Source organism: Burkholderia sp. AU15512, from assembly GCF_002223325.1.
Classification (GTDB): domain Bacteria; phylum Pseudomonadota; class Gammaproteobacteria; order Burkholderiales; family Burkholderiaceae; genus Burkholderia.
Genome location: NZ_NKEX01000008.1, coordinates 1088677 through 1145700 on the forward strand (window position 1 = coordinate 1088677; position 57024 = coordinate 1145700).

The following is a 57024-nucleotide window of genomic DNA, read 5'->3' on the forward strand; positions in this document are numbered from 1 at the left end:
GCGAGTAATTCCGGCCCTCCACCAGCAGGATGTCGTTGTTGCGCAGCGTATACGGAATCACGACGAAATCCTTGCCGTTGACCTTTTCGATGAACGGCTCGTCGCGGCTCGTATCGTCGATGTGATAGACGTAGCCCAGCTCCTGCAGCAGCGACAGCGTGTTCGGCCCGCGTCGCAGCCAGTTCGCGTTGTAGCCGATCGGACGTTGGCCCGTCACCTCCTCCACCATCGATCGCGCCTGGATCAGAAACTCGCGTTCCTGCGGTCGCGACATCGCGTACTGCGAGTTCCACGTCGGCCCATGGCCCGACGCTTCGTGGCCGCGCGCCACGATTTCGCGCGCCACCTGCGGATGCCGCTTCGCCGCCTCGCCGATCATGTGACTCGTCACCTTCACGTCATGACGATCCCACAGATCCAGCATTCGGGGAATGCCTTCGCGATACCCGTACGCAAACCACGCTTGCGCGGCAAGATCGGCGGGCGCGCTCGCCGGGAAATCGACTTTCGGAAACGGATTGTCGGCACCCTTTGGGGGCTGTCCGCCCGCCTCGAACTGCATCGAGATCGAAATGACCAGCCGTGCACCGTTCGGCCAGAATTCACCCGGCACGGGCGCGGCGACCGGGGCCGATCGGGGGCTGCCCGTTTGCGCACCGGCCTGGGCGGACTGAAGCATCGCACCGACGGCGAACGCGCCCGCGCCGGCTCCGGCCTTGGTCAGGAACGAACGGCGCGTCGGTTGGTCGGGCGCCTGCTCGGCCGGATCACGATCCACGTGATCGATTTGAATTGCCATGGACAATCTCCTCATGACGCGCAAGCGCGTCGCTCGCACCGCAACGCGATGCATGATGACGAATGAACGGATATGGAATGTCACGCAGATACGTGCGCGTACAACCCATTGTCGGAAAGCGGCCCCGCTTTGAAAATGGGCTTTGAAATGAATTGACTTTCAATCCAGACCAAAGAATCGGTGTTCCGTCCGGATACGGCATGTCCGCTCGGCCTGCTGCGCTTCAATGCGTCGATACCCTTCGGTAAATGACGGTGAGCGCCAGCAGCAACGTCGGCGCCGTCGCATCGTGATGGCGATCCCTCAACCATCCGAACACGATCGGCCCAACAAAACCGATCAGGTTTCCGAATCAATTGATCGGCGCGATCCCGCCACCTCGGCCGCGCCGGTCAATCGCATGGTCGGCAGGCGCCAAAACAGCGGCAATCGGTGCGATCGACACGTACGCACGATCGCTCGTCATGCCGACGATATCGGCCCTGCTCGCGCGACACCCGCAGTGATACGTGTCCGTTCAGGAATTTCCGGCTGCGGCGATCGACCAGGTCTTCAACCGACCCGGCCGCTACGCGATCGCACCGCCACCGTCGACGAGCACCGTCGAGCCGGTCGCGTACGGAGTCGACGCGAGGTAGAGCACGGCGTTCGCAACGTCCTCGGGTTGACCGACACGGCCGGCCGGCAAGCGCGCCGCTGCGCCTTCGTACATCCTGTCCCGCGCCTGCGCATCGAGCTTCGACCAGAGCGGCGTCGCGATCAGGCCCGGGGATACCGTATTCACCCGCACGGGCGACAGCTCGAGCGCAAGCCCCCGCGCCAGCGATTCGAGCGCCGCGTTGATCGCGCCTTGCAGGACCGAGGTCCTGCTCGGCCGCACGCTCAGGAAGCCCGACACGAACGTCAGCGACCCGCCCTGCCGAATGCGTACGGCCCGCGCGACGCGATAGGCGCCCCAGAACTTGCTGTCCATCGCCGCGTAGGCATCGGCGAGCGCGAGACCACGCACCGGCCCCGCGGGTGTCTGCGCGGCCGACACGACGACGTGGTCGAATTCGCCCGCCGATTCGAAGAATGCACGTACGCTCGTGTCGTCGGTCGTGTCCATCACACCGGTTCGCACGCCGTGACCGATCCTCGCTGCGCTCGCCGCCAGTTTGGCCGCGTCGCGCGACGCGATCGTCACGCTCGCCCCGGCCGCCGCAAAGGCCCGCGCGGCCGCTTCGCCGATTCCCGAGCTTCCGCCGACCACCAGCACGTCTTGTCCATCGAATTTCATCGTTCGCTTCCTCCGATCAAAAGCGTGCTCGCGAGCGTGAAGCCGTGCCCGTCGCACGCGTCAAATGTTCTGAATACCGCTTGCGGCCGAGGATCGTCGGCCGCCACGCCGCCACGCCGAATCGCCGCTGTCGCCGGCGAAGCCGGCAAGCGTCATGTATCTCGCGAGACGATTGGGCAGATCCGGTCATCCATCAGGAATCCCGACCTGCTCGTCGGCCGCGAGCGTCGTCACAAATTCGACGGAAACCCCCGGGGCAATGGACACGAACAACTGAAGCTCATTGGACAACGGTACTTCACTCAGCGAGTAGTCGATCCGACTGCTGGACAGCCGATCGATCAACGTCACCCATTCGCGGTGTGTGTCGACGCGAAGCGCAATATGATCGATGCGCGGCGTGCTACGGCCTGCTTGCGCCGGTAGCGTCGCGCGCGTGACGTGAATCATCGGGCGGCTATCGAGGTACAACCAGTAGCCATCCACCCTGAACGGCGGTCGAGGCCCGGTATCGAGACCGGCGACCTCATCGAAAAAGCGGCGTGTCCCTTCAATGTCATCGGTGACGATGGTGGCGTGGTCGAAATGCATGCTTCGTGTCCATGCTGGAAAGCCTGGTACGCATTCTGTCGCACGTCGGTCGGTCTTGATAATTGGCTTCGCCATTGAATGATCTTCAATGACGACAAGGAGATGGGGGCCGCTGGTTGCCCGGGGTCCCGGTTTCGTCGCATGCCAGCGGATTCACGAGACACGATGTCACCGCGACGCCATGTGTGCACGTCTTCGGCAAAGTCGCGAACGGCATTCATGGCGCGGCCGGCGCAATGGGCGCATGCGCACGGGCCGCGCGGGGCGCCCGATCCTACAGCCCCTGCGGCGCATCGCGCAGCACGGCGCGCAGCGCGGTATCGAACGGCGTCGCGTGGTCGATCCCGGCGGCGCGCACGCGCGATGCGTCCAGATGGCAGTCATAGGGGCGCGGTGTCGCGTCGGTCGGCTGATCGATCCGCTTGAGCGCGGCGTCGATGCCGAGCGCGGCCGCGATCCGCTGCGCGATGTCGTACTTCGTCATCGGCTCCTCGCCCGACCAGTGGCGGAGGCCCGTGATCGACGCACCCGCGAGATGGCGCAGCGTGAGGTCGCGGATGACGTCCGCGACATCCGGCGTATACGTCGGGTACCGGATCGCCCATGCGTCCATGCCGACCGCGTCGGCGCCCGGCCGAGCGGAAGCGACGATCGCCGGCACGAGGCTCGTGACGGCCGATTCGCTCCAGTCGACGATCGGGCCGAAGAGCAGCGGCAGGCGCAACACACACGACAGCGGCGACGCGGCGAGCAGGGCCGCCTCGCCTTCGAGCTTCGTGCGGCCGTAGATGTTCAGCGGGTTCGGTGCGGCGTCCTCGCGGTACGGCGCCGCCTTGCCGTCGAACACGTAGTCGGTGGAGATGCCGAGCGTCCATGCGCCGTGGCGCGCAGCGAGCGCGCCGATGCGGGCCGGGGCCGTGACGTTGATCGCCCGCGCGCCGGCAGGGTCGCGTTCGCAGACATCCGGGCGGCGCTCGGCCGCGCAGATGATCACGGCGGCCGGTTGGCGGACGGCGAAGAGGTGTTCGAGGGCTGGCTCGTCGAGGACGTCGAGTTCGGCGAGGTTTTCCGGGGGCAGCGCCAGGCGTTTGGCGCCGGCGCCTTGCGGGTTCCGGATGGTCGCGACGAGGTTCAGCGACGATTCGCGGGCCAGGGATGCGGCAACCGCGCGGCCGAGGAGGCCGGCGGCGCCGATGAGGAGGACGGTCGGGAGGTCAGTCGACGAGGTCGGATTTGGCATGGGCGGTCATTCGGGTGACTGGGAAGTGCACGAGGTCGCGTTCGACGCTCGAGTTCGGGTCGCGGGGAGCATAGCCGAGTATGACAGCCGCTACATCGTGATGGCAGATCGGCAACCCCGCGACGGGCGCGCGTCACGCGCATCACGTGCGCCGCGGTCGGCGGCCGGCGCTCGGCACGGCGCCCCTGTCCACCGGGATGACACCCGTCCTGCCGACGACGTCGACACGCCGCGCGGCCGCTCGCGCGCGCGGGCAATCCACGGCGGCGCCACCTCACGAACCTCGCCCAAAAGCAAAGCCCGGTGCGCTTGCACGCACCGGGCCGTCACCTCTGCGGAAAACCGCGCCCCGCGTTACTTCCGGTCGAGCGAATACCGCCCCGGCCCGGTCAGTGCGAGCAACAGCAGCCCGCCGATGATGCTCACGTTCTTGTAGAAGTTGATCATCGCCATGTATTGCTCCATCCCCTGCAGCGCCCAGTAGCGATGGCCGATCAGCGCGGTCGCGAGCGTATAGGCGGCGAACACGAGTGCGAGCGGACGCGTATAGAAGCCGATCGCGATGAGCAGGCCACCGGCCAGCTCGACCGCCACCGCGATCGCGGCCGCCAGCTCGGGCGCCGGGTTCCCGGTCGACGCCATGTACGCGACCGTGCCCGAGAAGCCGCTCAGCTTCTGCCAGCCGAACAGCACGAACAGGATCATCAACAGCACGCGAGCGGCCAGCAGCAGCTCGTCCTTCTTCGACTCCAGTGAAACGTAACGCATGACAATCACCCTTGAATTGACGGTTTGATGCGTCCGGTGCCGATACGCGCCCAATCGGCGCGCCAGGTCGGCAACGAACCACTCCTCGCACCATCGGACAGCAGGCCGGTTGGCCCGCCGCCGAAGAATCCGCCTGGTCACGCCGTTCCCGGCGCGCTCCGGATCGGTTCTGGCGAAGCACGGATGCAGTCTACTGTCTCCCCGTGAATCATCAATCCGTCAAAACAAGATTCGCTGTCACAATCAAGTGGACAATCGAGCGGAACAAGAGCGTGACGCAGCAGCCATGAATCCGATCAGATGAATCTGCGCTTATGTTTCAAGGACATGAAAACCGCCCATTCATATCCGGCCTCCCTATCCAGTCGATATTGAAGCGCCGATTCGTGCTCACGGGCCACATCGAAATATCGCAATCGCGATTCGACGATACGTTATGTGTAAAAACCTGCCATCAGTGAATTAATTTACAAACTCGACTTTCTTTCCAATCGACGAAGGCCCCTGTTCCGGGACAAAGGCGTCTGGCCTGGCAATGCGCATGAGCAAACGAAAACGTTTCGCGGGCAAGGCGGGTTGATGTCATCCGCGGAGGATGCCGCCCCGTGGGCAAGGGTTTTCAGCCTGACAGCTGCCAGGACGAACACTTTCCGCGCACTGTCGATCGAGCCGGTGTTTAGCCGAGCAAGCGAAAAAACCGATCAAACATTCATGCTCCTGGCAAGTTCTCAATTCCAGTAAAACCCCTCAACAAATACACTAAAAATAGTGCGTCGTTAACGGCAAAAAATCGCAAATCTTTAATCCCCACTCCACCACCCCATTTCCATCCACACTTTCCCAACAATCATTACAAAAAATTACTAATTAATACAGATTTAAATATACGATAGCGCACGTCCTTACGTTTTCCCGACACTCCCGTGACGCCCGGAACGCGTCGCTCCGGACACGGCCCGCACGCGCATCGCCGCAGGCCGCCGACAGCCGCTCGTCACGGGATCGCTTTTCAACCGGAGACCACCCATGGCAACGAACATGCCTGTGAACAGCAGCGCGAATACGAACAGCCTGTTGCAACAGGCGGCGCAATCGATCATCAACGGCTCGACCGGCAATGGGTCGATGGATGTCGGCTTGCTCGTCACGACGCTGGTGAACGCGAAGACGGCCGGCCGGGCCGCGGCGCTCGCCGCGTCGCAGCAGACCGGCACCACGCAGATTTCCGCATTCGGCGCGCTGTCGTCCGCGCTAGGGGCGCTCGAGACGGGCCTCGCCACGCTGGCGAACGGCGCGCTGCAGTCGACGTTCACCGCGGTCACGAGCGGCAAGGGCCTGACCGCGACGCCGAGTGCAGGCGCGGTTGCCGGCACCTACACGATCGGCGTCACGCAGATCGCGACCGCGCAGTCGCTGGCTTCGTCGGGCGTCGACGGGAAGAAGGCGCTCGGCACCGGCACCCTGACGCTGTCGCTCGGCAACCAGTCGTTCAAAGTCGACGTCAACGGCACGAATAACACGCTGTCAGGCATCGCGGCCGCGATCAACTCCGCCTCGAACAACCCGGGGATCAGCGCGACGGTCATCAACGGCACCGACGGCGCGCACCTCGTGCTCGCGTCGTCGAAGACGGGCTCCGCGAGCACGATCAGCGTCGCGGTCGGCAACGTGGCCAACGACAACGGGCTGTCGAACCTCGGCGTCACGTCGACGGCCGACCCGACGGGCGGCCCGTCGAAGATCGACTCGGCGAACAGCGCGGCCGCATGGCGGCAAAGCGCCGTCGCGCAGGACGCGAAGTTCACGGTCAGCGGCATCGCGTCGACCAGCGCGAGCAACACGGTGACGGGCGTGCTGAACGGCGTCACGCTGAACTTGTCGGCGGCCGCGGTCAGCGCAACCGATACGCAGACGCTGACGATCAGCCCCGACACGAAGTCGCAGGCGGCCACGATCACGAATTTCGTGAACCAGTACAACGCCGTCGTCAAGACGATGGGCGCGCTGTCGAGCTACACGCCAGGGGCGAGTGCGCAGGGCGCGCTGATCGGCGATTCGACGCTGCACACGATCCGCAACGCCCTCGCGTCGACCATCGCGCGCGGCGTTCCCAACAAGAACGGCGACGGGCACACGAACCTGGCGGCGATCGGCGTCTCGCTCGAGAAGGATGGCACGCTGAGGGCCGACAGCGCGAAGCTCGACAGTGCGCTGAACAACAACCCGTCGGGGGTCGCGCACCTGTTCAACGCGACGAACGGGGTCGGCAAGCAACTGACCGACCAGATCGCGACCTTCACGAAGCGGGGCGGAATGATCGACCTGCGCACGAACGCGCTGGGCGCCGACCTGAAGCGCGTCACGCAGCAACAGACGAATCTGGCCGACTACGCCGCGCAACTGACCAAGCAGTACCAGGCGCAGTTCACGGCACTCAACGCGCTGATGGCCAAGATGAACTCGAACACGCAGTACCTGACGCGGCTGTTCGGCGGGGCCAACAGCAACGGCACGCTGGCGAACAAGTGAAGAGCGTCCGGGCCGATTGACGATCATCGCGGCGCGAGCCGGTCAATGGATCGACCGGCTCGCGCCGCCGCGCACGGTGTCCCGCGTGGAAGCCTCACTCACTCACGTACGCCCGGCAGTGCGCGAGCATGCGCCGCGTCCGGTTCCCCGTCTCGCACCGTCAACCCCGGACGGCCGCGCGCGCACGGTTACGCGGCGATCCTTCGCCGGAAATGCTCGGTCCCGGCCACGATCTTGTCGAGCACCGCATCGAGCGCCCAGAACCGCTCACGCACGTCGTAGTCGATCACGCGGCAGCGGATCGACGCGAAGGTGCCGATTCGCTGGTGATAGAGCTTCGCGAGCGCCGGGTACCCCAGCGCTTCCGACACCGCCGACACGACGAGGAACGTCGACAACTCGTCGGCCAGCGCCGGATTCGACGCCCCTTGCATGCGCAACCATCGGTACAGATCCGGATGGAAGTTGGTGAACACGCCATTGAAGCCGGCGGACCCCGCCTGCATCGCGTCCCACGCAATCGCGGCGTTCGCGTTGAGGATCTTCAGCGGCGAGCCCTCGGCGAGCGCGACGCGCCGCTTCACCGTCTCCAGGTCGCAGCTCACGTCCTTGAGCATCACGAAGCGGCCCGTGTCGATGCACGCACGCAGTTCGTCATCCGACAGCAGCCGCCGGTAAGGCGCCGGGCACTCGTACAGCCCGAGCGGCAGATCCGACGGCAAGCGCGCGAGCAGCCGGTGCAGATGGTCGAGCAGCGCGGCGCTGCCCTTGCGCTGCGGATCGAGGCGATTGGTCACGAGCACGACGCCCTGCGCGCCCGATTCGGCCGCCGCGCACAGCTCCTCGGCCTGCGCGTCGAGATCGTCGCTGATGTGCCCGGACGCGACCACCGGCACGCGCCCGGCCACCCGCTCGACCACGAAGCGCGCGAGTGCCGCGCGTTCGGCCAGGCTCAGAAACTGCATCTCGCTCGACTGCGCGACCGCGAACAACGCATCGGCGCCGTGCGCCAGATACCATTCGATGAGCCGCTCGAGCCCGGCGTAGTCGATCGCGCCGGCGTCGTCGAACGGCGTCAGCATCACCGGGACGATGCCCTCGATGGTCACGTTCGATTGCTGCGGGTGTTGCATCTGTTTCTCCTTGTTTCAGTGAATGCGTGGCACATGCCGCGTGCTCAGGCCGGCAACGGCCCGGGCGCGGCGTTCGCGGCCTGCTCGGGAATCGGCTTGCGCACCAGCAGCAGGTACGCCATCGCGCCCGCGAACGCGATCGCCGCGGCCGTCAGCAGCGCCGGCACGAACGACCACTTCTGCGCAATGATGCCGGTCAGGATCGGCGCGAGCGCGCCGCCGATGAAACCGCCGAAATTCTGGATCGCGCCGAGCGACGCAATGCGGCTCGGCGGCGCGGCTGCCGTCGCGAGCGCCCACGAGCAGGCCGACGCCGCGTTGGCGAGAAAGATCACGACCGAAATGCAGGCGAGCGCCACCGTGTTGCTCTGCGCGAGCGCGGCGGGAATCGTGAACGCGACCATCCCGAGCATCGCGACCACCACCGCATTGCGCCGGCTCACGACCGGCGAACGGCTGCGGCGCGTGACCAGGTCCGACAGCCAGCCCGCCAGCAGCGAGCCGACGAACCCGCACAGGAACGGCACCGACGCGGCGAAGCCGGTGCGGATCAGGCTCATGTGCCGCTCCATCGTCAGGTAGCCCGGCAGCCAGGTGAGGTACACCCAGTTCAGGTACACGGAACCGAAATAGCCGATCAGCATCCCCCAGGTCGTGCCGTGCGAGAACAGGCCGCGCCATTCGGCGAACGTCAGTTTCGGCGTCGCGACCGTGCTTTGCGCGTCGGCGTCGAGGTAATTGCGCTCGGTGGCAGTCAGTTGCGCGCGCACCGGATCGCGATACAGCGCGAACCAGACGACGGCGACGACGAGACCGGCTGCGCCCGTCGCGATGAACGCCCAGCGCCAGTCCAATGACGCGACGAGGATCGACAGCAGCAACGGCGCGAGCGCGGTGCCGAGCGGCGACGCGGCGTTGAAGATGCCGGTCGGCGTGCCGCGTGCGCGCAGCGGAAACCAGTTACTCACCACCCGCGCGGCCGACGGGAACTGCGGCGCCTCGCCGATGCCGAGCACGATGCGCGCGACGATGAACCAGCCAAAGGTCGACACGATACCGCCCGCCGCTTGCGCGATCGACCACACGATCAGGCCGATCCCGAGCAGCCGGCGCGGCCCGATGCGGTCGACCAGCCCGCCGACCGGGAACTGGCACAGCGCGTAGCTCCACGAGAAGGCCGACAGCAGCAGCCCCATCTGCGCGAGCGACAGGCCGAGATCGCCGCGAATCGCCGAGCTTGCAACGGCCAGCGTGCCGCGATCGAGGTAGTTGACGATGCCGCTCACCATCAACAGCGCGAGCGCGATGCGTTGCCCGCGCCGGATACGCGGCGGGGCGGGCGGAACGGTTGGGGTTTCGTTCATTGCGGTTGTCTCCATGTCAGTGATATCGGCCGGTTCCGGCCTGTCCGTCTGATGCGGAATTCAAGGTTCCAGGCATGCCACTTCGTTGCGCGTCGGAATCGAGGTCTGCGCGCCGTGGCGCGTCACGCTGATCGCGGCGGCGCGCTGGCCGAAGCCGATCGCGTCGTCCATCGACGCGCCGCCCGCGCGAGCGGCCGCGAACCCGCCGACGAAGGTGTCGCCGGCCGCGGTCGTATCGACGGCGACCACCGACATCGCCCGCAGGCGGCCGTTGCCTGCACCGCCACGCCAGCACACGCCGCGCGCGCCGAGCGTGACCAGCACGTTGCCCACGCCCTTCGCGCACAGCGCATCGGCGGCGCGCACGGCGGACGCATCGTCGCCGACGGCGATGCCGGTCAGCGACTCGGCTTCGGTTTCGTTGACGACGAGGTAGTCGACCCGTGCGAGCAGCGCGTCGAACAGCCGCTGCGCGGGCGCGGGATTGAGCAGCACCGGCGTGTGGTGCGCGGAGGCACAGGCGATGGCGCGCGCGACGGTAGCGACCGGCACTTCGAGCTGGCTCACGAGCATCGCCGCGCCGGCGATCGCGTCGCGCGCCGCGTCGATCCGGTCGGCATCGAGGCGCGCATTCGCGCCGGGCACGACGACGATGCTGTTCGCGCCGCCCGCGTCGACCGTGATCGTGGCCACCCCGGTCGCGGTGCCGCCGATCCGGTCCAGGTGCGTCACGTCGATGCCCTCTGCCGACAGCGCGTCGTGCAGGCGCGCGCCGAACGCGTCGTCGCCGACGCAGCCGATCATCGCGACCGACGCGCCCAGGCGCGCGGCCGCGACCGCCTGGTTCGCGCCCTTGCCGCCATGGACGGTCTGGAAATCGGTGCCGAGCAGCGTCTCGCCCGGCACCGGCAGGCGCGGCGCCCGTGTGACGAGGTCGATGTTCACGCTGCCGACGACGGCGATGCGCGGGGAAAGGGTGTCTCTCATTTCCGAATGTAACCGCTTACATTTGCGACGGACAAAAAGGCCGGAATGGCCGTCGTCGATGAAAATTTCACGATATGGATAGAATATGCGTCTGACATAATACGGAAGCACGTCAAGATAGCGCTTACATTCTCACAGGGTCGAGCGAGAATGCAAGCGGCGCCACCACGAACCGAGGGTAAACAATGACGCATTTGACAACGCACCGCGCCGGCACCGCCGCCACGCCTGGAGACAGCCGATGAGCTCGCCCCCGTCCCGCGCCGGCGCGCCCCGCGCGCGCCGCGGCAGCGGCCGCTCGGTGCTCGGCGATGTCGCGAAGCTGGCCGGCGTGTCGACCGCGACCGTTTCGCGCGTGTACAACGATCCCGGCAAGGTGTCGGCCGACGTGCAGCAGCGCGTGCGCGACGCGGCGCGCGCGCTGAACTGGATCCCGAATGCGGCGGGCCGTGCGCTCGCGTCCACGCGCACCCACATCACGGGCGCGATCATTCCGACGCTCGACGACCAGGTGTTCGCCTCGCAGGTCGCGGGCATGCAGACGGTCATGGCCGAGCACGGCATCACGCTGTTCCTCGGCTGCTCGAACTACGATCCCGCGCAGGCGCTGGACCAGGTGCGCGCGATGCTGTCGCGCGGCGTGGAAGCCGTGTCGCTCGTCGGCGAAGCGTATCCGCCGGAACTGTTCGAACTGCTGGCGATGCACCGCGTGCCGTACGTCGTCACCTATGCGTATCGCGACGACAGCCCGCACTGCTGCATCGGCTTCGACAACCGCGCGGCGTTCGCGCGGCTCACTACCCACCTGCTCGACCTCGGCCACCGCGATTTCGCGATCATCATGCAGCCGTCCGCCGACAACGACCGTGTGCAAGCGCGCCTGCGCGGCATTCACGACACGCTGGCCGCGCGCGGGCTCGCGGTGCGCCCCGTCCATCAGCACGAAGGCGCGGCCACGATCGCGTTCGGGCGGGCGAGCCTGCGCGCGATCGCCGACAGCGACGCGGCCACGCGGCCGACGGCCGTGATCTGCGGCAACGACGCGCTCGCGCTAGGCGCGTTGCTCGAGGCGCAGGCGCTCGGCATCGACGTGCCCGCGCAATTGTCGATCACCGGCTTCGACGACATCGCGCTCGCGCGCGAGATCCAGCCGCCGCTGACGACGATGTGGGTCGACACCCACGCGATCGGGCGCCAGGCCGCGCAGGCGTTGCTCGACGCACTCGAGAACGGTGCAACGGGGCCGGGTCATGCGGTGCTGCCGGAGTTGCGCATGCGGGAATCGGCTGCGGCGCCGGCGCAGGTTCGGGCAGGACGTAAAAAATGACGATGCGCCGGGCGGCTTCGACTGCCCGGCCCGCCTGTCACTGCATCACGTCGACCGGCAGCGTCTTGTCGAGATGGTCGTGCCACGCCTGGATGGTCTTCGGCACGTTTTTCTTCCACGCCGGCACGTTCGTGTAATAGCGCATCCGGACGTCGTTCTTCGCGTCGAACACGAGCAGGCCGATCCACAGGTCATTCCCGCGGCGCATCACGATCGCGGCATTCGTCGTCGCGATGCCGCGCACCCAGTACGCATTCACGTGCGCGTTCAGCCCGTCGAGATCCTTCTCGTCGGCGCTGTAGTTGACGTTGTCGACGAGCGTCTGATAATCGGCGCCGAGCAGCTTGTGCGCGGTCGCGTTCTGCGTCGCGTCGTCGACGACCTTGAGGCTCAGCAGGTCGGCCGCCGGTTTGGCCTGGAACTGCGACGCGGTCACGTACTGGCCGTCGTAGGAGACGCCCGAGCCCGCACCGCAGTCAAAATCCGCGCCGTGTTGCGTGACGCCGATGCGCCCGCCCTTCCGTTCGAAATCGAGCCGGCATTTGTCCTTGCGGTAGGTGCCGCTGTCGCCGTACAGCACGATGTCGCCGTCGAGCCCGCCCGTATTCGCGCCGTTGTTGCCGCCCAGCTCGAAATGCAGGCGCGGCGCCGTGCCGGTGAACGTCAGCACGCCGCCGAACGACGGGTTGTCGCTCGTCATGTACCACGTCTGCTGCCAGCGGTCGGCGGCCAGCGGCTTGCCGTTCAGGCTCGCGAGCCGTTCGCGGTAGCGATCGCCGAGGCACTGCGCGTCGCCGCCGCACCGGTCGCGCTGCTTGAGCCACTTCAGTTGCGCGGCTTTCAGCGCGGCCGTATCGCCGCCTTTTCCGAGCGCCTGCTTCCATGCCGTCGTCAGGTCGCCATCGAGCTTCGACAGCGCAGCATCCGCGCAGATCGCCTTCTCGGTGGGCGAGGCGGCTTTCGCGCAGTCGAAGCCTGCGGCATGCGCGGTGAGCGGCAGCAGTGCCAGCAACGCGGCGGCCGCGACGGATCGCAGGTGCGTGTGCCGCACGGCACGGGCGGAAATCGCGGTTTGCCCGCGCGCATTTTTTTGGTTCTGGAGGGTCATCGGCTTGATCGTCGCTGGATCGCGCGCCTGTAGAAGCTACCTGCACGCGGCATTCGAGGTAAAAACGCCCGGCCCGGCATGCGGCGCATGCCGTTGCTCGCCGAAGCCTAACCCGAATGCGCGGCGCCGATCAATCGACGTTAGATGTCAGCGCAACCGTCGACGCAGCCGCGCTACATTGCACGATGCCGTCGCGCAACGCGGCTTCCACGGCCGCATCGATGAAGCCGATGAACACCATCACGCCGTCTCCTTCGTGCGCGGCCAGCCCTTCGTCTTCCATCGACGAAAACCGGATGCGCCGCGCGGCGACCTGGCACACGCGCGTGGCGACCGCGCCCTGCGCATCGGCCACGCGCACGATGCCCTTCGCGCGCAGGATCGTGCGCGGCAATGCCTTCAACCATGCACGCAGCCGCGCCTTGTCGAGCACGGCCGGCGCGGCGACGGTGACGCTCGCGAACGCCGGCATCGCGTCATGTCCGATCGCCCGGCGCGAACGTACGAAACCCGCCGGCATCGCGCCACGATCGGGCACGGCCGCGTCGAACAGCAGCGCGAGCGGAATCTCGCCATGGCGCGCGGCGACGACGATGTCGGTCGGCGCACACGCGCGCACGTCGTCGAGCACCGCGTCGCGCTGTGCCTCATCAACGCAGTCGAGCTTGGTCACGACGATCGCGCCCGCGCCGTCGAGCTGGCGCTGCGCCATCGCGCCGACGAGCGGATCGGCGAGCGTGTCGCGCCATGCGAGCGCGTCGGCGACGACGAGCACCGACGTCAGCCGGAACGCACCGTTCAGCAGCCCGATCTGCGCGATCTTCGCGGGATCGGCCACGCCGCTCGCTTCGACGAGTAACAGTTCGGGCCGCACGTCGCGTGTCGCGACGCGTGTCAGCGCATCGACGAGCGCGCCGCCGATCGTGCAGCAGATGCAGCCGTTGTCGAGTTCGATCACGTCGTCGCCGCGCGCCCGCACGAGGCGCGCATCGATGTTCACCGCGCCGAAATCGTTGACGAGCACCGCGATGCGCCGGCCATGCGGCGCCTGCAGGATCGCGTTGACGACCGTCGTCTTGCCCGCGCCGAGATAGCCGCCGATCACCGCGAGGTCGATCGGCGCGAGTGCGGCCGCAGCTGGCAGGACGGCGTCGGTCTGCGTGCTCATCGCGGCGACCGGAACACGCGCCCGCCGAGCACGGTGCCCCACACGGCGAGTTCCTTCAGGCGTGCGGGCGTGCAGACCGACGGATCGTCATCGAGCACCGCGAAATCCGCGAACTTGCCGATCTCGATGCTGCCGACGAGATGATCCATCTGCAATGTATAAGCCGCGCCGAGCGTGATCGCATGCAGTGCATCGTCGACTGAAATCCGCTCGCCTTCCCCGAGCACGCGCCCGGACGCCGTCTCGCGCTGCACCGCGCACCATGCGGTGAACAGCGGATTGAGCGGCGTGATCGGCGCGTCCGAATGCAAGGCGAACGGAATGCCGAGCCGCTGCGCGGAGCCGGCCGCATCCATCCGGTTCGCGCGATCGGGACCGATGGTCTGGCCGTAATGCGCGTCCCCCCAGTAGTACAGATGATTCGCGAAGAAGTTCACGCACATCCCGAGCGCGCGTACGCGCTTCAACTGCGCGGCGTCCGCCATCTGGCAATGCTGCAGCGTATGACGATGATCGGGGCGCGGATGGCGCGCGAGCAGCGTCGCCATCGCGTCGAGCACGACGTCGGTCGCTTCGTCGCCGTTGGTATGCACGTGCAGTTGCAGCCCCGCGCGATGAAACGGCTCGAACACGTCGACGAGCTGGGCGGGCGGAATCAGCCACAACCCGTTCGGCTGGCCGCCCGCGTAACCGGGCCAACGCACGCGCGCGGTGAAGCCCTGGATCGAGCCGTCGACGATGAACTTCACGGGCCCGAAATGCAGCTTGTCGGTATTGCGCTCGATCTCCGCCAGCACACTGTCGGCCGAGCGCGCCGGATTGCGCTGCGGCGCGAACGCCGGCACGATCCGCACCGGATAATCCGGATCGGCGGTGACCTCGCGCAGCGTGCGGTTGCCATCGGCCGACAGGTCGTTGACGAGATCGGTGGCCGTCGTCACGCCCGCCAGCTGCGCGACGCGCCCGAAATTCCAGACGGCGTGCGGCTTCTCGCTCGCGGAAATCGCGAGCTTGCCGCCGATCGTCTGATACACCGGCAGCATCGCCGCGAACTCCTGCAGCTCGCCGGTCGGGCGGCCGTCGGCATCGCGCGTCACGCCGTCGATGTCGGTGTCCTCGTCGATGCCCGCGCGCGCGAGCATCGCGCCGTTTACGTTCATCAGGTGCACGCTCGCATGCAGGATCGCGATCGGCCGCTGCGCCGACACGCGGTCGAGTTCGTGCGCGGTCAGCCGCGCGGTGCCGAAAAAGATCGGATCGAAACCCCACGCGAGCAGCGGCCCGTCGTCGGTCATCGCGCGCTCGGCTTCGCCGAGCCGGTCGAGCACCGCGTCGAGCGAGCGCAGCCCCGGCCACAGCGTGCCGTCGGGGCCGCGCCGGTCGTAGTAGCCGACGTACACGGCGTCCCACATCGCGCCTTCCATCAGGTGGCAATGCCCTTCGACGAGCCCCGGCATCAGCACCTTGTCGCGCAGCGTGTCGTCGGTCGCGCACGCGCCGAACCGCGCGTGCCACGTGGCGGCGGCGTCGGCGTCGCCGACCGCGAGGATGCGGCCGTCGCGCACGGCGACGTGCGTGGCCGACGGCTGCGCCGGGTTCATCGTCAGGATGCGGCGCGCCGTAAACACCGTCACGGGCGCGGCCGGGGTTGCGGATGCTGGCATGGGATGCGGTTCTCCTTGCGGTGGAACGCCGATGCGTCAGGATACGGCGTATTGCTTCACGGGACGGCCATGCAGCATCACATGCACGGCCGCGACGACCAGCACGTTGACGACGAGGCACACGAGGCCGAGGTTGATGCCGCCGAAGTCGACATGGAGCACGTAGAAGATCATCGCGAGCACCTGGCCGCAGATCATCCCGGCCCCGACCGCGACCGGCCGCACCCGGCGCCCCGCGAGCAGGATCAGCACGCCCGGCAGAAACTGCGTGACGCCGTAGTACGTGGTGTTGATCAGCGTGAGCATCAGGTTCGGCGCGAGCATCGTGGTCGCGATCGACAGCAGCAGGTAGCCGACGATCACGTATTTCGCCGCACGCTTCTGGCGCGACTCGGGCAGGTTCGGCATCAGGTTGCGCGTGACGATCGGCCCGATCGCGAGGCAGATGCCGGCCAGCACGAGCAGCCCCGACAGCGCGGCGCCGGCCGCGACGAGGCCGATCAGCCAGCCGGGCAGCAGGTGCGTGACGGCGGCGAAGAACGCGTCGTTCGGCGACGCGAGCGTCAGGTTCGCGGTGATCGCGTAGTACGACGCGATCACGAGGAACGGATACATCAGCATGTACAACGGCATCACGACCTGCGTGCGCCGGATCGCGTCCGGCCCGCGCGCGGTGAAGAAATTCTGCGCGGCGAACGGCATCAGGTAGAAGCCGAGCGACTGGAACAGCATCGTGCTCATCGAGAAGCGCAGCTGCGATCCGCTCATCGTGTTGCTGACCTGCCGGCTCGCGGCGTCGAACACCGGATGCACGCCGCCCACCTGCCACGCGACGGCCACGCCCGTCACGACGATCGCGAGCAGCATCAGGATGTCCTTCAGGATCGCGATGTACGCCGACGCGCGCACGCCGGAGATCGCGATATAGGTGAACGCGAGCGCCGCGCACACGAGGATCAGGTACAGCGGCTCGACGTGCCAGCCGAGCCCCTTGAGCGCCGCGACGAGCCCGGTGAACTGCAGCTGCCCCCACGGGATCAGGAACAGGATCGATGCGCACGCAACGACCAGCTCGAGCCCGCGGCTGCGGTAGTGGCCCTTGAACAGGTCGGGCAGCGTGATCGCGTTGTGGCGCTTGCCGGCCTCCCAGATCTTCGGGCCGACGAAATAGCCGATCGGGTAGGCGAGCAGGATGTAGCCGAGGAACCATACGCCGTAGGTCGGCCCTTTCGCGTAGATGCCGCCGGGGAAGCCGACCATCGTGCCGATGCTGTAGATCTCGCCGGCGGTCAGGAAGAACACGAGCGCCGTGCCGAACTGGCGCGACGCGACGAAGAAGTCATGCACGCTCTGCTTGCCGCGGCCGCGGCCGGATCGAATGGCGAGATAGAGCGACAGCGCGATCAGCGCGGCGAAGACGACCGTGGACATGCGCACCTCTGCGAAGGAAAGGAATGCGTTGGGTTCGCCGGAAAGCGCGGGCGGCCGGCGGTCCGCAAGAAGCGGATGCGTGCGCTAGGCGGCGCCGCTCGCGCGGCGGTCGAACAGCATCCAGCACGCGAACAGGCAGCCGGACGTCAGCACGAACCACGCGAAGATCCACATGAAGATGAACGGCACGCCCAGCACGTAGCGGTCCTGCGCGGCTGCCCACGGCAGCACGCCGATCACGCCGAGATACGGAATACCGATGCCGATCAGATACCTGAGCATGCGTGTCTCCTCGAAAGCGGGTTCGTACGGAAGGGGCGTACGCGGAGGCGGAGGATGTCGCCGGTACGACATCCGGGCTCGAATCCAGTATTCGAAGACAAAAAGGCGCGGGATAGTGCCAGACGCGGGCAATCGCTTGGGCCAGTGACCCACTGCCCGGCGCGGCCCGGCGCGGTCGGGTCAACGCGGCAACGATCGAAGCGACAACCCGACTGCGCTCCGTCGCGGCCAGCGCCCACCGGACATGACCCGGGCCGGCGTCAGCCGCCAAACGGCATCAGCTCGTAACTCGTGCTCCTGCCGCCGGACGACGAGCGGCGCAGCACGCCATGCTCGACGAGTTCGGTGATGTCCCGCAGCGCGGTGTCTTGCGAACACTTCGCCAGCGCCGCCCACTTGGTGGACGTGAGCTTCCCCTCGAAGCCGTCGAGCAGGCGATTCATGACCTTCACCTGGCGTTCGTTCATCGCGAAGCCCGCACAGCGCTGCCAGACGCGCGCCTTGACCAGCACCGCGTCGAGCGTCGTGTGCGCGTGGTCGATGGCCCTGCCGAGCGCGGTCAGGAACCACGCGAGCCATTCCGTGACGTCGAGCGAGCCGCGCTGCGTCCGCTCCAGCACGTCGTAATACGCGTTGCGCTCGCGCTGGATTTGCGCCGACAGGCTGTAGAAGCGCTGCGGGCTGCGGTCGGCGCGCGCGAGGACCAGATCCCCGAGCGCACGCGCGATCCGGCCGTTGCCGTCGTCGAACGGATGGAGCGTGACGAACCACAGATGGGCGAGGCCGGCGCGGATCAGCATGGGCTCGACCGGCTCGGCATTGAGCCACGCGAGAAAGCGCGCGATCTCGCCGGCGAGGCGCGCGGCGGGCGGCGCCTCGAAATGCACGCGCTGCCGGCCGATCGGGCCGGACACGACCTGCATCGGCCCGGTGGCATCGGTGCGCCAGCCGCCGACCGTGATCCGCGACATCCCCGAATAGCCGGTCGGAAACAGCGCCGCATGCCACCCGAACAGACGGGCGTCCGTGACCGGTGCCGCCGCGTGGGCGGTCGCGTCCAGCACCATGTCGACCACGCCCTCGACGTGACGATCGACCGGCGCCAGCGCGCCGATGTCGACCCCGAGCCGGCGCGCGATCGACGACCGCACCGATGCGACGTTCAGGCTTTCGCCCTCGATCGCGCTGGTCTTGACGACGTCTTCCGTCAACGCGGCGAGGCTGGCCTCGTCGCGCAGCGCCAGGCCGACATCCGCCAGCCGCCCGGCCAGCATGCCTTGCGCACGGCTGACGTCGGCGAGTGGCGTCGCCAGTGCAGGGAGGTCGAAGCGCCACGCGGGCCAGTCGGCCGACTCCCAGATGTAGGTGCAATCTCCGCTCATGATGCGGAGATTATCCCACCGATTCACCGCATGACTCAATATCCTCCGCAAATCATGCGGAGAATAGCGCCCCCATTCCCCGCAAACCGGCCCGCTACCGCGCCCGGCCCGCCCCGCCCTTCGCGGCCGGCGCCGCGTCGCCGAGCCGTTCCGCGAGAAACCCGATGAACGTGCGCAGCGTGACGAACCCTTCACGATGCTGCGGAAACACCGCATTGAGCGTGATCGGCGACGGCGCGTACGCGTCGAGCACCGGCACGAGCGCGCCGCTGTCGAGCGCCGCGCCGACGATGAAATCCGGCAGCAGCGCGATGCCGAGCCCGGCGATCGCCGCGTCGCGCACCACCTCGCCGTTGTTCGCGACGAGCGGCCCCTGCACGTCGAACGTGCGCGCCGCGCCGTCGACGCGGAATTCCCAGCCGATGCGCCGCTCGCGCCCGTACAGTACGCACGTATGGCCGGCGAGATCGGCCGGCGTCTGCGGCGTGCCCTGCCGCTTCAGGTACGCGGGGCTCGCGCACGCGATCATCCGCCACGCGCCAAGCGGGCGCGCGATCAGCGTCGAATCCTCGAGCGAGCCGATCCGCAGCACGAGATCGAAGCCCTCGCCGATCAGGTCGACGCGCCGGTCGGTCAGGTCGAGGTTCAGCCGCACGGCCGGGTGCGCGGACAGGAATTCGGCGATCAGCGGCGACACGTGCGTGATCCCGAACGACAGCGGCGCGCTGATTTTCAGCGACCCGTGCAGCTCGGTGCTGCGCACCGACATCGCCTGCTCGGCGTCGGCGATCTCCGCGAGGATCCGCTGCGCGCGCGCATAGAACTCCTGCCCCGATTCGGTCACCGCGAGATTGCGCGTGTTCCGGTGCAACAGCCGCACGCCGAGCGACGCCTCCAGCGCCATCGTGCGCCGGCTGACGAACTGCTTGGACAGCATCAGCTGGTCGGCCGCCGCCGTGAAGCTGCCCGCATCGACCGTCGCGACGAAGATCCTGAGATCGTTCAGTTCCATATTGTCCACTCCATAGCGACAGTCATTATCTCTACAGCCATTTATTTGTCAAATCGATTGACCTAAGATTCATCTCAACGAACGGCCGGGCTCACTTCCGAGGTCCGGCGTCTTGAGGAACAAAAATCATGATCGAAACCCGTGCAGCAAACCAACGTGGCCGTGCGGAGCATGGCTGGCTCAGCTCCCGTCATACGTTTTCGTTCGCGAACTACTACGATCCGAAGCAAGTCGGCTTCTCCGACCTGCTGGTGATCAACGACGACCGCGTCGCCCCGGGCCGCGGCTTCGGCACGCACCCGCACCGCGACATGGAAATCCTGTCGTACGTGCTCGACGGCGCGCTGGAACACAAGGACTCGATGGGCACCGGTTCGGTGATCGTGCCGGGCGACGTGCAGCTGATGAGCGCCGGCACCGGCGTGCGCCACAGCGAGTTCAACCACTCGCCGGAACTGCCGGTCCACTTCCTGCAGATCTGGGTCGGGCCGGCCGAAAAGGGTGCCGAGCCGCGTTATCAGCAGACGAACGTCACGGCCGACGACAAGCGCGGCAAGCTCGCCCTCGTCGTCTCGCCGAACGGCGACGCCGGTTCGCTGAAGATCCGGCAGGACACGCGGATCTACGCGGGCCTGTTCGACGGCGATGAACGCGCGACGCTGGAACTGGCGCCGAACCGCTTTGCTTACGTGCACGTGGCACGCGGCAGCGTGACGGTCAACGGCGTGACGCTCGGCGAAGGCGACGGCGTGCGCATCCGCGACGAACAGGCGCTGACGTTCGCCGACGGGAAGGATGCCGAAGTGCTGGTGTTCGACCTGCGTCCGGTCGAAGTGACGGCCGAATGGGCATGAAGCCCGTTCGGGAAACCGGGCCCCGCTGAACGCGGGGCCCTTTTAATCGGAGATTCGCAACATGGCCAAGGTACTCGTTCTTTACTACTCGTCCTACGGGCACGTCGAAACGATGGCGCAGCACATCGCGGAAGGCGCGAAATCGGTGGCCGGCGTCGAGGTCACGCTCAAGCGCGTGCCGGAAACGATTCCCGTCGACCAGGCCCGCGCGATCGGCGTGAAGGTCGACCAGGCCGCGCCGGTCGCGACGGTGGACGAACTCGCCGACTACGATGCGATCATCTTCGGCACGCCGACCCGCTTCGGCAACATGGCCGGCCAGATGCGCACGTTCCTCGACCAGACCGGCGGCCTGTGGATGAAGGGTGCGCTCGTCGGCAAGATCGGCAGCGTGTTCGCGTCGACCGGCACGCAGCACGGCGGCCAGGAAACGACGATCACGTCGTTCCACACGACGCTGCTGCACCATGGGATGGTGATCGTGGGTGTGCCGTACGCCTGCAGCGGCCTCGTCAACATGAACGAAATCACCGGCGGCACGCCGTACGGCGCGACCACGCTCGCGGGCGCGGACGGCAGCCGCCAGCCGAGCGCGAACGAGCTCGACATCGCGCGCTACCAGGGCAAGCACGTCGCGGAAATCGCGAGCAAGCTCGCGTCGTAACGCGGCGGCCCGGCGGTTCGGGCCGCCCCGCACATGCGCGAACGGCGCCGGTCGATCCGGCGCCGTTCGCGCTGTGCCCGGGTTGCGGCCGTTACTGGCCCGATGCCGGGGCGGCCGGCGCCGCCTTCGTCGCGGGCGCCTTCTGTGCGGCGTTCTGCGGATAGTTGCTCTGGTCGTTGGTCAACCGGTAGCCGCTGCCCGTGCCGATCGCCTTCAGGTCCGACGCATGCCGCGCCCGGGCGGCCTTGCGGGCCGCCTTCTTCTGCGCCTTGTCGAGCTGCTTCTGCGTCGGCGCGGACGCCGGATCCTGCGCGTATGCCGCCGGCGCGGCGGTCAACAGCAGACCGAACGACGCCGTTACTGCCACTGCCACCGATACCACGCGAGACTGCTTCATGGCGGGATCTCCTTGTCGATTGTTGATAATGGGTCGAACACCGGCGCGCACGCGACCGCTTGCGACATCGGCGCCGTTGCAACGTTAGCCGATCAGTATTCCGTTGTCCGTGTGCGTTCCTGAATTCTCCTGATAACGGCCACGATACATGCGCACCGCGAGAGCCGCCGTTTCGGCGCCGCGCCGGCGCCATCAGGGAAACCGATAACCCGGCCCGGCCAGCGCTCAGATCCAGCGCGACAGCACCGGCAGCAGGATCGGCACGACGAAGGCGGTCAGCACGCCGTTCAGCCCCATCCCGAGCCCGGCGAACGCGCCGGCTTCCTCGCCGACCTGGAACGCGCGCGCGGTGCCGATCCCGTGCGACGCGACGCCGAGCGCGAAGCCGCGCACGGCCGGTTCGTCGACCCGCAGTGCATTGAGGATCCCGCGTGCGCACACCGCCCCGAAAATCCCGGTCGAGATCACGAGCACGGCGGTCAGCGACGGAATCCCGCCGATTTCGGCCGCGACGGCCATCGCGATCGGCGTCGTCGCCGATTTCGGCGCCAGCGACGCGATCGTCTGGTGCGACGCGCCGAACAGCGCCGCGATGCCCACCGCCGACACGATCGCGGTCAGCGAACCCGCAAGCAGGCCGACCAGCAGCGGCACCGCGGCGCGGCGCAGCTTCGACCACTGGCGGTACAGCGGCAGCGCGAGCGCGACGGTCGCGGGGCCGAGCAGGAAGTGGACGAACTGCGCGCCTTCGAAATACGTCGGATACGGCGTGCGGGTGATCGTCAGCAGCACGACGATCAGCGCAACCGCGATCAGCACCGGGTTAGCGAGCGGGTTGAAGCGCGCCCGCGCATAGACGGCCTGCGCGAACAGATAGGCGATCAGCGTGATGGTCAGGCCCAGCAGCGGGGTCGCGGCGAGATAGACCCAGATCGCGCCGAGTGTCGGAAAGGCCGTCATCGCGTGCCCTCCGCCGCGCCGCCCGCGCGCCGCTGGCGCCGCAGCAGCGCACGTGTGACGAGCGCGGTCACGGCGATCGCGAGCGTGGTGCTCACCGCCAGCGCGACGACGACCGCGACCGCATCGCCGCGCACGCGGTCGGCCGACACCATGATGCCGACGCCGGCCGGCACGAACAGCAGCGACAGGTGGCGCAGCAGCTCGAGCGCGGTCGGCTCGATCGCGTCGGCCACCTGCGGGCGCAGCATCACGAAGCCGAACAGCAGCAGCATGCCGATCACGGGGCCCGGCACCGGCAGGCCGAACAGGTAGGACACGCCTTCCCCGAGACACTGGAAGGTCAGCAAGACCGCGAACGCCTGCAGCATGAACCGCTTCTCCCGAACGGGGCCGCGCTGCCGGACGGCCGCGCGACCGATGGCCGGCGGCTTGCGGCGCCGGCGTGAACGATACGCGCGATCCTACCAACTTCACGCGCGATCGAACATCGCCGCGTGCGGCTTTGGGAAGACACCACCGGGTGCACGGCGTGCGGCCTCCCGCCGCCACGCATCATCCCGGCACCGGTTCGGCCGGCATCGCCCTGCCCGGCTCGTGCGCGTGGCGGGATACGCCGGCCACGGGCAGCGTGAGCGTCACGGTCGTGCCCTGCCACGGGGCGCTGCGCACGTGGATCTCGCCGCGGTGCCGGTCCACGACCGCCTTCGCGAACGCCATGCCGAGCCCGACACCCTTCGTGTCGGGCTGTCCCGGCAGACGAAAGCGCCGGTAACGCTCGAACAGGCGCGCCTGATCCTCGGCCGCGATCCCGTAGCCGTCGTCGCGAATCACGCAGCATACCGAAGCACCGTCGTCCGCCAGTTCGACGCTGCACGCGATGCGGGTATGCGCCGCGCTGTAGTCGACCGCGTTCCCCAGCAGATTGACCAGCGCACGCGACAGCAGCGCCGGATCGCCGCGCACGAGCGCGTCGTCGCACGATGGGACGTCCTCGATCGCGATGTGCTTGTCCCGCGCACGCGGCCAGATTTCGTCGCGTGCCTGATTCATCAGGTCGGCCACGTTGACGAGTTCCGACGCGTACTCGCCCGCCTCCGCCCGCGACACCTGCGCGAAACCGTCGACCATCGCGAGCGTATGACGCGCCAGCCCGCCGATCTCGTGAAGACGCTCGCGCAGCGCGCAGTCGGGCGGGCAGGCGGCAGGCGCGTTCACGAGCACGATGACCGACGTGAGCGGCGCACGCATGTCGTGCGAGAACAGCGTCAGCATGTCGTTGCGCTGCCGCTCGAGCAGCGTGCGATGAACGTAAGCGCCGCGCAGCGCGTCCAGTGCATCGTTCACGTGCGCGATCTCGGGGCTCGTGCCCGGAATCCGGACGATCGGCGACACGTCGCCCTCGCTCAACGCGACGATGCGCCGGCTCAGCGCATCCAGCGGTTTCGACAGCGTCCGCTGCGTGCCGCGCACGAGCAGGAACAGGATCGCGATGCAACACGCCGCCTCGGCGCCGGACAGCGTCATCCGGACGCGCGCCGCATCGCGCAGCGCCACCGCGCGCGCCCGCGTGAGGTCGAGCACGTGGTCGCGCAGCTGCGCCGATGCGTCGAGATCGCGCATGATCCGCGACGCGAAATCCTCCGCGTTCATCGCATAGGTGCCCGTGCGCCCTGCGCGAAGCGTCGTGGCCACGAGCGGCAGGAAGCTGCCGTCCATCGTGTCGTTCAACCGGGCCAGGTCATTCGACAGCATCGCGTCGTCGAGCAGCGGCGCGATCGCGCCGGCGATCAGTGCGCGGAGCTGCACGATGCGCCCGCGCATCTGGAGGATGCGCGCCAGCCGGTCGTTGTCGAGCGCCTCGTTCCTCACCAGCGGCGCGACGAACAGCGCGCCGAGCCGGCCGGTGTATTCACGCAGGTCGCCCAGCAGGCGCGCGAGGACCAGCGCGCCGGCCGTGTCCGGATGACGCATCGCCGCGCCCGCCATCACGCCGCTGGTCAGCGCCGCCAGATCGTCGGCGGCCGCGAACATGCGGTCCTGCGCAGCCTGCACCTGCCACGTCGCACGCGCCGCCGCGGGCCGCGCGGCGAGCGCATCGACTTCGCCGCGCGCGCCGGCCAGCCCGGCGCGTATCGACTCGAGCGTGTGCAGCGCGGCCCAGCGCTCGGATGCACCGAGCGCCGCCGCCCGCGTGAGGTCGTCTCGCAGCGCATCGAGCGCCTGATCCGTGTGCGCGCGCGCATCGCGCACGGCCTGCGCTTGCGCGGCCGAATCGCGCCGCCGCAGCGCCAGCAGCCGGTTGGCCGGCCAGCGTTCGGCCGAGATCCGGTTCGACGCGATCATCACGCACTCGATCAACGCGAAATCGCGCAGGTCGAGCATTCCCCGCCGATACTGCCGATAGCTTTCCCACAGATTCGTGCCGCACGCGACTGCCGTCAGCATCACGACGAGCACGAAGCCGGCACGCATCCGCTGCCGGATGGAGAGACCGCGGAGGTTCACGATGCCGGCTCGATGCGCACAGGATGCGCACAGCCTTCGCCATCGGGCGAACGCGCCGCCCCGGCCGACGCGAGGCGCCGACCAGCGTGATCCGCCGCGGACCGCGCGGGTCGTGCCGCGGCCGCCCTCGCCCCGCTAGATCGCACACCATTCTCCCGATGATTCGTCCGCGGCGCTCCCGCTGTCGCGACGGGACGCGACGGCGACCTGTGCGTCGTGCCGTCGCGCATGACGCGTGCCGGGCGCCACGCGCGGCGACGTCCCGACCGCGCGCTTGCCGGCACGCGCCGGCAGCCGGCAGGCGACGCACACGGGATGCCTGCGCAGCGCGTGGCGGTAGGTGATGAACGCCGCGCCGCAATCCCGGCATCGGGCGATGTCGAGCACGCCGGCATCGACGAAGCGCACCAGCATCCAGGCGCGTGTCAGGTCCAGCGGCAACGCGCAAGACGCGGCATCGCCCTGTTCGGCATACAGCGTATAGGCCTTGACGAGCGCCTCGAGTCGCGAGCAGCCCGCCTGGTTGCGCAGGAAGCGATAGATGCTGTGGAACAGCGATGCATGAAGGTTCGCGAACCACGTCATGTACCAGTCGATCGACGACGGCAGCAACCCCTTCGGCGGGGCCACGCCGCGCACTTCGCGATACAGCCGCACGAGACGGTCGCGCGGCAATCCGCACTCCACTTCCAGCATCTGCAGCCGCGCGCCGAGCCGGATCAGCGCCGCCGCGTGAATCGTCAGTTGCGCGTCGTCCGCGAGGCCATGCCGCCCTTCCCGGCCGTTCACGATGTTTCCTCGTCGGGTAGCGCAAGGCCGGCCAGCACCATCGCGGTATGCACGCGCACGAGATCGACCGGCGGCGTCGCGCGGGTCAGTGCCGACAGCACACCGTACCGGCCCGGCCGCAATGCGCAGATCAACTGCCCCGCCGACGCGAGCTCGTTCATGTGCTTCATCGACAGCGCGGCCAGCGCGGCGGCGACATCGGCGGTCACACCCAGGCGGAACATGCCGGTTGCGCGATCCGACTGCAGCAGTCGCTGCGCAAGCCAGAGATACGACATGTTCAGTTCCCACATTGCATCGCTGTCGTTGGCAACCTTCATCGTTCACCTCGATTCATGCGCGATCAGGATCAATGATTCATCGTCAAAATGCGTGCCGATAATCCGGTTATTACGAACCGTTAATTTTTTTCGTTCGGCATGAGTAACCGAAATTCACGGTTGCCGAACGACGCACATCGTGTGCGTGCAGCGCGCCGTCATTCAATCCTGTAGAGGGCCGCTTGCTTCGTCGCTCGCATCGCCGCGATGCCGGCGACGCATCGAATGGCGTGCCTGCATTCACCTGCATTGCGAACTGTCGTGATTGAGTCTCGACGATATTCCGCTGAATGTAAATGCGACGTTAGACGCAAGACAGATGCAGGACAAAAGCGACTTTAGTATTAAGACTTTCGTCTTGTACAATCCGGTTCGTTCGTGTCGGCCCGACTCCGGATTCACTTATTCAAGCATCCTCATGAAAATTCTGATCGTCGACGATCACGCGATCCTGCGGGATGGCGTGGAGATGCTGCTGCGCCAGGGTGACGACGACACGGTCGTCGTCCAGGCGAGCAGCGCCGATGATGCGGTGCGGCTGCTCGACGATCACAGCGACCTCGACGCCATCGTGCTCGACCTGAAGCTGCAGGGCATGGACGGCCTCGACGCGCTCGCCGTCTTCGCGACGATGCGCCCGGGGCTCCCGGTCATCGTGCTGTCGTCGTCCGAGGATCCCGGCGCCGTGCGCAGCGCGTTCGCGCAGGGCGCGATGGGTTACGTGCCGAAGTCCGCCAGCCCGCGCACGTTGCTGTCCGCGATCCGGATCGCCCTCAACGGCGAACGCTACGTACCGCCGCTCGTGCTCGACGACCTCGCGCTGCAGCATCAGGACGGTGCCGCTGCAGCACGCGGTTCGATGCTGACGCAACGACAGGTCGAAGTGCTGCGCTATCTCGCGGAAGGCGTGCCGAACAAGGTCATCGCCGACAAGCTGGGCCTGTCCGAAAAAACCATCAAGGCGCACATCACCGCGATCTTCAAGGCGCTGAACGTCATCAACCGCACCCAGGCAGCGGCAGCCGGCAGGAAGGCCGGCCTCATCTGATTCGACGGCTGCTCGCGTCGCGACATTGCCATGCCGGCGCGGAACGCCTAAATTTTCCTCATTGTCTCCGCCCGTTCAAGGAGCGTGCGCATGACGCATGTCGACGAGCCGCCCGACGCGCCGGCCGACGCGCCGGCCGACCATGAAGTCCCGTTCGACCTCGCCGCCGACGTGATCGCGCGCTGGCAGCGCCTCGTCGACCTGATGGCGGAAATCGTCGGCGTGCCGGCCGGGCTGATCATGCGCAACGTCGGCCGCGACATCCAGGTGCTGGTGGCGAGCCGCAACACCGGCAATCCGTTCTATCCGGGCGAATCGGCCGAACTGCACGGCTCGGGTCTTTACTGCGAAGCGGTCATCGCGAGCGGCGCTACGCTGGTCGTGCCGGATGCGCGGCAATCCGCGCAGTGGCGCAACAATCCGGACCTGCGCGTCAACATGGTCTCGTATCTCGGCCTGCCGATCCGCTGGCCCGACAATACGCCGTTCGGCACGATCTGCCTGCTCGACTGCAAGGAGAATGCGTATTCGGAGCACTACATCCGGCTCGTCGAGGAATTCCGCGACCAGATCGAGATGCAGTTGCAACTGATCCGCGCGCAGCGGATCGCCGAACGCGAACGCCAGCGCGCCGCGCAGCTGGCCGAGAATTTCCGCCGGCAAAAGGATCTCGCGACGGAGGCCGTGCACGTCAAGTCGAGCTTTCTCGCGGCCGCGAGCCACGACCTGCGCCAGCCCGTCCACGCGTTGAGCCTGTTCGTCGGCGCGTTGCGGCACGTGCCGATGCCGGCCGACGGCACGCTGCTCGTCGATCGCATCGACCAGTCCGTCAACGCGATGGACGCGCTGTTCACCGCGATCCTCGACATCTCGCGGCTCGATGCGGGCGTCGTGCCCGTCCATCGCCGGCCGTTCGCGATCGGCGCGGTGCTGGAGCGCGTGTGCCGCGAAGTCGCCGCCGACGCGCACGGGAAAGGCTTGTCGCTGTCGTACGTGCGCAGCAACGCAGTGGTCGATTCCGATCCGGTGCTGATCGAGCGCATCGCGCGCAACCTGCTGTCGAATGCGGTGCGCTATACCGACACCGGACGCATCGTCGTCGGCTGCCGGCGCACACGCCAGCACGTTCGCCTGCAATTCATCGACACCGGGCGCGGCATTCCGGCTGACCAGCAGGCGCGCGTATTCGACGACTACTACCAGTTGCGCCGTCGCGGCGACGAGCCCGAACGGGGCGTCGGCCTCGGGCTGGCGATCGTGCGGCGCCTCGCGGGGCTGCTCGACTGTCCGCTGACGCTGCGCTCCGAACCCGGGCGGGGCTCATGCTTCGAACTGCAGCTGGTGCGGCTGGACACGGCCGTTCAGCCGGGCGCCGCCGCCGACGAGATCGCCGTCGACGAGGCGACGGCCGCCGCGCACCTCGTGGTCGTGATCGACGACGAAAGCGCGATCCGCGCCGGCATGTCGATGCTGCTCGAGCGCTGGGGCTACCAGGTCGTCACGGCCGCGTCGGTCGATGACGCGATCGAGTGCCTGGCATCGTGCGAGGTACGGCCGACCCTGCTGATCTGCGACCTGCATCTGCACGGCGACCAGAACGGCATCGCTGCGATCGCGCGCATTCGCGACGAGTACAACACGGCAATTCCGGCGATGCTGATCACGGGCGACACGACCGCGCGGCGGCCCGGCCGGCTGAAGCACGGCGGGTTCGTGCTGCTGCACAAGCCGGTGCCGAGCGACAAGCTGCGCGCGGCGATGGCACGCCTGCAGCATGCGCAGGCCCCCGGGCAGCAGCGCCGGGCCGACGCGGGATAGTCGGCGGCGCACCGGCGGCATGCAAAAACGGCGGGCATCTGCCCGCCGCCGAGTCGTCTCACGCGCACCGCGTCAAGCGCGGCGCGCGTGCGGGCCCCCGCTTACTTCAACCGCGTCGCGATCTCGTTCGCCATCGCCTTCGTCGCGGCCTTCGTCGGCGCATCCGAGGCCAGTGCGTTCAGCAGGCCGAAATCGTGGATGGTGCCGTCGTAGCGCGTGGTCGTCGCATCGACACCCGCCGCATCGAGCTTGCGGCCATACGCTTCGCCTTCGTCACGCAGCACGTCGAACTGCGCGACCTGGATCAGTGCGGGCGGCAGGCCCTTCAACTGCGCGGTGCTCGCGCGCAGCGGCGACGCGTAGATCTCGTTGCGTTGCGCTTCGTTCTTCGTATAGGCGTCCCAGAACCACTTCATCATCGGCCGCGTCAGGAAGTGCCCTTGCTGATACGCGTTGTACGAGCCCGTGTTGAAGTTGTGGTCCGTCACCGGCCACATCAGCCCCTGGAAGCGGATCGCGGGGCCGCCCTTGTCCTTCGCCATCAGCGCCACCACGGCCGCCATGTTCCCGCCGACACTGTTGCCGACCACCGCGAGACGGCTGCCGTCGACGCCGATCTCCGCGCCGTGCGCGGCCACCCACTTCGTCGCCGCATACGCCTGGTTGATCGCCACCGGGTAATGCGCTTCCGGCGACGGCGTGTAGTTCACGAACACCGCGACGGCGCCCGATTGCACGACGAGGTCGCGCACGAGGCGTTCGTGTGTCGGGAAATCGCCGAGCACCCAGCCGCCGCCGTGAATGAACACGAACACCGGCAGCGTGCCCGTCGCGCCCTGCGGGCGGACGATCGTGACCGGCACGGACAAGCCGTCCTGCTCGATCGTGCGGTTCGACACGTCGATGCCCGACAGGTCGACCTTCGTGCCGTTCTGCGCATCGACCAGCACCTGGCGCGCCTTCGCGGGGCTCAGCGTTTCGAGGCCCGGGCCCTTCTGGCCGTTCAGCACGGCGAGGAAAGCGCTCGTCGTCGCATCGGGACCGACGGCTTCGGCACCCGCGGCGAACGCGGCAGGTGCGGTGGACAATGCGGCTGCCGCGGCGGCGGCGATCAGCAGCGGCTTGACGATCTTCATGGTGCAACTCCTTGGTCGAATCTTTGAATGGCGATGGATGGTTGGCAGTGCGACTGATCAGACGAGCGTGAGCGTGACGTCGATGTTGCCGCGCGTCGCGTTCGAGTACGGGCAGACGACGTGCGCGCGGTCGATCAGCGTTTGCGCGACATCGCGATCGAGGCCCGGCAGCGAGATCTTCAGTTCGACTTCGATGCCGAAGCCGTTCGGGATCGCGCCGATGCCGACGCTGCCTTCGATCGCGGCGTCCGCGGGGATCGCGATCTTGTCGCGCGCGGCGACGAACTTCATCGCGCCGATGAAGCACGCGCTGTAGCCGGCGGCGAACAGTTGCTCGGGGTTCGCGCCCGCACCGCCCGCGCCGCCGAGCTCGCGCGGCGTGGTCAGCTTCAGGTCGAGGCCGCTTTCGGGCACCGTCGCACGGCCGTCACGGCCGCCGGTGGCTTTTGCATGGGCGCGGTACAGCACTTTTTCGATCGACATGACAGACTCCTTTTTCAGCAAATGAATGAAACAGCCTTCGAACCGGGGACCACGTGCCGGCGGCTTCTTCGCCGGCTTCGCATTTGTTTATCTACTCATAGATAGACAAACATCCCCAAAAATGCAGAGGATTGGTTCCTCTGCGCCAGCCACTTATCTATCTACTACATGATAGATAACAAGATTCAATAAAAAGGCGGCGAACCGCCTCACTGCTCGTGCGCCGCCCGTCAGGACCGCGCTTTCCAGACGGCCTCGACATCCTCGAGACGCGCCCGCGTATGAAACAGCCGGCTGGCCAGCACGCTGCCCTGGAACGCCGCGTACAACGTGCGCGCCGCCGTGTCCGGCTCGCCGCTGAACTGCAGCGTGCCTTCCTTCGCGCCTTGCGCCAGCAATTCCGCGAGCCAGCGCTCGTTGGCCGTGAAGAACGCCTGCACCGCCTGCCGCACGTTCTCCGGCAGCGTTTCGATGTCGGACGCGAGCATCCCGCACAGGCAGATCAGGTTGCCGTCGCCCAGCGTGCGGCCGAACATCTTCGTGTACAGGCTCAGCTTCACGTCGGCCGGCAGCGCCGGATCGATCGCCCGCACGGCCGCGAGGACTTCGTCGCTGTAAGCCGCCACCGCTTCCAGCACCAGATCGTCCTTCGACGGGAAGTAGTAGTGGATGCTCGACGTCTTCACGCCCACCAGGTCGGACAGGTCCCGATAGCTGAAGCCGTTGTAACCGCGCTGCATCATCAGCGTGATTGCATGATCGAGAATCTGTTCGCGGACGGTCGGTTTCGTTTCCATGGATCGAACTTTATCTACTCATAGATAGACAGTCAAGGACTTTTTTAAGGGCTCGATGACCATGCCTGCGAGCCCGCCGCGCAAGGACGACGCCGTTCGCCTGGCCGAGCGGCTTACAACCGGCCTGCAGCACGATCGAATCGATGCGACACTTCACGCCGGGCCACGCGAATCGCGGCGCAACGTCCACCGGCCGGGCGGACGTGCCGGCACACGATGACCGCGTCGCATCCGGCCCCGGCATCATCGGTCCGCCCGCTGCGTCGGGCCGCACAAGGAGAACAAGTCGATGTTTTCGTGGTTTGAACGGCGCCTGCCGACTTTCCCGCTCGAAGATCCCGTCACGCCGCCGCGGGGTTTCTTCTCGTTCGTCTGGGCGTGCACGAAAGGCGCGCGCAGCTGGATCCTGCTGATCGCGCTGACGTCGGCCGCATTGGCCGCGTACGAAGCCGCGCTGTTCGCGATGATGGGCCGCGTGGTCGACTGGCTCGCGTCCTCGACGCCGGCCGATTTCGGCGGCCGGCACTTCGGCACGCTCGCCGGGTTCGCGGCGATCCTCGCCGGCAGTGCGCTGCTGATCGCGCTGCATACGATGGTCAAGCACCAGGTGCTCGCGATCAACTTCCCGATGCGGCTGCGCTGGCTGTTTCACCGGCTGATGCTCGACCAGAGCCTGTCGTTCTACGCGAACGAGTTCGCCGGCCGCGTGACGACCAAGATCATGCAGACCGCGCTCGCGGTGCGCGATGCGCTGTTCATGTCGGTCGACGTCGTGATCGGCGTCGCCGCGTACCTGATCGGCATCCTCGCGCTCGCGGCCAGCTTCGACTGGCGGCTGATGATCCCGCTCGCGCTGTGGGCGCTCGGCTACGGCCTGGCGTGCGCGTATTTCGTGCCGCGCCTCGGTGCCGTCGGCAGCCGCCAGGCCGATGCGCGCGCGCTGATGACGGGCCGCATCACCGACGCGTATTCGAACATCACGACCGTGAAGCTGTTCTCGCACACGCGGCGCGAAGCCGACCACGCGCGCCGCGCGATGGAAGCGTTCAAGGCGACCGGCGACGCGCAGATGCGGCTCGTCAGCGCGTTCGAGGTCGTCAACCATCTGCTGTCGACGCTGCTGCTGGTTGGCTCGACCGGCCTCGCGCTATATCTGTGGATGCATGGCGAGGCGAGCGCGGGCGTCGTCGCGGCGGTGATCGCGATGGCGCTGCGCCTGTCGAGCTATTCGCACTGGATCATGTGGGAAATGACCGAGCTGTTCGAGAACGTCGGCACGATCCAGGACGGCATCAACACGCTGACGAAGGTGCACAGCGTGGTCGACGCGCCCGACGCGAAGCCGCTCACGGTGCAGCGCGGCGAGATCGTGTTCGACAACGTGCAGTTCGCGCACGAGGACAACGATCGCGCGGTGTTCGACGGGCTGAACCTGACGATCCGGCCCGGCGAGCGGATCGGCCTGATCGGCCGCTCGGGCGCCGGCAAGTCGACGCTCGTGAACCTGCTGCTGCGCTTCTACGACGTGGGCGGCGGCGCGATCCGGATCGACGGGCAGGACATCGCGCACGTCACGCAGGACAGCCTGCGCGGCGCGATCGGGATGGTCACGCAGGATACGTCGCTGCTGCACCGGACGATGCGCGAGAACCTGCTGTACGGGCGCCCCGACGCGACCGAGCGCGAGATGCACGACGCAGCCGTGCGCGCCAAAGCGTCCGAGTTCATCGACCGGCTGCGCGACCGTCACGGGCGCAGCGGCTACGACGTCGAGGTCGGCGAGCGCGGCGTGAAGCTGTCGGGCGGCCAGCGGCAGCGCGTCGCGATCGCGCGCGTGATGCTCAAGGATGCGCCGATCCTCGTGCTCGACGAGGCGACCAGCGCGCTCGATTCCGAAGTCGAAGTCGCGATCCAGCGCAGCCTCGACGACCTGATGCACGGCAAGACGGTGATCGCGATCGCGCACCGGCTGTCGACCATCGCGGCGATGGACCGGCTGATCGTGCTCGACGAAGGGCGCATCGTCGAGGAAGGGACGCACCAGCAGTTGCTGCAGGCGGGTGGTATTTACGCGGCGCTGTGGGCGCACCAGAGCGGTGGGTTCCTCGGGGAAACGGCGGACGCGGAAAGCGTGGAGCAATAAGCCATGACGGCGCAGCGATCGGCGGCGGTTTCGGCCGCGATCGCTTTCCGTGGCAGCCCGAAGCGGATGACACGTTGAATGCCGCACTGCCGCGGCGGTTCGCATCGGGCGACGCTCGCCACTGATCTGCGCACGGGATCGTGCGGCACGCCCGTCGCGATGCGCCGGTGACCCGCCCGCGCCGCCCATTCGTTGCGCACGCATCCACCTCCGCGCCGCCTCATAACGATCCGACAATTTATTGGTTCCCTCGACGATGCGCCGTCCGTATCGTTCACCGACTCGTCAGACCAATCGACCAACGGGGGAATCCAACAATGAAACAGATCCGTTCATTCGCACTGCTCGCGCTGCCGGCCGCGCTCTACGCCGCCGGCGCGCACGCACAAAGCAGCGTCACGCTGTACGGCATCGCCGATGCGGGCATCGCGTACGTGCACAACGCGCAGAACGCGAACGGCAGCAACGCGTCGAGCCTCGTCAAGTTCAGCAGCGGCAACCTGTCGGGCAGCCGCTGGGGGCTGCGCGGCACCGAGGATCTCGGCGGCGGCCTGGCCGCGCTGTTCCAGCTCGAGAACGGCTTCAACATCGGCACGGGCGCGCTCGGCCAGGGCTCGCGCGAATTCGGCCGCAAGGCCGTCGTCGGCCTCGCGAGCAGCACGTACGGCACCGTGACGCTCGGGCGCCAGTACGATCCGGTCGTCGATCTCGTGCAGGGCCTCACGCAGGACAACTACTTCGGCGGCGTGTTCGCGACGCCGGGCGACCTCGACAACTACGACAACAGCCTGCGCGTCAGCAACTCGGTGAAATACACGAGCCCGCTGATCTCGGGCTTCCAGTTCGAAGGCCTGTACGGCTTCGGCGGCGTCGCGGGCGCCACCGGCAGCGGCCGCACGTACAGCTTCGGCGCAAGCTACGCGAACGGCCCGCTGTCGCTCGGCGCCGGTTTCTTCTACGCGAACGGCGGCTCCACAGTCGCGAACGGCGTGCGCACCTGGTCGAGCAGCTCGGATACGCTGTTCAACACCGTGATCAACCAGGGCTTCTCGAGCGCGAAGTCGATCCAGATCGTGCGCGTGGCCGGCCAGTACGTGGCCGGGCCCGCCACCTTCGGCCTCGCGTATTCGAACACGCAGTACGGCGCGGACACGCTCTCGGCGTTCAGCCAGAACGCGAAATTCAACAACGGCTCGGCGTTCTTCAACTGGCAGTTCTCGCCGGCGCTGCGCGCGGGCGTCGGCTACAACTACACGTCGCTGACGGGGCCGAGTTCCGCGCACTACAACCAGGTCAACCTCGGTGCCGACTACGCGCTGTCGAAACGCACCGACCTGTATGCGCTGTTCGGCTACCAGAAGGCGAGCGGCAACACGCTCAACGCGAACGGCGCGGTCGTGAAGGCCGCCGCGTCGGTCGGCTCGTACGGCGTGAACTCCGGCACCGATACGCAGGAACTCGCGATCGTCGGGATTCGCCACAAGTTCTGATCGCGTCGCCGCACGGCAACGACGACGACATCGACGGCAGCCGGCAGGCGCGCACCGCGGTGCGCGCCTGTGGCGTTTACACTGTCGCGATCCCGTTCCGCACGACACAAGGAGGCCGGCATGCTGACCGTATGGGGGCGTCGCAATGCATTCAACGTCCAGAAGGTGATGTGGCTCGTCGACGAGCTCGCGCTCGAGCATCGGCACGTGCCGGCCGGCGGCCAGTTCGGCGTGCTCGACACGCCCGATTTTTTGGCGATGAACCCGCACGGGCGCATCCCCGTGATCGACGACGGCGGCACGGTCGTCTGGGAATCGCACAGCATCCTGCGCTACCTCGCCGCGCGTTACGGAAGCCCCGGCCTCTGGCACGACGACCCTGCAGAACAGTCGCGCGCCGACCGCTGGATGGACTGGTCGCAAACCACGTTGCAGCCGACGTTCCTGAACGGCGTATTCCGCGGCTACTTCCGGACGCCGCCCGAGCAGCGCGACACGGCGCGCGTCGAGCAAAGCATCGCGCAGTGCGCACGGCACTTCCAGGCGCTCGATGCGGCGCTGGCCGGTCAGCCATTTCTCGCGGGCGACGCGCTCACGCTTGCCGACATCACGGCCGGCACGCACCTGTATCGCTACTTCGAACTCGACATCGCACGGCCGGACCTCCCGAACGTGCGAGCGTGGTACGAGCGGCTGAAAGCGCGGCCCGCGTATCGCACGCACGTGATGATTCCGTTCGACGATCTGCGCGGGCGACTCGATTAGGCAATCGCGTATCGCGCCGGCAGCAGAACGGCTTGTAGGAAGGTTGTAATCACAACGGCGTATGTTGCCGACCTGTACGCCCGCCCGATGTACGCGACGCGGGTCATGACTGACCAACCCCACAGGCAAGGCAATGAGCGCTCAGGACATTGCAGTCGATGTCACGGCCCGGACGGACCAGGCGGTTGCCGCGCATCGTAACGCCGGCCTCGACGCGTTGCGCGCCTGCCTGACGTTGCTGGTCGTGTTCCACCACTGCGCGATCACGTACGGCGCGCTCGGCGGGTGGTACTACCACGAGGTGGTCGCGGGGCCGTCCGTGGAATCCGCGCTGCTGACGCTCTTCTGCGCAATCAACCAGGCGTTCTTCATGGGCCTGTTCTTTTTCCTGGCGGGCTACTACACGCCGCGCTCCATCGATCGCAAGGGCGCCCCCCGCTTTCTGGCTGACCGGTTTCTCAGGCTCGGCTTGCCGTTGCTGGTGTATGGGTTTCTGATCGGCCCCGCCACGATCGCGCTGGCGCAGTCCACTGCCGGGCACCCGTTTGAAGACACGCTCGGCCGCCTGTGGCGCCACGGCACGTTCGACAATGGCCCGATGTGGTTCGCCAAGGCTTTACTGATTTTCAGTGCGGCTGCGGCACTCTGGAGCGCCGCGTGCGCGCGCACCGCGAGCCGGCCCGAGCCGCATCCTTTCCCCTCCGACAGGACCCTGGCCTCAGCGGCATTGCTGACCGGTATCGCGGCGCTGGCGTTGCGATACCGATGGCCGATAGGTATCAACGTATGGGGGCTTCAGCTCGGGTATTTCGCCAGCTACGTCGTGTTGTACGCAGCAGGTTGCCGGGCAGCACGCGCACGCTGGCTCGAGCATCTTCCGCCACGGCAGGTCGACACATGGCGGCGCATCGCGCTGCTGACAATCCCTGTCCTGCCCGTCGCCTACCTTCTCGCGAAGCACGTTCCCGCATTGCATGGCCGTCCGGTTGACGTGGTGTACGCGTTCTGGGAGCCACTGGTCGCATGGGGCACGATACTGTTTCTCGTCAGCCGCTTTCAGCGACGCTTCACTCGACTGACGGGTGTGTGGCAGCCGCTGGCGCGACGCGCCTACACGATCTACATCATCCATCCGCCGGTGCTGGTCGGCGTTGCACTCGCATGGCAGAACGTGCCGGCGGCCCCGTTCCTGAAGTTCGCCGTGACCGGCGGCATCGCGTGCGTCGCGTGCTACCTGATCGCAGGACTGCTGCTTCGCGTGCCCAGGCTCGCATCGATCCTGTAACGGCTGCGTCAGCGTCGCCGCATTCCACCGAATCCGCTCGCGCCGCCGAACGGATGCATGCCGCCGAATCCGTGGCCGGCGGTGCCGGCCGGGAACGCGCCGTGGTGAAAGCCGGCGCCGATCGGCACGCCGACGCGGCGATGGTCCCCTCCGTTGAAGTGGACGACGTGATCGAAGTGGTGGAAATGATGGAAGTGGTGGAAGCGATCGACGAACACGAAGCCCACACCTGCGCCGATAAAAAGCGGCGGCCCCCAGTACCCCAGGTCAGCATACGGATAGTCCGCCGCCGGATACCATAAAACACTACCATCGGCGCTCTGCACGAACTGCCATGTGCCGTCGTCCTGCAGGCACGCACGCCCGACGATTTGCTGCTCCGTGCCGTCGATGTTCGCTCGCGCGACGACCGCCCGGCAGTTCGTCGTCTCGTCCGCCAGATCGTCGGAGGTTTGCGCAAAGACCGCCGCGGAACAGCCGAGACAGACGAACCCTATCCCGGATCGAAACCAGTTGCCCATGATCGGCTCCTGCCTGATTGTCCCCGACCACTCGATCGCGGGCCCCGCTGACGGCGCCCGGCAGATCGGATTGCTCGCGCACGATTCATCATGCGGTGCTCACGCGCCGCCGCATCGTACAGGGTCTCCTGACGGCTAAACGATGCAGCGCGCCGGCTTATTCCAGGGGTCTGGTGCGAATGATCGACGCAGGCACCGTCGATTGGCGCCCGGCCTAGCGCCTGGCGAAGCGGTAGGCAGCCGCTGCCGTGATCCCGAATACCAGATGGGCCACGAGCGTGATCGCGCCACGAACCGAGATGAACCACGGGAAGATCGCGGTGAACGCGTACAGGTTGACGCCGTACAGGATGAGGCCGAACGCGCCGCCTGCGAGGAGCGAGGCCGCGAGCGACAGGTTGCGAATCGCGTTCGCCAGCACGGCCGCATAGACCAGCGACAGCACCAGATGCACGAGGGTCGCCACCGCCATGACCCACGGATCGAAGCCGGCGGACGCGCCGAGCACGCCGCGCCCCATCACGATGGCTGCCGTGAGGCGTGTGTCGCGCAACAGGTTGCCGATCGCGTCGTCACCGACGATCGGCCAGAGCAGCAGCTCGACGACGGTCGAACCGGCCGCCGCACCGAACGCTGCCCAGAGAACCGGGACGACACTGGCTCGTTTCAATTGACGCTCCCGTCGCAACCGGCCGATGCATCGAAGCGAGTTGCACCCCACCCGCTCCGGCGCCGGCCGCACAGCGCGTGCCGGTGAACCGGAACCCGAACCGGGCGGCCACGCAAGATTACGACGCTCCTTCGCAATCCGACCAGTAAGCGAAAGGATCGCGATGTTTCGGATAGTTCTCGTCCAGCCATTTCAGCAACGTCGCCCGCGCGTTGTCCATGTCGGCTTTCAGCGACGAGGTCGTCAGTTCGTGCACTTCGATGGACTTTTCGCGATCGATCACGAAGCAGTTCCAGTCGGGGCCGTCGAGATCCGGATCGTCGGACGCCTTCGACGACTTGCCCCAGCCGAACCCCTTGCGCGCGTCGATGTAGTACCGCGGATGCACTTTCAGATACGACATCTCGCCGCCCTGCAGGCTGCTCTCCGCGCGCAGCACGTCGTGTCCGTCGACGATCTGCGTAACTTCCGGCAGCCGGCGCGCTCGCCATCCGACGGGCAGCGTCGCGATGGCCTTGACGCTGTCGTACATCCCCCACTCCAGCCCCCACGCTTCGGCCATGCGCTTCATGAATGCGTTCGCATTCGGATAGCCGCGCAACTGGATCCGGGTCGACAGCGTGACCTCGATACCGCCGCGCCCGCCCGTGCCGGCGGATGCGTCGTCGGCGCTCGCTTCGAACGGATTGCCCGGACGCGACGCGCGCGTCGCGTCCGCGGGCGCCATGCCCGAAAACAGCTGGTCGAGCGCGGCACGCGCTTTCGACGACTTGTCCGGCTTGTTCATTGTTGACCTCGCTTGCATCCGCACGGATGCATCCCTTTTCGAATCTCGTTCATCTCTCCACCTCATCGTTTTTCGCGGTCGCATTGTCGTCGATCCGGCGGCCCGAGCCTAGTGCCGCGTATCGCACAACGCTTTTTCGCTCCCACCCGCTACCGGGGCGGGCCGACACGATACACCGGCCAGGGCTAGCCGCCTGTCCCCACCGCCGCCCGCATCCGCTCCATCAACGCCAGCACCTCAGGCCGATTCTCCCCCTTCGCATGCACGAAGTAATACCTGAGCACCGAGTCGACTTCGTGCGGGCTCACGCGCACGAGTTCGCTGCGCTTGAAATAGGCGTCGGCAAGCGGTACCCGCGCCAGCGCCACGCCGAGCCCGGCCTCGGCGGCGGCCAGCACGAGGTTGTAATCCTCGAAACGGCGATCCTGCGCGCGCGGCTTGAACGGCACGCCCAATGCATCGAACCACGTGCGCCAGCCGGTCACATCGGAATCGTGCAGCAACGGCATGTCGAGCAGCGCGGCATCGCCGCGCCGGCGGCGCGCCTTCGCCAGTTGCGCGGCAAGCCGCGGATGCGCGACCGGATAGAGCCGTTCCGGCATGAACGCACGGGTGTCGAGCTGACGCCAGTTGCCGCGCCCGTACCGGATCGACAGATCCGCTTCGCCGCCGGCGATATCCACGTTGCGCAGATCGATGCCCAGTTCGATCCGTAACGCGGGCGCCTCGCTCTCGAGCGCATGCTGGCGCTCGAGCAGCCAGAGCTGCGCGAAGGCCGGCACCACGCTCATCCTGACCAGTCGCGGCGTACGTGGCGAGCGCCACTGATCGGCCGCACTGTCGATGATCGCGAACGCCTGCTCGATCCGGCCGACGAAGCGCTGGCCGTCCGGCGTCAGGCGCACGCCGCGCGCATGGCGTTCGAACAACCGCAGGCCGAGCCAGTTTTCGACAGCGGCCACCCGCCGGCTGATCGCGCCGTGCGTCACGCCGGAGACATCGGCCGCGGCGAGGAACGAACCCTCGCGCGCGACCGTGCACACCGTCTCGAGACTCGCGAGCGGCGGCCGCGCACCCGGCGCCGGCGCTGCGGCGGGCGACGCCGCCGGCGCGCGCTTCGCGCGGGTCGAAGCACCGGCCGGCCGCCGGCTCGAGCTGTGAATCGTCGTCATATCTGCGTGCTGATCTGTGCGCTAGCTTAGCATCTTGCCACACCGCATCATGGACGCATGAACACGCTCTCCACCCCGTCGTCGCGCGCTGCGCGGCAGCCGCTGATCGCGGCCGGCGCGGTCGCCTTCACGATCGTCTCGTGGGCGTCCGCTTTCCCGTTCATCCGGATCGGCCTGCATGGCCTGACACCGCTGCAGCTCGCGGCGGCGCGCTTCGCCACGGCGGCCGTGCTGATCGTCGCGTGGCTCGCCGTGCGGCGGCCGCGCGTACCGACCCGCGGCGACGCGCTGCGCTTCCTGTTATGCGGCTTTCTCGGCATCGCGCTCTACAACGCGCTGCTCAATACCGGCGAGCAGACCGTCTCGGCCGGCGCGGCGAGCTTCATCGTGAACACGCTGCCGATCTTCACGGCGCTGCTGGCCGCCGTGTTTCTGGGCGAGCGCTTCAATCGCTGGGGCTGGCTCGGCTCGCTGGTCAGCCTCGCCGGCATCGCGGTGATCGCACGCGGGCAGCCGGGCGGCCTCGTCCTCGGGGCCGGCAGCACGCTGATTCTCGGCGCGGCGCTGTGTTCGGCCAGCTACTTCGTGCTGCAGCGGCGGCTGATTCCGGTGTACGGCGCGCTGGCCTGCACCGCGTACACGCTGCTGGCCGGCGCGCTGCTGCTCACGCCGTGGCTGCCGGGCGCGCTCGTGGCGCTGGGCAGCGGGTCGCGCGACACCGCGCTGGCCGTGCTGATGCTCGGCATCTTCCCCGCCATGCTGGGTTACGCGACCTGGACCTTCGCACTCGGCTACTTCGGCGCGGCGCGCGCCGCCAACTTCCTCTACCTGACGCCGGCGGTCGCGACAGTTCTGTCGATGGCGCTGACGGGCGAGCGACCCGGCATCGAGACGGTGTGCGGCGGCTTGCTGGCGATTGCCGGCGTGATTTTCGTGGCGTTGCGCGGACGGTCCTAGGATCGGTGCCGAATCGGGCCGGCACGATCGGCCCGACGTTCCCAAGCGAGCCGGCCGGGGCGAACCCCGGTGTTTGCAAAGCGGAATGCGTGCCGCGGGCTGTCGATTCGCATCAGTTCGCCGACGTCGCCGAACTTGACCGTTAGTTGCGTTACAACGAGGACATCAATCCCGATGAGACAGGGCCCCGCAACCGGATGCGCAATCGAGATCGTCCAAACTGTGCAGACAAATCGACCGAACAGTTCCGGATTGACCGTGCATCAGTGTCCATGGCTTCGCCCCGGCCGCCGGCCGAATAATGGATGCGTTCGTAAGGCCGTCGACAGCGAATCGCAGCCTGTGGCCTGCCGCGGCGCACGATTTCCGGCATCCGGCGCCTTCGAATTTCGGGCGCTGGCCGCACTGCGCCCGCCCCGCTACGTGATTCGCTGCAGCGCGCAAAATCGGCTTCATATATATTCATACGAATTGCACCGTTTCAGGCCCCGATTCGCCGCTCAGCCGGGCGGCACGTCGCGGGGCAGGACGCGATGCAGTGAAGCCCATGATGCGTATGGAGACTCGTCCGATCGCCCCGACCTCGCCGTCGGCCGGTCGAGACGTCAATAGAAAGACATTCAAATCGGAGATGGCAGATGGAACGAAGCACTGTCGGCATGCGCTGCAAACCCCTGATCACCGTCGCACTGGCTGCCGCCGCATTCGCGGCCGCGTCGACCGCGATGGCCGACCAGGTCGTCAAGATCGGCAGCGTCGAACCGACGACGGGCGGCATCTCGCACCTCGGCAAGGACAACGAGAACGGTGCGCGCCTCGCGGTCGAGGAAATCAATGCGAAGGGTCTCACGATCGGCGGCAAGAAGATCACGCTGCAACTCGATGCACAGGATGACGCGGCCGACCCGCGCCAGGCCACCCAGGTCGCGCAGAAGCTCGTCGACGACAAGGTCGTCGCCGTGATCGGCCACCTGAACTCGGGCACGTCGATCCCGGCGTCGAAGATCTACAGCGACGCGGGCATCGTGCAGATCTCGCCGTCGGCCACGAACCCGACCTACACGCAGCAAGGCTTCAAGACGACCTACCGCGTCGTCGCGACCGACGCGCAGCAAGGCCCGGCGCTCGCGAGCTACGCGCAGTCGAAGGGCGTGAAGAGCGTCGCGGTGATCGACGATTCGACCGCGTACGGCCAGGGCCTCGCGAACGAGTTCGAGAAGAAGGCGAAGGCGCTCGGCCTGAAGGTGCTGTCGCACGACGCGACCAACGACAAGGCGGTCGACTTCCGCGCGATCCTGACGAAGGTCAAGGGCGAGAACCCGGACGCGATCATGTACGGCGGCATGGACGCCACCGGCGGCCCGCTCGCGAAGCAGGCGAAGCAGCTCGGCCTGCGCGCGAAGATCCTGTCCGGCGACGGCGTGTGCACCGACTCGCTGGCCGAGCTGGCCGGCCCGGCGGCCGACAACGTGCTGTGCTCGCAGGCCGGCGCCGCGCTCGAGAAGATGCCGGGCGGCGCGGACTTCCTCGCGAAGTACCAGAAGCGCTTCAACCAGGGCATCAAGTTCGATGCACCGTTCGCGTACGACGCGGTCTACATCGCGGTCGACGCCATGAAGCGCGCGAACTCGACCGATCCGGCGAAGATCCTCGCGGCGATGCCGACGACGAAGTACGAAGGCGTGATCGGCACGACGACGTTCGATTCGAAGGGCGACCTCACGCACGGGATCATCTCGATCTACGGCTACAAGAGCGGTAAGAAGACCTTCCTCGACCAGGTGAAGATGTAACCCGCCGCGGCGCCGGTGCGACGGGAACGCCACCCGTCGGCGCCGGCGCCGCGCGGGCCGAATTCTGATTCACGGAGACGAAGCATCATGTGCGCAATGGCGTATGCGGAATTTCAACAGGAGTTGAAGAAGGCACAGCTGACGGCGCGCGAGTTCGCCCGCCTGATCCGGATGAACGAAAGCTCGATCACGAACTATTCGAGCAAGGGCACAGTCCCGTCCCACCTCGCGGTCATCGCGAAACTGATCGGCACGATGGCCGCGCACGAGATCGATTTCCGGCGCGTGATCCGGCAGATGCGGATCGAACCCAAAAGGCCCCGCGGCGGCGGTGCGTTTCCTGCGGCGGAAAAACCGCGTTCCGGAAAGACGGCGAAAGCCGACGCCTGAGCACCGGCATGCGTCGACGACGGCACGAGGCTTGCCGCTCGACGCTGACTCGAAAGTCATCTCACGGGCAACGCGACACGCGACGCCCGACCAATCACCCCACCGCCCGCATGTGATCGAGCAGCGCCTGCAACGGATGGCGCACCTGCTTCGACGACATCCGCTTCACCTGGCTGCGGCACGAATAGCCGGTCGCCAGCGCCTCGCCTTCGTCCTCCGGCCCATCCACGTGTGACGCCCACGACTGCGCGTAGATCGTCTTCGACGTCGCGAGATTGCGCGCCTCGTGCCCGTAGGTACCCGACATCCCGCAGCACCCGGTCGCCTGGACCTTCAAGTGCAGCCCGCGCCGCGCGAATACCTGGGCCCATTGCTTGCCGCTGTCGGGCGCATTGGTCTTCTCGGTGCAGTGCGGCAGCAACCGGTACGACGTGGGCACGCCGCCGACACCGGCACCAGCTTCCGGCAGCGCCTGCAGCAACCACTCCTGCGGCAGCGCAACCTTCGGCACATCGGTGAGCCCCGTCACCTTCAGGTACTCCTGCCGATACGTGAGCGTCATCGCCGGGTCGAGGCCGACCAGCGCGACACCCGAGCGTGCCAGTGCGGCCAGCTGCGTTGCATTGCGGATCGCCGCCTGCTCGAACGCGCGCAGGAAGCCCTGCACGTGCAGCGCCTTGCCGTTCGGTGCAAGCGGCGCGAGCCACACCTGAAAACCCGTACGCGCCGCCAGTTCGATCAGCGTCGCCAGTTGCTCGGTATCGAAATAGCGCGTGAACGTGTCCTGCACGATGACGACGCTGCGTGCGCGCTGCGCGTCGCTCAGCGCGGCGAGCGCCTGCGGATCGGCCGGCTTCACGTGCCATTGACGGATCACGGCCGCGAGATCGAAGCGGCTCAGCAGCGGGCTGTCGACCATGCCGACGTGCCGCTCCAGCAGCGTGCGCACCCATCCCGTCCGCATCAGCCCGTTGTACAGCGCGGGCACCCGCGCCATCCACGGCATCGTGAATTCGAGCGAGCCGATCAGGTAGTCGCGCAGCGGCCGCAGGTAACGCTGGTGATACAGCTCGAGGAAACGCGAGCGAAACTCCGGCACGTTCACCTTCACCGGGCACTGCCCCGCGCACGACTTGCACGCGAGGCACCCGGCCATCGCGTCGTACACCTCGTGCGAGAAATCGGCCTCGCCGTTGCGCGCCGCGCGGCTGTTGCGCCAGCGCGTGGCAAGGCCGCCCAGGAACGGCTGCCGCGCGCGCGCCGCCGCGACGACGTCGACGCCGGCCTGCCCTTGCAGGCGCAACCATTCGCGCATCAGCGACGCACGCCCCTTCGGCGATTGCACGCGTTCGCGCGTCGCCTTCCACGACGGGCACATCGCATCGTCCGGATCGAAGTTGTAGCACGCGCCGTTGCCGTTGCAGTGCATCGCGGTGCCGTAGCTCTGCCATACACGCTCGTCGATCTGCCGGTCGTGGTCGCCGCGCGTCGGCACTTCGTCGATCTTGAGCAGCCGCATCGTGTTCTCCGGCGGCGTCGCGATCTTGCCCGGATTGAACTGGTTGTGCGGATCAAACGCGGCCTTCAGTTGCTGCAGCGACGGATACAGCTCGCCGAAAAACGCCGGCGCATATTCGGAGCGCACGCCCTTGCCGTGCTCGCCCCACAACAGGCCGCCGTGGCGCTGCGTGAGTTCGGCCACCGCATCCGACACGGGCCGCACCAGCGCCGCCTGCTTCGGGTCCTTCATGTCGAGCGCCGGTCGCACATGCAGCACGCCCGCATCGACGTGCCCGAACATCCCGTATTGCAGCCCGTGGCCGTCGAGCAGCGCGCGGAATTCGGCGATGTACGCGGCAAGGTTCTCGGGCGGCACCGCGGTGTCCTCGACGAACGGCTGCGGGCGCGCCTCGCCCTGCACGTTGCCGAGCAGGCCGACCGCGCGCTTGCGCATCGCATACACGCGCTTCACCGCGTCGTCGCCGGCCGCGAGCGTGTGGCCCAGGCGTTCCACGCTCGTATCGGTGCGCAGATGGTCGACGAATGCGCGCACACGCGCGTCGACGTCGTCCGCATCGTCGCCGCTGAATTCGATCAGGTTGATGCCGAGCGTCGGCCGAGCGTCGTCCTGCGGGAAATACTCGGCCACGCTGCTCCACACGAAATCCTTCATCGCCAGCATCAGCACATTCGAGTCGACCGTCTCGATCGACAGCGGCTGGTGCGCGAGCAGCGCGCGCGCGTCACGCAGCGCGTCCATGAAGCCCGCGTAGCGCACGTTGACCAGCACCGAAACCTTCGGGATCGGCAGCACGTTGAGCTTCGCCTCGACGACGAAGCCGAGCGAGCCTTCCGCGCCGCACAGCACGCTGTTCAGGTTGAAGCGGCCGTCGGGTTCGCGCAGGTGCGCGAGGTCGTAGCCGGTCAGGCAGCGGTTGAGCTTCGGAAACTTCGCTTCGATCAGCGCCGCCTTGTCGTCGCTGATGCGCCGCGCGGTGCGGTAGACCTTGCCGATGCGGTCCTCGCGCGCGCAGCGGCGCTCGAGCTCGTCGTCCGCGAGTGCTTCGCTGTGCAGCTGCTCGCCGCCCATCAGCACGAAATCGAGCTCGAGCACGTGGTCGCGCGTCTTGCCGTACGTGCAGCTGCCCTGCCCGCTCGCGTCGGTGTTGATCATCCCGCCGACGGTCGCGCGGTTCGACGTCGACAGTTCCGGCGCGAAGAACAGCCCGTGCGGCTTCAGCGCCGCATTGAGCTGATCCTTGACGACGCCCGCCTGCACGCGCACCCAGCGCTGCTCGACGTCGATTTCGAGGATCCGGTTCATGTTGCGCGACAGGTCGACCACCACGCCGTCGGTCAGCGACTGCCCGTTGGTGCCCGTGCCGCCGCCGCGCGCGGCCACCGCGACGTCGCGATGCGCGGGCTCGGCGAGCAGCCGCGCCAGCAGCCGGACGTCGTCCGCATGCGCGGGGCAGATCACCGCTTGCGGCAGGCGCTGGTAGATCGAGTTGTCGGTGGCCTGCACCGTCCGGTTCGCATGGTCCGCGCGGATTTCCCCGGCGAATCCGGCGGCCTGCAGCGCGGCGAGAAAATCACAGTACGCATGCGCGGGCGGGCTGGCGGGACGGGGCAACGAAGCGATCGACATGGGTAAAGGCGGCAGTGTGGGTGGAACCGACCGGCTCGCGTGGCTGAAACATGATTTTTTAGCAAGTTTCCACACGGCCGGGAATTCCAGTATCTTTGGATATTGCACGATAAACAAACGAATTCTGCCCCGGCGAATATTGCATAAAACTCATGAATTACCGTCGCCTCACCCCGTCGATGTCGCTGCTGCTGGTGTTCGAGGCCGCCGCGCGGCATGAAAGCTACACGCGCGCGGCCGAGGAGCTGTCGCTGAGCCAGAGCGCGATCAGCCGCCAGGTTCAGACGCTGGAGGATCAGCTCGGCGTGCCGCTGTTCCGGCGCGAGGGCCGCTCGGTCAAGCTGACCGAGGTCGGGCGCCGCTACTTCAGCGAGCTGAGCGGCGCGCTGGGGCGCATCCGCGGCGCGACGCTGCAGGCGATGTCGCACCAGGCGGGCGCCGGCACGCTGCGGCTCGCGACGCTGCCCACGTTCGGCTCGAAATGGCTGCTGCCGCACCTGCACGATTTCTACGCCGCGCATCCGGGCGTGACCGTGCACCTCCATTCGCGGATCGGCGGCATCGATTTCCTCAACGACGACCTCGATGCGGCGATCACCGTCGGCGCGGGCGACTGGCCGGGCCTGCACGCGCACCGGCTGTACAACGAGTTCCTGATCGCGATCGCGCCGCCGGACACCGGCAGCGGAAGCCGCCGCAAGGCCGACGCACGCACGCCGGCGTGGGCCGCGAAGCAGACGCTGCTCGGCGTGACGAGCAACCAGCAGGCGTGGGCGGAGTGGTTCTCGCACTATCGGCTCGACCATCGGCAGATGCGCATCGGCCCGAGCTTCGAGCTCACGTCGCACCTGATCCAGGCGGTGCGGGCCGGGATGGGGATCGGGCTCGTGCCGAAAGTGCTGGTGGAAGACGAGCTGAGCCGCCACGAGCTCGTGTCGATCGGCGACGCGATCACCAGCCAGCGCAGCTACTACCTCGTCTACCCGCCGGGGAACGAGACGCTGCCGTCGCTCGTCGCGTTCCGCGAATGGCTGCTGAAGTCGTGCTGAAACGCGGCCGTCGTCGGGCCGCTCAGGTGCGCCATTCGCCGAGAATCTGCTCGGCCAGGTAGTCGCACGGCGGGCGCGCGGACTGCGCGCTGCGCGCGAGCACGACCTCCATTTCGCCAAGCGGCGGCAGCCCGTGGCTTTCCGACAGCTGCACGAGATGATCGGGAACGCAGCAGCGCGCCAGCGGCGCGACCGCGAGCCCGGCCTCCACCATGCTGAGCAGGCCGAGGTGGCTCGGGCTCTCGTACGACATCCGGTACGGGATCTTCCGCCGGTTCAGCGCCTTGACGGCATGATCGCGCGCTGCGCTGCCGCCGTGCGTGAAAAAAGCCACCGGCAGCGGCCGTTCTTCCCACACATTGCGCTTCGGCGACCCGGCCCAGACGAGCGGTTCGAGCCGGATCAGCTCGCCGGTCACGCCCTTGATCCGCGTGAGGCACGCGAGGTCGACCGTGTTGTCCTTCAGCATCGGCACGAGCGCGCTGCTCGGCTGGCCGATCACGCGTATTTCCACGCGCGGATGCATCGCGGCGAACTTGCCGAGCACCTGCGGCAGCAGCGATGAAATGTAGTCGTCGGGCACACCGATCGTCACGCGGCCGCGGACCTCCGGGCGCACGACCGACGCCCAGGCCTCGTCGCGCATCGCCAGCATCCGGCGGCCGTATTCGGCGAGCATCGCGCCGTCGTCGGTCGGCGTCACGTTGCGCGTGTCGCGGATGAACAGCGGCTTGCCGAGCGCATCTTCCAGCGCCTTGATCTGCATGCTCACCGCCGACGGCGACCGGTGCACGGCCTGCGCGCCCTGCGCGAACGATCCGGATTCCGCGACGGCCACCACCATCGCGAGCACATCGAGGTCGAGCTTTTTCATCATCTTCAGAAAAACTGATTAATCGATTCAGTTTATCCCGTTTTACTGTTCTCCTCCACGGTCGGACAATGCATCTCGTCAGCCCTCACTCGTTGCAGGAATCTTCAGACATGCATACGTCCGGATCGCTCTACGGATTTCTCGTCATCGGCGGCATGCTCGCGGTCACGCCCGGGCCGAACATGGTCTACGTGATGTCGCGCTCGATCGCGCAGGGACGCACCGCGGGGCTCATCTCGCTCGGCGGCGTGATGATCGGCTACCTGTTCTACATGTTCGGTGCGGCGTTCGGGATCACGACGCTGTTCATGAGCGTGCCCTACGCGGGCAGCGGGCTGGCCGTGGTCGGGGCGGCATACCTGTTGTATCTCGCGTGGCAGGCTGTGAGGCCCGGCGGCCGCTCGCCGTTCGAGGTGCGGGCGTTGCCGAGCGAGCGCCCGCTTCGGCTCCTCGCGATGGGCGCGACGACCAGCGTGCTGAACCCGAAGCTCGCGATGCTGTTCATTTCACTGCTGCCGCAGTTCATCGACTACGGGAACGGCAGCGTGCTCGGGCAATCGCTGTTTCTCGGTTCGCTGCTGATTACCGCGTTCGCTTGCGCGAACGGGCTGGTGGCGATCTGTTCGAGCCGCATCGCGACGTTCCTGCACGGGCGCCCGACGCTGCTGCTCGCGCAGCGCTGGGCGATGGGGCTCATTCTTGGCGGGCTCGGCGTGCAGATGGTGGTCGATGCGTCGAAGATGGCGGGCATGGCATAGTGCGCCAATCACGCCATCGAGCGTGACGTTGTCGAGCACGTCGTCCCGTGTCAGTCCCTCGGTCCGGCCGTCCAAGACGGCGGCCGTTGCGGCCACGCGCATGAATTGACGCCGCGAGGGCGCCGGCGGACGGATATCGATTGGCACGCATGCTCCTGTTTTCGCGGTTTTTCATCTCAGTACTACTGATTTGTAGCCACCGGAACCAGGACAGCCGCGCGCCGGTTTTACGCGAGATAGCCGGAAACGCCGTCCCAGAGCAGTTTCAACGCGGTCACCGCGAGCAATCCGTAGCAACTCCGGTAAATCAGGCGCTGGTCCAGCCTGCCGTGAAGCCGCCAGCCGCACACCACGCCGGCCGGAATGGCAAACAGGCACACCGCCATCAACGCCCAGACATTCGCGGTCGGCTGCACGATCAGCAGCCACGGCACCGCCTTGATCGCATTGCCCACGGTGAAGAACAGGCTCGTCGTTCCCGCGTACATCTCCTTGCTGAGGCCGAGCGGCAGCAGATACATCGCGAGCGGCGGACCGCCCGAGTGCGCGACCATCGTCGTGACGCCCGATGCAAGGCCGGCCGAGACGGCCTTCGGCGACGAACGCGGACGAACCGTCGGTTTCGCGCCGCCCCTCACCCACAGCCCGACGAAGACCAGCGTGACCACCGCCATCAACAACTCGATGGCGCGATGGTCGAGGAAGCGGAAAGCCAGGTAACCGAACCCGATACCGATCACCAGCCCCGGCAGGAGCAACGCGAGGTCGGGCTTCGACCACGTCGACGGCTTCCAGTACCGCAGCGCGAACAGGTCCATCGCGATGAACAACGGGGCGAGCAAGCCGCCGGCCGTCACCGGGTCCATCACGAGTGACAGCAGCGGAATGCCGATGATCGCGAATCCGCCACCGAACGCGCCGCGCATGAACGCGATCACGAACACACCGGCAAACGCGATCAGGATCGTGGCCAGCGTCAATTGCAGGCCCATCGCAGCTGACGTCGCCATCACGACCTCCCTACCGGTTCGATTCGCGGCGTGACGGACAGCCACGGAGCGGGTCGCACCGGCTGCATCGCCGCACGGTGGATCCAGGTTGAACGCGTTGCACGCATGCTGCTTCTCCAATGGGATGCCGGGGAGACGCGGTACACCAACGCACCGTTGGCCGCACGGGCCGCACAAGCATGTCAGCCCCGGTACAATCGACTTGATGAAAGCAGAATGCACCGCCGTTCAACTCAGTGCAATTAAAACATTGACCTCGGTGCAATAATCATTGTTATCGGTGCAATCCATGTCGAATTCCGAGTATCTGCAATTGGCGGACGCGATCGCCGCCCAGATTGCCGACGGCACGCTCAGGCCGGGCGACCGCCTGCCTCCGCAGCGTCATTTCGCTGACCTGCATGCCATCGCCGCATCGACGGCGGGACGGGTTTATGCGGAACTGCTGCGCCGCGGCCTGGTGGTCGGTGAAGTCGGCCGGGGCACTTTCGTGTCGGGCGAGACGCGACGCGGGGCTGCTGCGCCGGGCGAGCCGCGCGGCGTTCGGATCGATCTCGAGTTCAACTACCCGACCGTCCCGGCCCAGACCGCGTTGATCACCAGAAGCCTGCGCGGATTGCACCGACCTGCTGAGCTCGACGCCGCGTTACGCGAAGCGACGAGTACCGGGACCCCGGCCATCCGAGGCGTTGCCGCCGCGTATCTGGCGCAGCATGAATGGGCCCCGTCGCCCGACCAGCTGGTGTTTACCGGCAACGGGCGGCAAAGCATCGCCGCAGCCGTTGCCGCGGTCGTGCCGACCGGCGGGCGCTGTGGCGTGGAAGCACTGACCTACCCGTTCATCAAGGGCATCGCGGCCAAGCTGGGGATCTCGCTGGTGCCGCTGGCGATGGACGAAGACGGCGTTCGGCCCGACGCCGTGCAAAAGGCTCACCGCGAGGCCAGGCTGTCGGCGATCTACGTTCAGCCAGCCATCCAGAATCCGCTGGGCACGACGATGAGCGCCGCTCGCCGCGCCGACCTGCTGCGTGTCGTCGACAAGCTCGACATACCGGTCATCGAAGACAACGTTTACGGCTTTCTCGGCGACGAGCCGCCGCTGGCCGCACTCGCTCCGAATGCCTGCATCGTGATCGACAGCCTGTCCAAGCGGGTCACGCCAGGCCTGACCCTCGGCTTCATCGTGCCGCCGCCGCGGCTGCGCGAAAGCGTGATGGCGTCGGTACGCTCGGGGGGATGGACCGCTTCCGGGTTCGCGTTTGCAGCCGCGCAGCGATTGATGCGCGACGGCACCGTGGCCGAACTCGCGAGATTGAAACGCATCGACGCCAGCGCGCGTCAGGCGCTGGCGATCGAGCGCCTCGCGGGTTTCGATGTCCGGACCAACGGCAAGTGCTATCACCTGTGGCTGACGTTGCCGGCGCACTGGCGTTCGCAAGCCCTCGTCGCAGCCGCGGCCCGGCGCGACATCGGGCTGACGCCGTCGACCACCTTCGCCGTGTCGTCCGGCCATGCGCCGAACGCAGTCCGGCTCGCGCTGGCCGCGCCGAGCATGGATCAGCTCGATGCCGGCCTGCGCACGCTGACCGCGATGCTGAACGGCCGGGAGGACGATTTCGACGCGACCGAGTAAGCAGCGCGCGGATGCGTCGGTATGCACCGCCCCCCTGATTCGGTATCCGGATCAATATCAAGCCGTCACCGCCGACCACCCGCCAGCGGCGTCACTTAGTCACTTAGTCACTTAGTCACTTCGTCACTTCGTCACTTCGTCACTTCGTCACTTCGTCAGCAGCTCGGCCTCCAGCTCGCGCAGCCGTTCCGGAAACCGGACGCGCAGCACCAGGAACCACCCGAGTCCGATCGCCAGCAGTACGACGAACACATAAGGCAGCCACGCATAGACGCCCGCCGGCACCGGATACACGCTGCCGGCCAGCGGAATCGCGAGCAGCACGACCGCCACGACGCTGATCACCACATGCCGCGCACGCAGCCGGCGCTGCCGGCGCAGATAAAGCGGCGCGCCGATCGCCACCAGCACGTACGCAAGCAGCCAGCCGTACGTCGCGATCGAACTGAGATAACCATACGAATCGAGCAGCGCGGTGCCGCGCGCGGTGAACACCAGCGCGGTCACCAGCGCCAGCACCGCGATCAGCGCCACCGCGACGTGCGGCGTCGCATTCCGCTCGTGCGCCTGGCCCGTCGACGCATGCAGCACGCCCTGCCGCCCGAACGCATAGACGATCCGCGCCGCCGCATTGATCGACGAGAAGAACGCCGCGAAGAAACTCAGCGCCACGCCCGCATCGATCAGCACGCCGACCCAGCCGGCCCCGAGCCGATGCGCGAGCACCGCGAGCGGGCCGTCGACCTGATCGAGCGGCGGCATCTGCCCGTGGAACGCGCTCACCATCCCGTACGCGCCGATCACGAACAGGATCGCCGGCCCGACGACGCTGATCAGCACCGCACGTGGAATCGCGCGGAACGGGTCGCGCGCCTCCGCGCCGAGCACGGTCGCACTCTCGAACCCGGTGAAGCTGAAGAACGCGAGCACCATCCCGAGCTGCAACTGCGTCGGCTTCACGCCTTCCAGCGTCAGTTGCGCGCGATCGACCGGATGCCCGCCGAACGCGATCGTCCCGATCACGACGACGGCGATCAGCAGCAGTGTCGCGAGTTCGACGAACAGCGTGAAGCGCGTGGACAGCCGGATGTCGCGAAACGCGATGTACCACGCGGCGAACGCGGTGACGACCGTGAGCCCGAGCACCGCGCCGAGCGGCGTCGCGCTGCCGAGCAGCCCGGTCTCGCGGCCCAGCACCAGAAACGTGTTGATCGTCCCCTGCAGGATGCCCGCGGCGGCCACCGCATAGGCGATCAGCAGCGACCACCCGCAGATCGCGCCCCAGACCGGCCCGATGCCGGCCGACACGTACGCATACAGCGCGCCCGGCGACGCCGAATCGCGCGCGAACACCGAGATGCTCCACGACGCGAACAACAGCGCGACGATCGCGAACAGGTAGGCCAGCCACGTGCCGTTGCCGGCCGTCGCGAAGACGGCGGGGATCAGCACGCCGATCCCGCCCGATACGCCGACGAGGCCGATCGACTGCGCGATCAGCTCGGGCAGGCTCAGATAGTTGCGCCGAAGGCCGCCTGCCTGCGGCACGGTATGGTGCGCAGGCAATGCCTGCGCGGTGCTTGCTGGATGACTCATCGATTTATCTCGTCAGGAATGAAGCAAGGCCGCGTAGGCCGCCTATACAGTGGTGCTGGCTGCCAATGAGGACAATGCGGCCACCGGGTTTCCTCGCCCATGTTTCGTCGCGGGAAATACGCCGGCACGATCCGGCTAATTCCAGGAATGGCGCGCGGGCTTCACGCCGTTGAGGTAGTAGTTGCCGATCGCGTGATACTTCCAGCGCACCGGGTCGTGCAGCGTATGCACGCGCGCGTTGCGCCAGTGGCGGTCGAAGTTGTATTTCGCGAGCGTCGACTTGCTGCCGCCGAGCTCGAACAGCTTGCTCGCCGCGAGCAGCGACACCTCGGTCGTCGCGATCTTCGCCTCGCCCACCGCGATCGCGGCCTGCGCCACCGTTTCCTCGCTCGGCTCGCGTTTCGCCGCATCGACGAAGCGTCCAGAACGCGCGAGCAGCGCTTCGGCCGCGTGCACGCGGTACGCGATGTCGCCGATCTGCGCGACCGTCAGCGGATCCTCGCTCGCGCGTTCGACGCCGCTGTCGATCCACGGGCGCGCATGCTGCTGCACGAACGCGATCGTGTCCTGCAGCGCGGCGCGCGCAATGCCGAGGTCGATCGCGGCGGTCGTGATCTGCGCGAATGGGCCCGCGAAGGTCGGGCGGTCGTACGAACGCTGCGTGTGGAAGATTTCGAACGGGCTCACGCGCACGTTCTCGACGATCACCGTGCCGCTCGCGGTCGTGCGCTGCCCGAAGCCGCTCCAGTCGTCCACGACCGTCAACCCGGGCGCGCCCTGCCGCACGAACGCGAGCACGGCCTGGTCCGACTCGTCGAGCGCGAGCACCGGAATCCAGTGCGCGAACAGCGTGCCGGTCGAATAGAACTTGCGGCCGTTCAGCACGAACGCGTCGCCGTCGCGGCGCACACGCGTCTGGATGTCGAGCACGTTCTTGCCGCCCGCTTCCGAGAACGCGTTCCCATAGCGCGTGCCCTTCAGCACGAGATCGAAGAAGAAGCGCTTCTGCGCGTCGCTGCCTTCGAGGCGGATATCCTCGATCAGGCAATAGTGGTTCTGCGGGATCTGGCCGAGCGACGGGTCGGCCTGCGAAACGATCGCGATCACTTCCGCGAGCGTCACGTTCGACACCTCCGCGCCGCCGTATTCGCGCGGCACGGTGATGCCCCACAGGCCGCTCGACGAGAACAGCTCGATCTCGTCGAACGGCAGCTTCCGCTCGCGGTCGCGCGACGCGGCGTGCTCGGCCAGTCGTGCCGCGACCTGGTGCGCGACGTCGAGTGCCTCGGCATCCGAGCCGATGACGGGAACGGGAGCGTGTGGGGTGCCCGCTTGCGGTTGCACGTTTGCTTCGATGATTTCCGTGGACATGTGATTTCCGGCAAAACTCATGAACCGGCCGGCGGTGCCGTAAAGCCTCCGCCAGCCTCCTATTTCGATATCCGAAACGTAAAACCTGGATGACCCGCTAGAGCGGCCGACGTCATCCGGTCGGTCGGCCTGCGCGCGGCATGCGTGAAGGCGCGCCGCACACCAGCCTCCGCGTCACGCGGCAACCGCCTGCCGCTGCGCCTCGAGTTCGCGCACGAGCGGCAGCACGCGTTGGCCGAAGTACTCGACTTCCTCGATGAAATTCAGGAACCCCGCGAGCACGAGGTCGACACCGATCGCCTTCAGCGCGACGATGCGCTCGGCGATCTGCTGCGGCGTGCCGATCAGGTTCGTGCGGAAGCCGTCGTTGTACTGCACGAGATCCTCGAACGTCGACTTCGCCCAGTTGCCCTCGCCTTCGGGCGAGGCCTTGCCGGCCTGCTTCACCGCATCGCCGAACGCGTGCACGGCCTCGACGTGCGCGTGCCGGATGATGTCGTCGAGCACGGCCTTCGCCTCTTCCTCGGTATCGCGCGCGATCACGAACGCGTTGACGCCGATCCGCACGCGATGGTTGTTCGCCGCCGCCTTCGCGCGGATGTCGTCGATCTGCGCCTTCAGGTTCTCCGGCGTATTGCCGTTCGTGAAGTACCAGTCCGACACGCTCGCCGCGTTGTCGCGCGCCGCCCGCGAGCTGCCGCCCTGGAAGATCTCCGGATGCGGCTTCTGCACCGGCTTCGGGCTCAGCGTGTAGTCGTTGAAGCGGTAGAAATCGCCCTTGAACGTGAAGTTGTCCTGCGTCCAGATGCCCTTCAGCGCCTGGATGAATTCCTTCGAGCGCCGATAGCGTTCGTCGTGCTCGAGCCACGGCTCGCCGATCGCGGTGAATTCGCCCTTGAACCAGCCGCTCACGACGTTGATCGCGATGCGCCCGTTCGAGATGTGGTCGATCGTCGCGAGCTGCTTCGCGACCACGGCCGGATGCCACGGCCCCGGCAGGATCGCGGCGAGCACCTTGAGCTTCGTCGTCGCATGCAGCAGCGCCTGGCTGAACGACACCGACTCGTGCTGGTATTCGGCGCCGTAGCCGGCCGTGAAGCGGATCTGGCTCAGCGCGTAGTCGAAGCCGGCCGCCTCGGCCGTGCGCGCGAGCTGCTGGTTGTATTCGAGGCTCCAGTCGGTGCGCTGCTCGATCGTGCTGACGACGAGGCCGCCGCTGACGTTCGGCACCCAGTAGGCGAACTTGACGCCGTCGGCGGAAAAGTCGGGATGGCTCATGAGTGTGTCCTGGTCGGAAAAGAAAACGCAGGCGGCCTACGCGGCCGCGACGGAAAGCGCATGCGGGCGCAGTTGCGGCACCGCGCGATCGACGGCGAGCGCGATACGCGCGCGCAGCGCCGGGTTCGTGATCTGGTACTGGTCGAAATCGCTTTCGGACGCATACACGCCGATCGGCAGCGTGCGGGCCTGGAAGAAGCTGAACAGCGGGCGGAGCTGATGATCGATCACGAGCGCATGACGCTCGCTGCCGCCGGTGGCCGCGAGCAGCACGGGCACGTCGATCAGCGCTTCGTGATGCACGAGGTCGAACAGGTGCTTGAAGAGGCCCGTGTACGACGCGCGATACACGGGGCTCGCGACGACGAGCGCATCGGCCGTCTCGATCGCGCGGATCTGCGCGTCGAGGTCGGCCGGCACCTGCGCGCGCGTCAGCGCGCCGGCCAGCCGGCCACCGATCTCGCCGAGTTCGATCAGCCGTGTTTCGATCGGTAGCGCG

The 57024-nt window shown here is 67.3% G+C and carries 51 protein-coding genes (2 of these 51 cut by a window edge); 16 read left to right on the forward strand and 35 right to left on the reverse strand.

Translation table 11 applies throughout. The features are described 5' to 3' along the window. The 5 genes from CFB43_RS36855 to CFB43_RS36875 all read right to left on the reverse strand — a co-directional run. Positions 1 to 793 carry the 5' portion of a polysaccharide deacetylase family protein gene (locus CFB43_RS36855; protein ID WP_373452580.1) on the reverse strand. 248 nt of this gene lie to the left of the window's left edge, so only the first 793 of its 1041 coding nucleotides appear in the window; the start codon lies at positions 791 to 793; the stop codon falls past the left edge of the window. Positions 794 to 1367: 574 nt separating this feature from the next. Beyond that, on the reverse strand, positions 1368 to 2078 hold the full coding sequence (locus tag CFB43_RS36860) for an SDR family oxidoreductase (RefSeq protein WP_089498954.1): 711 nt from the start codon (positions 2076 to 2078) through the stop codon (positions 1368 to 1370). A gap of 186 nt (positions 2079 to 2264) precedes the next feature. Beyond that, positions 2265 to 2669 (reverse strand): extradiol dioxygenase, encoded by a 405-nt coding sequence (locus tag CFB43_RS36865; RefSeq protein ID WP_089498955.1) that lies wholly within the window; start codon positions 2667 to 2669, stop codon positions 2265 to 2267. A gap of 274 nt (positions 2670 to 2943) precedes the next feature. Next, on the reverse strand, positions 2944 to 3909 hold the full coding sequence (locus tag CFB43_RS36870; RefSeq protein WP_089498956.1) for a dTDP-4-dehydrorhamnose reductase family protein: 966 nt from the start codon (positions 3907 to 3909) through the stop codon (positions 2944 to 2946). A 354-nt stretch (positions 3910 to 4263) separates the two neighbouring features. Beyond that, the gene (locus tag CFB43_RS36875; RefSeq protein ID WP_089429970.1) at positions 4264 to 4677 is read right to left on the reverse strand and encodes a DoxX family protein; all 414 of its coding nucleotides are present in this window, start codon (positions 4675 to 4677) and stop codon (positions 4264 to 4266) included. A gap of 1026 nt (positions 4678 to 5703) precedes the next feature. On the opposite strand from CFB43_RS36875, the gene fliD reads away from it, so the two are divergent. Continuing rightward, complete coding sequence (gene fliD / locus CFB43_RS36880; RefSeq protein WP_089498957.1) at positions 5704 to 7206, forward strand: flagellar filament capping protein FliD; 1503 nt, start codon at positions 5704 to 5706, stop codon at positions 7204 to 7206. Between the two features lie 188 nt (positions 7207 to 7394). Here the strand turns inward: fliD and CFB43_RS36885 are convergent, their stop codons facing one another. Genes CFB43_RS36885 through rbsK form a run of 3 tightly spaced genes read right to left on the reverse strand, consistent with a single transcriptional unit; the run spans position 7395 to position 10690 of the window. Further along, entirely contained in the window at positions 7395 to 8339 is a 945-nt protein-coding gene (locus tag CFB43_RS36885) for a dihydrodipicolinate synthase family protein (protein WP_089498958.1), read from the reverse strand. 44 nt (positions 8340 to 8383) lie between these two features. Then, complete coding sequence (locus CFB43_RS36890; RefSeq protein ID WP_089498959.1) at positions 8384 to 9703, reverse strand: MFS transporter; 1320 nt, start codon at positions 9701 to 9703, stop codon at positions 8384 to 8386. 60 nt (positions 9704 to 9763) lie between these two features. After that, positions 9764 to 10690: a ribokinase gene (gene rbsK / locus CFB43_RS36895; RefSeq protein WP_089498960.1), complete on the reverse strand. Its 927-nt coding sequence runs from the start codon at positions 10688 to 10690 to the stop codon at positions 9764 to 9766. A 241-nt stretch (positions 10691 to 10931) separates the two neighbouring features. On the opposite strand from rbsK, the gene CFB43_RS36900 reads away from it, so the two are divergent. Further along, positions 10932 to 12017, forward strand: coding sequence for a LacI family DNA-binding transcriptional regulator (locus CFB43_RS36900; RefSeq protein ID WP_089498961.1), 1086 nt, complete (start codon positions 10932 to 10934; stop codon positions 12015 to 12017). Positions 12018 to 12054: 37 nt separating this feature from the next. Here CFB43_RS36900 and CFB43_RS36905 read toward each other — a convergent pair whose 3' ends face one another. From CFB43_RS36905 to CFB43_RS36935, 7 genes are all read right to left on the reverse strand, one after another. Further along, on the reverse strand, positions 12055 to 13125 hold the full coding sequence (locus CFB43_RS36905) for a lysozyme inhibitor LprI family protein (protein ID WP_256990209.1): 1071 nt from the start codon (positions 13123 to 13125) through the stop codon (positions 12055 to 12057). 130 nt (positions 13126 to 13255) lie between these two features. Further along, complete coding sequence (locus CFB43_RS36910) at positions 13256 to 14293, reverse strand: CobW family GTP-binding protein (protein WP_089499085.1); 1038 nt, start codon at positions 14291 to 14293, stop codon at positions 13256 to 13258. Further along, positions 14290 to 15957 carry an amidohydrolase gene (locus CFB43_RS36915; protein WP_089498962.1) on the reverse strand — a complete coding sequence of 556 codons (1668 nt, stop codon included), beginning with the start codon at positions 15955 to 15957 and terminating at the stop codon, positions 14290 to 14292. Before CFB43_RS36915 ends, CFB43_RS36910 begins: the two co-directional genes overlap by 4 nt. A gap of 36 nt (positions 15958 to 15993) precedes the next feature. Then, a complete protein-coding gene (locus CFB43_RS36920; RefSeq protein WP_089498963.1) occupies positions 15994 to 17388 on the reverse strand; it encodes a sodium:solute symporter family protein in 1395 nt (464 codons plus the stop codon). Positions 17389 to 17472: 84 nt separating this feature from the next. Beyond that, positions 17473 to 17670, reverse strand: coding sequence for a DUF3311 domain-containing protein (locus tag CFB43_RS36925; protein WP_085040323.1), 198 nt, complete (start codon positions 17668 to 17670; stop codon positions 17473 to 17475). A 260-nt stretch (positions 17671 to 17930) separates the two neighbouring features. Then, positions 17931 to 19052, reverse strand: coding sequence for a Fic family protein (locus tag CFB43_RS36930; protein WP_089498964.1), 1122 nt, complete (start codon positions 19050 to 19052; stop codon positions 17931 to 17933). Between the two features lie 94 nt (positions 19053 to 19146). Further along, a complete protein-coding gene (locus tag CFB43_RS36935; RefSeq protein ID WP_089498965.1) occupies positions 19147 to 20064 on the reverse strand; it encodes a LysR family transcriptional regulator in 918 nt (305 codons plus the stop codon). 128 nt (positions 20065 to 20192) lie between these two features. Between CFB43_RS36935 and CFB43_RS36940 the strand changes: the two genes are divergently transcribed. Both CFB43_RS36940 and wrbA read left to right on the forward strand, forming a co-directional pair. Further along, a complete protein-coding gene (locus tag CFB43_RS36940; protein WP_089498966.1) occupies positions 20193 to 20918 on the forward strand; it encodes a pirin family protein in 726 nt (241 codons plus the stop codon). Between the two features lie 61 nt (positions 20919 to 20979). After that, positions 20980 to 21582, forward strand: a complete 603-nt coding sequence (gene wrbA, locus CFB43_RS36945) for an NAD(P)H:quinone oxidoreductase (RefSeq protein ID WP_039355294.1) — start codon at positions 20980 to 20982, stop codon at positions 21580 to 21582. A gap of 91 nt (positions 21583 to 21673) precedes the next feature. Here the strand turns inward: wrbA and CFB43_RS36950 are convergent, their stop codons facing one another. The 6 genes from CFB43_RS36950 to CFB43_RS36975 all read right to left on the reverse strand — a co-directional run bounded on the left by CFB43_RS36950 (position 21674) and on the right by CFB43_RS36975 (position 26553). Further along, the gene (locus CFB43_RS36950; protein ID WP_069249854.1) at positions 21674 to 21979 is read right to left on the reverse strand and encodes a hypothetical protein; all 306 of its coding nucleotides are present in this window, start codon (positions 21977 to 21979) and stop codon (positions 21674 to 21676) included. A 225-nt stretch (positions 21980 to 22204) separates the two neighbouring features. Next, the gene (locus tag CFB43_RS36955) at positions 22205 to 22939 is read right to left on the reverse strand and encodes an LrgB family protein (protein ID WP_089498967.1); all 735 of its coding nucleotides are present in this window, start codon (positions 22937 to 22939) and stop codon (positions 22205 to 22207) included. Then, a complete protein-coding gene (locus CFB43_RS36960) occupies positions 22936 to 23307 on the reverse strand; it encodes a CidA/LrgA family protein (RefSeq protein WP_089429982.1) in 372 nt (123 codons plus the stop codon). Before CFB43_RS36960 ends, CFB43_RS36955 begins: the two co-directional genes overlap by 4 nt. 184 nt (positions 23308 to 23491) lie before the next feature. After that, positions 23492 to 25444 carry a sensor histidine kinase gene (locus CFB43_RS36965; protein WP_256990210.1) on the reverse strand — a complete coding sequence of 651 codons (1953 nt, stop codon included), beginning with the start codon at positions 25442 to 25444 and terminating at the stop codon, positions 23492 to 23494. A 135-nt stretch (positions 25445 to 25579) separates the two neighbouring features. After that, the gene (locus CFB43_RS36970) at positions 25580 to 26233 is read right to left on the reverse strand and encodes a FlhC family transcriptional regulator (RefSeq protein WP_179254986.1); all 654 of its coding nucleotides are present in this window, start codon (positions 26231 to 26233) and stop codon (positions 25580 to 25582) included. Then, the gene (locus CFB43_RS36975; protein ID WP_039355302.1) at positions 26230 to 26553 is read right to left on the reverse strand and encodes a flagellar transcriptional regulator FlhD; all 324 of its coding nucleotides are present in this window, start codon (positions 26551 to 26553) and stop codon (positions 26230 to 26232) included. The genes CFB43_RS36970 and CFB43_RS36975 overlap by 4 nt, the downstream gene beginning before the upstream one ends. Positions 26554 to 26971: 418 nt before the next feature. Here CFB43_RS36975 and CFB43_RS36980 point away from each other — a divergent pair, with 418 nt between their 5' ends. Both CFB43_RS36980 and CFB43_RS36985 read left to right on the forward strand, forming a co-directional pair. Continuing rightward, positions 26972 to 27601: a response regulator gene (locus CFB43_RS36980; RefSeq protein WP_089498968.1), complete on the forward strand. Its 630-nt coding sequence runs from the start codon at positions 26972 to 26974 to the stop codon at positions 27599 to 27601. A gap of 90 nt (positions 27602 to 27691) precedes the next feature. After that, a complete protein-coding gene (locus CFB43_RS36985; protein ID WP_089498969.1) occupies positions 27692 to 29419 on the forward strand; it encodes a hybrid sensor histidine kinase/response regulator in 1728 nt (575 codons plus the stop codon). 101 nt (positions 29420 to 29520) lie between these two features. Here the strand turns inward: CFB43_RS36985 and CFB43_RS36990 are convergent, their stop codons facing one another. The 3 genes from CFB43_RS36990 to CFB43_RS37000 all read right to left on the reverse strand — a co-directional run bounded on the left by CFB43_RS36990 (position 29521) and on the right by CFB43_RS37000 (position 31835). Then, a complete protein-coding gene (locus CFB43_RS36990; RefSeq protein WP_089498970.1) occupies positions 29521 to 30555 on the reverse strand; it encodes an alpha/beta hydrolase in 1035 nt (344 codons plus the stop codon). A 57-nt stretch (positions 30556 to 30612) separates the two neighbouring features. Then, positions 30613 to 31038, reverse strand: coding sequence for an organic hydroperoxide resistance protein (locus CFB43_RS36995; RefSeq protein WP_046547194.1), 426 nt, complete (start codon positions 31036 to 31038; stop codon positions 30613 to 30615). A gap of 230 nt (positions 31039 to 31268) precedes the next feature. Continuing rightward, on the reverse strand, positions 31269 to 31835 hold the full coding sequence (locus tag CFB43_RS37000) for a TetR/AcrR family transcriptional regulator (RefSeq protein WP_089448963.1): 567 nt from the start codon (positions 31833 to 31835) through the stop codon (positions 31269 to 31271). A 289-nt stretch (positions 31836 to 32124) separates the two neighbouring features. Here CFB43_RS37000 and CFB43_RS37005 point away from each other — a divergent pair, with 289 nt between their 5' ends. From CFB43_RS37005 to CFB43_RS37020, 4 genes are all read left to right on the forward strand, one after another. Next, complete coding sequence (locus tag CFB43_RS37005) at positions 32125 to 33978, forward strand: ABC transporter ATP-binding protein (RefSeq protein ID WP_089498971.1); 1854 nt, start codon at positions 32125 to 32127, stop codon at positions 33976 to 33978. A 317-nt stretch (positions 33979 to 34295) separates the two neighbouring features. After that, entirely contained in the window at positions 34296 to 35468 is a 1173-nt protein-coding gene (locus CFB43_RS37010) for a porin (protein WP_047853068.1), read from the forward strand. Between the two features lie 120 nt (positions 35469 to 35588). Continuing rightward, positions 35589 to 36233, forward strand: coding sequence for a glutathione S-transferase family protein (locus tag CFB43_RS37015; RefSeq protein WP_089498972.1), 645 nt, complete (start codon positions 35589 to 35591; stop codon positions 36231 to 36233). Between the two features lie 133 nt (positions 36234 to 36366). Continuing rightward, a complete protein-coding gene (locus CFB43_RS37020) occupies positions 36367 to 37518 on the forward strand; it encodes an acyltransferase family protein (protein ID WP_089498973.1) in 1152 nt (383 codons plus the stop codon). A gap of 8 nt (positions 37519 to 37526) precedes the next feature. Here the strand turns inward: CFB43_RS37020 and CFB43_RS37025 are convergent, their stop codons facing one another. The 4 genes from CFB43_RS37025 to CFB43_RS37040 all read right to left on the reverse strand — a co-directional run bounded on the left by CFB43_RS37025 (position 37527) and on the right by CFB43_RS37040 (position 40668). Further along, the gene (locus tag CFB43_RS37025; protein ID WP_089498974.1) at positions 37527 to 38039 is read right to left on the reverse strand and encodes a hypothetical protein; all 513 of its coding nucleotides are present in this window, start codon (positions 38037 to 38039) and stop codon (positions 37527 to 37529) included. Positions 38040 to 38253: 214 nt separating this feature from the next. Then, positions 38254 to 38709: a sodium:proline symporter gene (locus CFB43_RS37030; protein ID WP_089498975.1), complete on the reverse strand. Its 456-nt coding sequence runs from the start codon at positions 38707 to 38709 to the stop codon at positions 38254 to 38256. A gap of 118 nt (positions 38710 to 38827) precedes the next feature. Next, positions 38828 to 39496 (reverse strand): nitroreductase, encoded by a 669-nt coding sequence (locus tag CFB43_RS37035; protein ID WP_089444584.1) that lies wholly within the window; start codon positions 39494 to 39496, stop codon positions 38828 to 38830. A 185-nt stretch (positions 39497 to 39681) separates the two neighbouring features. Then, positions 39682 to 40668 carry a LysR substrate-binding domain-containing protein gene (locus CFB43_RS37040; protein ID WP_089498976.1) on the reverse strand — a complete coding sequence of 329 codons (987 nt, stop codon included), beginning with the start codon at positions 40666 to 40668 and terminating at the stop codon, positions 39682 to 39684. Between the two features lie 57 nt (positions 40669 to 40725). Here CFB43_RS37040 and CFB43_RS37045 point away from each other — a divergent pair, with 57 nt between their 5' ends. From CFB43_RS37045 to CFB43_RS37055, 3 genes are all read left to right on the forward strand, one after another. Further along, entirely contained in the window at positions 40726 to 41625 is a 900-nt protein-coding gene (locus CFB43_RS37045) for a DMT family transporter (protein ID WP_089498977.1), read from the forward strand. A gap of 638 nt (positions 41626 to 42263) precedes the next feature. Then, the gene (locus CFB43_RS37050) at positions 42264 to 43418 is read left to right on the forward strand and encodes a branched-chain amino acid ABC transporter substrate-binding protein (protein WP_089498978.1); all 1155 of its coding nucleotides are present in this window, start codon (positions 42264 to 42266) and stop codon (positions 43416 to 43418) included. Between the two features lie 87 nt (positions 43419 to 43505). Further along, positions 43506 to 43808 (forward strand): DNA-binding protein, encoded by a 303-nt coding sequence (locus CFB43_RS37055; protein WP_089498979.1) that lies wholly within the window; start codon positions 43506 to 43508, stop codon positions 43806 to 43808. Positions 43809 to 43902: 94 nt separating this feature from the next. Here CFB43_RS37055 and ydiJ read toward each other — a convergent pair whose 3' ends face one another. After that, positions 43903 to 46956 carry a D-2-hydroxyglutarate dehydrogenase YdiJ gene (gene ydiJ / locus CFB43_RS37060; RefSeq protein WP_089498980.1) on the reverse strand — a complete coding sequence of 1018 codons (3054 nt, stop codon included), beginning with the start codon at positions 46954 to 46956 and terminating at the stop codon, positions 43903 to 43905. A gap of 152 nt (positions 46957 to 47108) precedes the next feature. On the opposite strand from ydiJ, the gene CFB43_RS37065 reads away from it, so the two are divergent. Further along, the gene (locus CFB43_RS37065) at positions 47109 to 48005 is read left to right on the forward strand and encodes a LysR substrate-binding domain-containing protein (protein WP_089498981.1); all 897 of its coding nucleotides are present in this window, start codon (positions 47109 to 47111) and stop codon (positions 48003 to 48005) included. Between the two features lie 22 nt (positions 48006 to 48027). Here the strand turns inward: CFB43_RS37065 and CFB43_RS37070 are convergent, their stop codons facing one another. Further along, positions 48028 to 48879, reverse strand: a complete 852-nt coding sequence (locus CFB43_RS37070) for a LysR substrate-binding domain-containing protein (protein WP_089499088.1) — start codon at positions 48877 to 48879, stop codon at positions 48028 to 48030. 110 nt (positions 48880 to 48989) lie between these two features. On the opposite strand from CFB43_RS37070, the gene CFB43_RS37075 reads away from it, so the two are divergent. Continuing rightward, a complete protein-coding gene (locus CFB43_RS37075; protein WP_089498982.1) occupies positions 48990 to 49637 on the forward strand; it encodes a LysE family translocator in 648 nt (215 codons plus the stop codon). 227 nt (positions 49638 to 49864) lie between these two features. Here CFB43_RS37075 and CFB43_RS37080 read toward each other — a convergent pair whose 3' ends face one another. After that, complete coding sequence (locus tag CFB43_RS37080; protein WP_256990211.1) at positions 49865 to 50767, reverse strand: sulfite exporter TauE/SafE family protein; 903 nt, start codon at positions 50765 to 50767, stop codon at positions 49865 to 49867. Positions 50768 to 50936: 169 nt separating this feature from the next. Between CFB43_RS37080 and CFB43_RS37085 the strand changes: the two genes are divergently transcribed. Next, positions 50937 to 52280: an aminotransferase-like domain-containing protein gene (locus CFB43_RS37085; RefSeq protein WP_089498984.1), complete on the forward strand. Its 1344-nt coding sequence runs from the start codon at positions 50937 to 50939 to the stop codon at positions 52278 to 52280. A gap of 147 nt (positions 52281 to 52427) precedes the next feature. Here the strand turns inward: CFB43_RS37085 and CFB43_RS37090 are convergent, their stop codons facing one another. From CFB43_RS37090 to msuE, 4 genes are all read right to left on the reverse strand, one after another. Then, a complete protein-coding gene (locus CFB43_RS37090; RefSeq protein ID WP_089498985.1) occupies positions 52428 to 53876 on the reverse strand; it encodes an APC family permease in 1449 nt (482 codons plus the stop codon). Positions 53877 to 54011: 135 nt separating this feature from the next. Then, positions 54012 to 55247, reverse strand: a complete 1236-nt coding sequence (locus tag CFB43_RS37095) for an SfnB family sulfur acquisition oxidoreductase (RefSeq protein ID WP_089498986.1) — start codon at positions 55245 to 55247, stop codon at positions 54012 to 54014. A gap of 174 nt (positions 55248 to 55421) precedes the next feature. Beyond that, on the reverse strand, positions 55422 to 56525 hold the full coding sequence (gene sfnG / locus CFB43_RS37100; protein ID WP_089498987.1) for a dimethylsulfone monooxygenase SfnG: 1104 nt from the start codon (positions 56523 to 56525) through the stop codon (positions 55422 to 55424). A 36-nt stretch (positions 56526 to 56561) separates the two neighbouring features. Further along, positions 56562 to 57024 carry the 3' portion of an FMN reductase gene (gene msuE / locus CFB43_RS37105; protein ID WP_069250299.1) on the reverse strand. The gene runs 98 nt beyond the window's last position, so only the last 463 of its 561 coding nucleotides appear in the window; its start codon lies beyond the right edge, outside the window — the gene reads right to left on this strand; the stop codon is at positions 56562 to 56564.

Excerpts from the sequence above, each read along its gene's own strand:
- CFB43_RS36870 (WP_089498956.1), bottom strand. The coding sequence starts at position 3,909 with ATGCCAAATCCGACCTCGTCGACTGACCTCCCGACCGTCCTCCTCATC.
- CFB43_RS36885 (WP_089498958.1), bottom strand. The coding sequence starts at position 8,339 with ATGCAACACCCGCAGCAATCGAACGTGACCATCGAGGGCATCGTCCCG.
- CFB43_RS37050 (WP_089498978.1), top strand. The coding sequence starts at position 42,264 with ATGGAACGAAGCACTGTCGGCATGCGCTGCAAACCCCTGATCACCGTC.
- CFB43_RS36925 (WP_085040323.1), bottom strand. The coding sequence starts at position 17,670 with ATGCTCAGGTATCTGATCGGCATCGGTATTCCGTATCTCGGCGTGATC.
- CFB43_RS37035 (WP_089444584.1), bottom strand. The coding sequence starts at position 39,496 with ATGAACAAGCCGGACAAGTCGTCGAAAGCGCGTGCCGCGCTCGACCAG.
- CFB43_RS36950 (WP_069249854.1), bottom strand. The coding sequence starts at position 21,979 with ATGAAGCAGTCTCGCGTGGTATCGGTGGCAGTGGCAGTAACGGCGTCG.
- CFB43_RS36940 (WP_089498966.1), top strand. The coding sequence starts at position 20,193 with ATGATCGAAACCCGTGCAGCAAACCAACGTGGCCGTGCGGAGCATGGC.
- CFB43_RS36865 (WP_089498955.1), bottom strand. The coding sequence starts at position 2,669 with ATGCATTTCGACCACGCCACCATCGTCACCGATGACATTGAAGGGACA.
- CFB43_RS36985 (WP_089498969.1), top strand. The coding sequence starts at position 27,692 with ATGACGCATGTCGACGAGCCGCCCGACGCGCCGGCCGACGCGCCGGCC.
- fliD (WP_089498957.1), top strand. The coding sequence starts at position 5,704 with ATGGCAACGAACATGCCTGTGAACAGCAGCGCGAATACGAACAGCCTG.
- CFB43_RS37010 (WP_047853068.1), top strand. The coding sequence starts at position 34,296 with ATGAAACAGATCCGTTCATTCGCACTGCTCGCGCTGCCGGCCGCGCTC.
- CFB43_RS37065 (WP_089498981.1), top strand. The coding sequence starts at position 47,109 with ATGAATTACCGTCGCCTCACCCCGTCGATGTCGCTGCTGCTGGTGTTC.
- CFB43_RS36995 (WP_046547194.1), bottom strand. The coding sequence starts at position 31,038 with ATGTCGATCGAAAAAGTGCTGTACCGCGCCCATGCAAAAGCCACCGGC.
- CFB43_RS37000 (WP_089448963.1), bottom strand. The coding sequence starts at position 31,835 with ATGGAAACGAAACCGACCGTCCGCGAACAGATTCTCGATCATGCAATC.
- CFB43_RS37055 (WP_089498979.1), top strand. The coding sequence starts at position 43,506 with ATGTGCGCAATGGCGTATGCGGAATTTCAACAGGAGTTGAAGAAGGCA.
- rbsK (WP_089498960.1), bottom strand. The coding sequence starts at position 10,690 with ATGAGAGACACCCTTTCCCCGCGCATCGCCGTCGTCGGCAGCGTGAAC.
- wrbA (WP_039355294.1), top strand. The coding sequence starts at position 20,980 with ATGGCCAAGGTACTCGTTCTTTACTACTCGTCCTACGGGCACGTCGAA.
- CFB43_RS37025 (WP_089498974.1), bottom strand. The coding sequence starts at position 38,039 with ATGGGCAACTGGTTTCGATCCGGGATAGGGTTCGTCTGTCTCGGCTGT.
- CFB43_RS37040 (WP_089498976.1), bottom strand. The coding sequence starts at position 40,668 with ATGACGACGATTCACAGCTCGAGCCGGCGGCCGGCCGGTGCTTCGACC.
- CFB43_RS36915 (WP_089498962.1), bottom strand. The coding sequence starts at position 15,957 with ATGCCAGCATCCGCAACCCCGGCCGCGCCCGTGACGGTGTTTACGGCG.
- CFB43_RS36990 (WP_089498970.1), bottom strand. The coding sequence starts at position 30,555 with ATGAAGATCGTCAAGCCGCTGCTGATCGCCGCCGCCGCGGCAGCCGCA.
- CFB43_RS36935 (WP_089498965.1), bottom strand. The coding sequence starts at position 20,064 with ATGGAACTGAACGATCTCAGGATCTTCGTCGCGACGGTCGATGCGGGC.
- sfnG (WP_089498987.1), bottom strand. The coding sequence starts at position 56,525 with ATGAGCCATCCCGACTTTTCCGCCGACGGCGTCAAGTTCGCCTACTGG.
- CFB43_RS37005 (WP_089498971.1), top strand. The coding sequence starts at position 32,125 with ATGTTTTCGTGGTTTGAACGGCGCCTGCCGACTTTCCCGCTCGAAGAT.
- CFB43_RS36975 (WP_039355302.1), bottom strand. The coding sequence starts at position 26,553 with ATGAAGGTTGCCAACGACAGCGATGCAATGTGGGAACTGAACATGTCG.
- CFB43_RS36955 (WP_089498967.1), bottom strand. The coding sequence starts at position 22,939 with ATGACGGCCTTTCCGACACTCGGCGCGATCTGGGTCTATCTCGCCGCG.
- CFB43_RS37090 (WP_089498985.1), bottom strand. The coding sequence starts at position 53,876 with ATGAGTCATCCAGCAAGCACCGCGCAGGCATTGCCTGCGCACCATACC.
- CFB43_RS36905 (WP_256990209.1), bottom strand. The coding sequence starts at position 13,125 with ATGACCCTCCAGAACCAAAAAAATGCGCGCGGGCAAACCGCGATTTCC.
- CFB43_RS37070 (WP_089499088.1), bottom strand. The coding sequence starts at position 48,879 with ATGAAAAAGCTCGACCTCGATGTGCTCGCGATGGTGGTGGCCGTCGCG.
- CFB43_RS36980 (WP_089498968.1), top strand. The coding sequence starts at position 26,972 with ATGAAAATTCTGATCGTCGACGATCACGCGATCCTGCGGGATGGCGTG.
- CFB43_RS37095 (WP_089498986.1), bottom strand. The coding sequence starts at position 55,247 with ATGTCCACGGAAATCATCGAAGCAAACGTGCAACCGCAAGCGGGCACC.
- CFB43_RS36890 (WP_089498959.1), bottom strand. The coding sequence starts at position 9,703 with ATGAACGAAACCCCAACCGTTCCGCCCGCCCCGCCGCGTATCCGGCGC.
- CFB43_RS37045 (WP_089498977.1), top strand. The coding sequence starts at position 40,726 with ATGAACACGCTCTCCACCCCGTCGTCGCGCGCTGCGCGGCAGCCGCTG.
- CFB43_RS37075 (WP_089498982.1), top strand. The coding sequence starts at position 48,990 with ATGCATACGTCCGGATCGCTCTACGGATTTCTCGTCATCGGCGGCATG.
- CFB43_RS36910 (WP_089499085.1), bottom strand. The coding sequence starts at position 14,293 with ATGAGCACGCAGACCGACGCCGTCCTGCCAGCTGCGGCCGCACTCGCG.
- CFB43_RS37020 (WP_089498973.1), top strand. The coding sequence starts at position 36,367 with ATGAGCGCTCAGGACATTGCAGTCGATGTCACGGCCCGGACGGACCAG.
- CFB43_RS36920 (WP_089498963.1), bottom strand. The coding sequence starts at position 17,388 with ATGTCCACGGTCGTCTTCGCCGCGCTGATCGCGCTGTCGCTCTATCTC.
- CFB43_RS37085 (WP_089498984.1), top strand. The coding sequence starts at position 50,937 with ATGTCGAATTCCGAGTATCTGCAATTGGCGGACGCGATCGCCGCCCAG.
- CFB43_RS36960 (WP_089429982.1), bottom strand. The coding sequence starts at position 23,307 with ATGCTGCAGGCGTTCGCGGTCTTGCTGACCTTCCAGTGTCTCGGGGAA.
- CFB43_RS36860 (WP_089498954.1), bottom strand. The coding sequence starts at position 2,078 with ATGAAATTCGATGGACAAGACGTGCTGGTGGTCGGCGGAAGCTCGGGA.
- CFB43_RS36930 (WP_089498964.1), bottom strand. The coding sequence starts at position 19,052 with ATGAGCGGAGATTGCACCTACATCTGGGAGTCGGCCGACTGGCCCGCG.
- CFB43_RS36875 (WP_089429970.1), bottom strand. The coding sequence starts at position 4,677 with ATGCGTTACGTTTCACTGGAGTCGAAGAAGGACGAGCTGCTGCTGGCC.
- ydiJ (WP_089498980.1), bottom strand. The coding sequence starts at position 46,956 with ATGTCGATCGCTTCGTTGCCCCGTCCCGCCAGCCCGCCCGCGCATGCG.
- CFB43_RS36900 (WP_089498961.1), top strand. The coding sequence starts at position 10,932 with ATGAGCTCGCCCCCGTCCCGCGCCGGCGCGCCCCGCGCGCGCCGCGGC.
- CFB43_RS37015 (WP_089498972.1), top strand. The coding sequence starts at position 35,589 with ATGCTGACCGTATGGGGGCGTCGCAATGCATTCAACGTCCAGAAGGTG.